The organism is Fimbriimonadia bacterium, assembly GCA_039961735.1.
GTDB lineage: Bacteria > Armatimonadota > Fimbriimonadia > Fimbriimonadales > JABRVX01 > JABRVX01.
Genome location: JABRVX010000041.1, coordinates 1 through 57,671, shown reverse-complemented (window position 1 = coordinate 57,671; position 57,671 = coordinate 1). Strand labels below are relative to the sequence as shown.

The following is a 57,671-nucleotide window of genomic DNA, read 5'->3' as shown; positions in this document are numbered from 1 at the left end:
CATGATGCCGGAGATGGCAGTCGCACCGTTGCCGGATGGTTGGCTCTGCTTCAGGTCGCGCAAGGCGCGTTCCGTGGGCGAAAGCCCCAGCGCGTCCCGTACCGAATGCTCGATGGGGTCTTCGGGAGGCGTAACGGCGAGCGATGACTTGCGGATGAGAAAGTAGGCGGTTAGACCAGCCCCGGCAAGCATAAAGAACAGGGCCAAGGCCACCGCGAGACCGCAGCTCATGCGGCGAGGCTGGCGGGCGGCGTAGAACGGGTACGGCATGCCGGGCTGTGGCGCCGCCTGCCCGAACGGCATACGACACTGCCAGCAGGCCGCGGCACCTGTCATGTTGTTCGCCCCGCAGTTGGGGCACTGAAACCGATCCGGGCCCGTCATATCCGTCCCTTTGCTGCCGCACTCGAGGGGCGGCAACGCCATTCTAACGCATCTGGAGTCCGTTTGTATCCCCTAGAATCCCGCGCCATGCGCTGCCATTGGCTGCGCACAACTCCCCGGCGTGCATCCTGTAGCAACTCTGGTGCGTATTCAAGGCGGAGGTGGTGGAACGATGAAGCTGCCGAAGCCGAAGAAAGCGAAGCCCAGCGCCATCAAGAAGGTGATCGAGGAAGCCAAGGAGCTGGACCTGAAGGGCGCGCTGAAGCGGACCCTGAGGGATCTGGACAAGGCCGGCAACGAGCCCATGCAACGCGATATCCCCAGAGACCGCGAGGACTAACCCTCCTTACCGCCCCCAGCCTCGGCGTCCTGCCGATGAGCGCTGTGCCCCCCCTCGGCCTCCATGAGAACCCGGGCGTTGAGGGGAACGACCATAACGCACGCATTGTTTGCCCATCCATCCCTCACGGCGCCCACTCTGTCATCCCGAGGGAGCGGCGGAGGACCTCCGCTGGCACGCGCGATCGCTCGCGACCGAGGGATGGTTTTCTGATGCCTCCGGCTCTCGCTTTTCGCCGCAGGCTCCCTCGCGCTGGACGCTGCGGGGCGGCAGAAAGGGTTCCCTCGCTACGCTCGGGATGATTGGGGGGTGCTTGGCGGGTCACACTATCGCGTACTGAGATTGCAACGCGTCCGCCAACCATCATCCGCAGATGGCGGATGATGGTTGTGGATATCTATTGGGATTGGCAGAGAGTCATGGTGTATGACTCCCAAGCCTTCGCACGGGCCTCGGGAGAGAGCAGGGCATCCAGGCGTGGGAATAAGAACTTCTCCTCGCGCCTCTCGTGGTGGTCCATCAGGTGCTTGAACCGGTACTCTTCGTCCAGCAGCTCGATGACCTCGGCGGGCTCGATTGTGGGCTGCGCCGCCAGAATCTTCAGCGTGTTGGCGATGCGCTCAATATCGGCCGCGATCTTGCGGTGCTCGGCATCGAACTGCTCCGGTCGCCCGCCCTCCACCGAACCGCCTACCTGCTCGTACAGCGGCAGCAGCACCTCGTCTTCGGCGCGCATGTGGGCGCCCAGAGCTGCCCGAAACTCATGGAGAGCCGCTAGAGCCTGGGGAGTCTCGCGAAGCACCAACGCTTCCTGGTGACGCCGGAAGAGCGCGTTCAGCTCACGGTGGGCTTCGGCGAGTTCGGTGAAGCTCCGCACAGAGTGGCAATTATTGGCCACTGGCGTCGGACGGCTCTGGGACAGTGGCCAGGGGCACTGGTGCAACGTGCGTGCCGGCCAAGGCCTCGTAGGCCGCTTTCTGGCGTGCCTTGCGGTTGACGAAACGCTGGCTAATCATCCACCGGATGTCGTGAATCCCCACCTTGATCGCGGCCAGCCATCCGTGGAAGTGGGACTTCCCGTAGCGCGGATAGAAGTCCACCGGCACTTCCCGAAACTGGATGTAGGGGTTGGTGCCGGCCTCGATCTTGATCTGCCCGCTGAACTCCCAGCTTCCGCCTTCCAGGTGCATCAGCGGTAAGATGCTCCTCCGGAACACCCACATACCCGACTGGGAGTCCCGTAGCCACTTGCCGTAGAGCAGCCCGAAGATGAGGGAGAGCGCGTAGTTCCCAACGACGTTTCGGAAGCGCATCGAGTCCTTCCGCTTCAGCGGGAACCGCGAGCAGGTGATGAAATCTAGGTCCTCGCACAGCAGAGTGTCCACCAGTTCGGCGATCTGCACGGCAGGATAGGTGCCGTCGCCGTCCATAGTCACGATGACATCTTTGGTTGCGGCTCGGAACCCACCCAACAGGGCATGGCCGTAGCCTTGATTGGGCTCGGGCACAACGACTGCACCTGCCGCGCGGGCAATCTCCACCGTGTTGTCCGTCGAGTTGTTGTCCACGCAGATAATCTCGTCTACGTAGTCCGGAATGCCGCGCAGAGTCTCTCCAATCCCTGCAGCCTCGTTGTAGCATGGAATAACAACGGAGATGCTGACGCCGTTTACCATGGTTCCCCCATAAAAAGCGTCGCCGGCATCCTTCATTTCCCCCCGAAGACGCCGGTGCCTTTCTCAAAACAACATATTACCACGGATTCTCGGCTATCGAGCCCTTTGCTCGAGGATGATTGCCGGGGTACACTGCGCCGCCGTGGGCAGAACTAACTCCTCCGAGAAGGTTCCTACCGCAGTGCTCGACTGGAGGCTCTCCCGAGCCGAGGTATGGCTCCTCGTCGCTATCCTAGTAACTCGGCTAGCCTACGTCCTGGTCGCCGGGCAAATTGACCCGTTCCTTAAGAAAGACCCCCTCTACGGTGATGCCAAGCCGTTCGACCACGCCGCATGGAGCCTGGTCACCGGCAAGGGGTTCGACCTCGAAGTGCATCGTGCGCCCCTGCACGGACTGATGATGGCGGGCGTGTACGCCGTGGTGGGCCACCAGCCGGATGCCGTGCGCGTATTGCAGGCCTTGATGACGCCATTCGCTGCGCTGTTTTATCTGGTCGGATTCCGGGCGCTATTTGGGAGCAGGGTCGGGCTGTGCTTCCTTGTGCTGATGTTGCTTCAGCCGCAGTTGTTACACGTGACGGGGTGGCTCTACTCCGAGAACCTCGTACTCTTGTTAGTAGGTGCGCTCTTCGTCGCACACCTAGCAGCGCTTCGGACCGATTGGGAGGTGCGAGCTGCTGTCATCGTGGGCGTGCTCTTCGGGCTGCTTTCCCTCACTCGCCCCACGTTCTTGCCGATGCTGGCGCTCTATGTGCTGTGGATGCTCTTCCGGTTGCCGAGAGGCCGACGGCTCGCGGTTCTGGGAGCCGTCGTACTGCCGGCGCTTGTCGTCATCTCTCCTTGGACGTACCGGAACTACAACGTACATGGCGCGTTCGTGCCGATTAGCATGGCCGGTGGTGTATTCGCAGGGTTCAACAGCCCCGAGTCCTATGGCAAGATGCCACCCACGTTTCACCTATGGCCGATGAAGGACGGGACGGTGGTGGATGTGTGGGCCGAGACCAAAGGCAAGTCGCTCTACGAGATTGACAAGTTCTACGGCCGCACCGCGCTCCGGTGGGTGATGGAGAACCCTGGACACACGTTGGCGCAGATTCCTAACAAGTACTACAACACCCTCTCGCCACTGGGCACAGGCGTTCCGACCTCTCAGCGGCCTTGGCAGGCCAGCTCCAAGCTGCAAAAGCTCGCCGATGCGGTATTTTTTGCCTATCTCGCGGTGTGCGTGTGGGGACTGGGTAGGGCACTGCGAAGGTACTGGGCCGAGCTGATACCCTTCACGTTGATGGCGCTCACCATCTTCCTGGCCGTGACCGTCTTCGGTGGCACCTCCCGCTACCTCCTCCCGTTGGCTCCGGTGTTCCTTGCCGGGTTCTGCGTGGTACTGTGTCGGTGGCGTTCTGCGGAGTCGTCTCGAGGATAGTCGAGCGATACTACTGTTAGTGAGTTCTGACGGAGAACGCGCGCTCCCCCTTTCCACCAGGCGGAATGTTCCCGACACTCCACTGAACTTCATTGCCTATCAAGACGCCTCCGTCCGATGCGGAGTGGAAAGTGCACCACTTGTCGGGTACTCGCGCACTGACGACAATATCCTCAGCGGTTGCTTCCCCTACGTTTTGGTACGTGACAACAAACGTCACCAGGCCGCCTGGAACCACGAGTACCGGTACTGCTGAAATCTTTACCTCGACACGAGGACGCGCAGCATACCGAAGAATCAGGCCTTCGCGTGGTGCCACGCTGTGAATGCCTGGAGAGTAGCGCTTTCCGTCAAGTCCGACGAGAGTTGTCGTGCAACGCCAATAAGCGTAGTTCTGCCGGTGCGGGTTGACTACGACTAGGCCGTTCTCGAAGTCACGACACACCGCAATCGTCGAGGTATCGTCAATAGCTTCAGGGATGTCTGAGTGCTTGACCAATCGTTCGTCCAGGCGATATAAGGGACCAGTCGGATTCCCGATTGGTACCAGGAAGTCATCGTGCCAAATCGGCTCCGCTTGAGAACCAGCCTGACAATCGTAGGCCGTCGATAAACCGAAGTACGTAAAGTCGGTCATGGCGCACAGGTAGGAGGCCAACGCAAAGCGCCTCGGTAGGTGGTCGTCTTCAAAGAGGCGATGATTCATCATGATGTACTTGTCACCCAAGTCGGATCCGGTGGAGTTCTGAAGCAGACGAACCTTGCCCCGCCAGCTCCGCCACCACTGGGGATCCGCCGGAAAGTCAGGATTGTCAAAGTAGTCTAGTACGCAGTTGCCGGAGCCATCCGCGTGCCTCATTACGAATCCCCACTCGATGATAGCGCCATCTACTAGGGACATCCACGGTACCCATGGAGCCTGATCCGGACTACTAAAGCCCATATTCGGTATCAGCTTGATGCCCCTCTGGCGCAAAGGCTGAAGCTTCTGTAGGAACTGGCTCACCGCTGCATGCCATGCTGGGTCGTCGGGATAGTTGCATGGATACTTGGGATCGCCAGGCGTTGAACAGACGTTATTCAGCGCACGGTTCGGGTGAAAGTAATCTAGCATCAAGGCGCCCCAATGTTCGCGCCCGGCGTGCTGAAGAAGTGCAGCCAGCACCGCCTCTTGATACCCAGGATTGCCGACGTCTAGCGAGATATGCCCCTTGCAGCAGGAGTCGCTCACCCCATTCAAGCACAGGATCCAGTCTGGATGGCTCGCTTGGATGCTGCATGCGTCGAACAAGTTCACAATTCCGAGATTGCAATAGGGGTCATCATTTGTGCAGCAATCCGTGTAAGCCACACGTACCCAGTGCAGGTTGAGGAAATCGGGTTTCAGCGCAACATAAGTGCCTGATTTATGGTATTTGTGGAGACCAACGGCATCGGCTCTTTGAGCCGTTTCCACCCAACTCGTGAGCGGCTTGTACATCCACAACAACTTGATCGGCTTGTCAACAGCGGGTGGCAACGGTCGCAGGTCCTCCACCCGAAGATCGTCGAAGTCGATCCATCCCTGTGCTCCCTCGCTCGCCTCGACATGAAGCCAGAACTTAAGTTTCGTGGCGTCGGCGGGCGGAGTGACTTCGCCGGAAATGACGGTCCAGTCGGTGCTGGCCGGTGCCTGCAGCGGGATGACGTCCGTATAAACCTGGTTATTCTCTGAGCCGCAGCTACACCACACCTTCCAGCGCAAGCCCCTCGTTGCAGGCCCGGAGCGGACCGCGATGCTCACCTCGAGCCGAAGCCCAGGCACCCAGCCGCTCTCGGCACTCCTCACGTCCGCACCGAGGTTGATGACCTTCTGGTTGCTGGGAGCCGCCGTGACCGCGATCCGCTGGTAACCTCGGCCTCGGAACGGCCCGTCCCGCCGGACTTCAGGCCTAAAAACCGCTTTCTCGTAGGTGTCGTTCATCGGCCCCCAGTGGTTGGCAATGCCTTCTGAGCTCTTACTGTGACACCTCTGATCGTCCCCAGGTAGATCTTGGTCATCTTCGAAGTTGCCGGCGTACTCTAGCAAGTTCAGCCGGGTGACTGCAGCCTGGGCAAGTGTACTTTCTGCCAAGAAGCCAGCAATAATCCCTAGCAGCACAGTCGCGCAAACAACGAAACGAAAACACATCCTGCCGCCACCAATCTCGGGCATAGCGACAGCCACCTAGCTGTCTCAGCACCGTGCTTTACCGCACATAATACAGCAGGATCAAATTCTAGGCAAGCTATTTTGCCTGCGAGGTGTGGAAATCCCGGACTGAGCGAGAGAGAAACGTTTACTGCACCCGAACTCGGAACGTTAGAGTCCCGCTGGCACCGGGATTGACCGTTCCGACGTTCCAGACGACACGATTCTGCACGATGTCGTACACCCCGCCGTTCTGTGCGGAAGAGAAGGTGGTGTAAGCAGGCACCGGGGCACTAACGTAGGCGTTGAGAGCCGAGGCGGTGCCAACATTGTTGAACTCCACCCGATAGGTCACTAGCTCGCCCGGCGCCGGGGTAGCAGGGCTCGCAGTCATGCTCATCACCAGTTTGGGTGCATTCAGTAGGATCAGACCCGTACGCGGCGGCAACGATTTCGTTCCTGGCTCGACTATGCCTCCGTCTAGATCCTGGTAAACACCGGGACAGCTCCAGGTGAACGTTTGGTTCTCCGCCGGGTTGACAACGACCAATCCGTTCTCGAACGCTCGCTCGATCAGCGCCCCGGTGCTCATGTTACCGGCGACCACCTTGTAGGTCTGCGTCGGTCTTCCCAGCGGAGCGGCAAACTCGTCGAACCAGGCTGCATCGGTCTCCGGAGTGGCAAATCCGAAGTAGGTATTGTCCGACATTCCGCACAGGTAGGAGGCGAGCGAGTAGCGTCGCACACCTACCCACGAGTCGGGAAGCCGATGGCCGACAATAATGATCTTCGAGCCCGCATTCACGAGCGACAGGAACTTGTATCGCCAGCTGTTCCAGTCGGAGTAGAAGACGCTTCCGTCTTTCTCCTGCATCGCGAAGCCCCACTCGAAGATGAAGCCGTCGCAGAGTTGAATCCACGTCGCCCCAGGCTCTTCGAGAATGCCAGTGCAGCCCATGTTCGGGATCAACTTGATGCCCATCTGCCTCAGCGGCTGCAGCTTCTGTAAGAACCCGGTGACGGCCGCTTGCCATTCCGCGTCCGTCGCGTATCCTGCGGGGTTGCGTTGATTGAGGGTGTTCAAGCTTCGGTTCTGGTGAAGGAACTCCACCAAGAGCGAGTCCCACTTCTCGCGCGGTGCCAGCTCCAGAATGCGGGCTAATAGGTGGTCCTGGTATTCCGTGTTCCCGAGGTCCAGGCTCGTGGCGTTGTCCCCCTGCATCAGGTTGCCTTCATCGTCCCGAAGGAACCACTCGGGGTGGTTAGATTGCACCCAACTGAAAGGAAAGAGGTTTTCCAGCGAGTAGTGGTCCTCATCAGCCGTGTACGCCACACGCATCCAGTGAACGTTCAAAAAGTCAGGTCGCAGCGCTTTGATGCCCGGTGCATTGTGGTATTCATGCTGGCCCGCAGCATCTGCACGTCGCGCAGTCTCTACCCAGTTCTTGTACAAGCGGTACATATAGAACAGCTTGATGGGCTTCTCGAAGGGCGGCTCGTGGACGCGGCCATCCGTCAGCCGAAGATCGTCCAGCCAAATGGTGCCGCTCGAGTTGCCGGCCGTGGCCATGATGTGAAAACCGATGTGTAGCTCCGTGCGGTCCTCGGGCACGAACACCTCACCTTGCCACTCGCGCCATGTTAGCTCAGGAGTAAGGATCGTGCTTCTTTGAAACTCCCCGTAGCCCACGTTGGGGTCCGACGGCAGCACACTGCGATACCAGACCTTCCACTGGACGTTCTGGACCGTCTCGCTGGTTCGGTACTTGAAGTTGAGGACGACACGGGAACCCGGGCGCAGCACTCCGTCTGAGACCTTGACTTGGGCCCAGAATGTGAGGCCGTAGCTCGACCCGTCGTTCTTGCTGATTGCTACCCGTTGGGAGCGAACCCCGTGCGCCGGGCTCTGCGAGGAGAGCCCTACGGTAAACACAGACTTGTTGTAGACCGGTTGCTTGGTTACGGGGTCGATGATGGTGCCCCACCAGTTCGCGAAGCCGTCGCCGTCCCAATCGTCCTCGAAGCTGCCGATGCCTTCGAGCATGTTGAACTGACTGGGTGAACCTTGGGCGACCGAAGCGCAGCAGGCCACCGTCAGCACCAGGAGTATGATGAGGGCCCGGATGATGTCTCGCGGCATGATCATGGTTCACCCACAGTGAGAGCTACCGACATTGTTCCTCTGATCGTGCTCCGCAGCCCACAGCACCATTGCCGGGACGGTCGTTCAGCCCCGAGCGCCTTATGCCAGAATCGGTGACCATGAGCGAGCCCGTCGCACGACTTCCCACCGTAGTGATCGCAGGCCGGCCCAACGTCGGCAAGTCCACGCTGTTCAATCGGATCGTCGGGCGACGCATCGCCGTGGTCGAGGATACGCCCGGGATCACCCGCGATCGTCTCTACGCAGAAGCAGACTGGCGAGGGCGACGGTTCACGGTGGTGGATACGGGTGGCCTCACCACCGAGCCCGAAGTGCTGTGGGAGCAGATACGACTTCAGGCCACGATAGCACTTCAAGAAGCCGACGTCGTGCTATTCCTAGTGGACGCCTGCGACGGCTTATGCCCCGCCGATAGGGAACTGGCCGACGAGCTGCGGCCCCTGAAGGTGCCGGTCCTGCTCGTGGTCAACAAGGCCGACAACCCAAGGCGCGAAGAATACGCAGACGAGTTCTACGCGTTGGGGTTTGGGGAACCACGCCCCATCTCTTCGCTGCACGGGCGCGGTGTTGCCGACCTGCTTGACGAAGTCGTGGACCTGCTGCCCACCCCCGAGCCCGTGCCGGAAGAACCAGAGCCGATCTCGTTGGCAATCCTCGGGCGTCCCAACGTGGGGAAGAGCTCTTTGCTGAATGCCATCCTCGGACAACCGCGCGCCATCGTCAGCGATATCCCCGGAACTACTCGGGATGCCGTAGACACTCCCTTTGCCTGGAGGGGCGAGCCGCTGACACTGGTGGATACCGCCGGACTGCGCAGGCCCGGAAAGGTTCAGGGCTCCGTGGAGTATTACATGGCTCTCCGCGCCACGCGGGCGGCCGAGCGGGCGGACATCTGCGTGGTCGTGATCGATGCCTCAGAAGGCTTCACCGACGGCGACAAGCGCGTCGGCTCGATTGCCTACGAAGCCAAGAAGGCCCTGGTTTGGGTAGCGAACAAGTGGGACGAAGTCGAACCACCCGACGGGCGGCCGACGAAGAGATCGCAGGCCAAACGCGATTTCGCTCGCACCGTTCAGCGGGATGCTCCGGAGCAGGCGTTCGCTCCCATCTGCTTCACCAGCGCGACCCGGGGAACGGGCATCGAAGCGCTGATGGACACCTGCATCGAGGCTTATGAGAACTACAGCTTCCGCATCACTACCGGGGTGTTGAACCGCATCATCCACGACGCCACCTTCGAGAGACCCCTGACCGTCAAAGGCCGCGCGCTCAAGGCCTACTACGCCACCATGACTCGCACACGCCCGCCGACGATTGCGGTCTTCGTCAACGACCCCAAGCTGGTCCACTTCTCCTATCGTCGCTACCTGCACAACCGGCTCCGCAAGGAGTATCCACTCGAAGGCTCTCCCCTGGTGCTGGACTTTCGCGCTTCCCACCAACGTAAGCCGTAAGGGCACCCCGGTGCCGCGCTGCCAGGTGCGGAACCTGGCAGCGTGTAGCGGTGTCAAAACAAGGGAAGCGCAGTATACTCATGAGTGTATCTGCGGCATCTTGCAGCATCTGCAGCGAAACCGGGGGCTTACTCGATGAAGACAGCACGTTTGCTCGGACTCTCCGTACTCACCGCACTAGCAGGTACCGCAATCGCGCAGGAGTTCGAGCTTCGGAACGACAGTTTGGTGGACGGAGCAACCGGCGCAATCCAAGCCGGATTCGCCCCAGGGGACATCGGCGCGGCCGTATTCAACACGTCGCCCTCCAACTTCCCGCTGAAGATCAAGCGGGTACAGATCATGTGGTACTCGCTCAATCCCCCCCAGGCGGACCAAGAGCAGGGCGCAATCAACTTCTATCAGGGTGGCGCAGAGAACCCGCCGACACCCATCCTCGTGCGGTCCCTGGGCGGACCTATAATGCGCGACGGCGGCCTCAACGAGTTCGACGTGAGCGGCGAGAACATCGTGTTCAACAATGGGCCGTTCGCGGTTGGCCTGCTCTTCGTGAATCCCGTGAACCCCCTCTTGGGGCCGAGCCTGGTGACGGATACCAACGGTTGTCAGTCGGGAAAGAACCTCATCTATGACCCGAGTATCGGCTGGACTAATGGCTGTATCCTCGGTATCAGCGGTGACCTCGTGATCCGCGTGATCTGCGAGTACGTGGGGCAATCAGCCGACATCGCCGGTCAAGTGCAACTCGGCTCGTGGGTCGGTGACACCAGCCAGCTATCGGTGGAGCTTACACTGAAAAGCGGTGGCCAAGTAGTGGAGACCGTCACGGCTCCGTTGGACGCCTTCGGAGCGTACAGTGTCACCGTGCATAATGTCGGCACCTTCGATGTAGTGGCTCGCGTGGCACGCTGGCTGTCCGAAAAAAAGACGGGGGTCACGATAGGCGGTGCCACGCAGCTCAACTGGAGCCTTCCGAGGAACGGGGACGTCAGCCTCGATAACGCAATCGGTCTCGATGACCTGAACACCGTCCTGATCAACTTCGCCAAAACCAACGCAGCGCACGCTGACGTGGACGGGTCGGGCCAGGTGAACCTGGTGGACCTGAATACGGTGCTCACCTTCTTCGGCCAGTCTGGAGCGCAGTAACGCCACGACTGCGGGGGCCAGGCACCAGGCACGGAAGTGAGGGGCCCCGGCGCGAGTACTGCTCGCGCCGAGGCCCGAACACGTTCAGAACCGCTCAGTAATGGACTTTGCCTGCGTGAACAACAGCAGGTAGTCCGAGCCGCCGGCCTTCGAATCGGTTCCCGACATGTTGAAGCCACCGAACGGCTGCACACCGACGAGTGCGCCGGTGCACTTCCTGTTGAGATACAGGTTGCCGCAGTGCAACTCGTGCCGACCTCGCTCTAGGTGCTCGCGATTCTTGGATATCAGCGCGCCCGTTAGGCCGTAGTTGGTCCCGTTAGCGATCTCGATGATATGGTCGAAATCCCGCGCCTTGATGATGCTCAGCACCGGGCCGAAGATCTCCTCTTGTGCGATCCGCGCGTTCTCCGGTACATCGCCGAAAATCGTCGGCGGAATGTAGTACCCAGGCAGGTCCAGCTTCTCGCCTCCCAGCAACAGCTTGCCCTCGCCCTTGCCAACCTCGATATACTCCCAAATGCGGTTGTATGCGTTCTTGTCTATCACCGCGCCAATGATGTTCCCCTCGGATGGGTTGCCGACGGACAGCTTCCGAGCCTTCTCCACCACCATCGGCACCAGCGCGTCGTAGACTGCCTGGTGCACGATCAAGCGCGAACCCGCCGAACACTTCTGGCCTTGGAAGCCGAATGCCGACGTGACGGCTTCGGTCGAAGCGAGATCGAGGTCGGCACTGTCGTCCACCGCCACGAAGTCCTTGCCGCCCATCTCCAGGATCGTGCGCTTGATCCACTTGCACTCGGGGTTGGGCGTTGCAGCGAGCTGGTTAATGTGGAGGCCCACCTCGGCCGACCCTGTGAAGGCGATGAACCGCGTCAACGGATGTGACGTCAGCGTGTCGCCCATCAGCCCGCCGGGTCCGGTCACGAAGTTCACCACGTCTTTCGGCAGGCCAGCCTCGTGCAGGATCTCGAGGTACTTGTACGCGATGACCGGCGAGGTGCTGGCTGGTTTGAGCACGACGGTGTTGCCGGTGACGATCGCAGCGTCCGTCATGCCGGAGCAGATCGCCAGCGGGAAGTTCCAGGGTGGAATCACCACGCCTACCCCGAGCGGAATGTACCGCAGCTCGTTGTCTTCTCCAGGAAATGGCACTGTGGGCTGTGACCCGCCGATTCGCAGCATCTCCCTTCCGTACCACTCGGCAAAGTCGATCGCTTCGGCAACCTCGGCGTACGCCTCGGCATACGACTTGCTAACCTCGTATACCATCCACGCACACAGCTCGTAGATGCGTCGTCGCATAATTGCGGCGACCCGGAACAGGATCTTCGCCCTGGCATCGTATGGGAAGCGGCTCCAGTGCTCGAAGCTCGCAGCCGCCGCGCGTACCGCTTCGTCCGCAAGCTTGGCATCGACCTTCGGAAACCGACCAATCACCTGCTCGGTGTTGCCCGGATTGATGGACACCATCTGGTCTTCGGTGCGGACTTCTCGCCCGCCAATCCAGTTGGGGTAGTCCCTGCCGAGTTGCTCCGCAACCAGGGCGAGAGCCTCGCGCATCTTGGCCACGGGCTCGGGTTGCGAGAAGTCTACATATGGCTCAGGCCGATAGGGAAGTACCATCGAACTCCTCCGTTTCGCGCGTTGTCTGAGCCGAGTGTAGCACCGGGCGGGAACCGCAGTGAACCGAGCCGGGCCAATGCCCTGTCGCCGCATTCCGATTCGGAACAAGTGGCGGGAACACGACGGCTCGCAGAGCCGCCTTCCGTGATACAATGGCCTGTGCGCTTGGCGATTTTGTCAAACGCCGGGAGGTACCAGATGACGTTGCGTCGTGGGTTCACTCTCATAGAGCTCTTGGTGGTCATCGCCATCATTGCGATCCTGGCCGCCATCCTCTTTCCTGTTTTTGCCTCGGCACGAAAAGCCGTCAAGACCACCAAGACCCTCTCGAACCTGAAGCAAGTCGCCACCTCTGTGCTCATGTACGCAGACGACGTAGACCAGCGCACTCCTCAGCCGTGGTACGGCGAATGGTTTGCCGGCTGGCCGGACGTGAACTGGACCTTCGTCACCTGGAGTGTCGCGGTGTACCGCTACGTGAAAAGCGGGGAGGTGATGAACGACGCAGCGCAGCTTCCACCCGCCTACTTCCATCCACCTGGTTCGAAGGACGCGTCTGGCAGGGACCGGTTCAACTGGTTTGGCTGGGCCACGATGGCCGCAAATGAGCGGGGCCTCTTCGGTTGGTGGGAGTGGAACGGCGGGTGGATCTTCCACCCGAGCAGGAAGCTCGCGGCACAGGAGCGTCTGGTGGAGCGTTCCATGCTCTTGACCACCCGCGACCCTCGCGACCATATGTGGGGCAGTTTCATCTACGTCAACTTCGAAGCCGCCCGACCGATGACGGACCCCAACGCCGACCAGAACACCTACTACTGGCGCAACAACGTGTGGGCGGCGCAGCGGTACCATCGAGAGCGACTCTGTGTCGCGTATGCGGACAGCCACTCTAAAACCATCTCCGGGGGATCGAACGTGTACCTCGGGCCGAACACTACCTACAACGACTGGGCCAACTGGGATCCAGACAAGAAGGCGTTCTGGGGCGACGATGTCAGCAAGAGCCGATAGGCCTGCAGCACCTAAGTATGGATTGGGAGTACAAGGAGGAGCACGGTGAAAAAGCAGGTACCCGCAGCGCTGTCTTGGATCGTGATTGCCATTGCGGTCATCGTGATCGCCGTCGTCGGGTACTTCGTGCTGCGTGAGCCGCCACGGCCCGGTCCTGACGATAGGCCGAACCCGCCCGCTCCGCCCGGCGCTCCAGTTCCGGCGCCGCCCACCGGCTAGGCTCTCGTGCCCCGCTGAGTGCCGATGTAGGTCGCATGCGCGGGACAGGCCCTGTCGAGCGCAACGCAGCGCCAAGCGAGATTGTACTACTGTAGTAGAACATCGGAACGCGGCGGTACGATGAAAATCACGGTCAGACCCGACGACATGATGCCGATGTACGCGCAGATCGTCCATCAGATCCGCCTCGCCATTCTGTCGGGAGAGCTGCGCGTGGGCGACCAGTTACCGACAGTGCGGGAACTTGCGGTGGACCTCTCGGTCAACACCAATACCGTCGGGCGAGCCTACATGGAGCTGCACCGCGCAGGCTTGATTGACACGAAACAAGGAGTCGGCACCTTCGTCAAGGACATCTCATCGGCCGTGTCGGACCGCGCGCGCCAGGAGCGGCTGCGCGGTCTCGCCCGGACTGCTTTGCAGGAGGCCGCCGCCATCGGCTTCCGGTCTGAGCAGCTGATCGAGGCTATCGAGCAAGAGGCCTCGGAGGAGAGAAGATGATCACACGTTCGGATATGGGTGTACACAAAATGGCATCGCAGCATTCACCCCACCCGCTTCAGTTCATCGCGTACCTGGCCGCTGCGGGAGTGACGGCCGCCACCTTCTTCATTGCCGGGCAGGCCGTGGTGCCCACCGTAATCGCTGGTATCGTAGCCTTCTATTTCGCTTCGGGACTGCGGGTCGCCGAGCAATGGGAGAAAGCGGTCGTGCTGCGGGCGGGCCACTTTCACAAGGCTTATCAGCGTGGGCCTTTTTGGATTCTGCCTTTCGTGGATCAGGTGGTGCAGTGGGTTGACCATCGGGTGCAGACCACGTCGTTCAGCGCACAGCAGACGCTGACCAAGGACACCGTCCCGGTGGACGTGGACGCCGTGCTGTTTTGGCACGTGTGGGATGCGCAGAAGGCCACACTCGAAGTCAACGAGTACCAGCGCGCCATCTTCTACAAAGCGCAGACGAACCTACGAGACATCATCGGCGAGTCCATGCTGGCAGAACTGCTCATCGGGCGCAAGCAGTTGGGCGAAAAGCTGCAAGCCATGATTGACCGCGAGACCACCCCGTGGGGCATCACCGTGGAGTCGGTCGAGATTCGGGACATCGTGATCCCGGCGGAGCTTCAGGATGCAATGTCGAGGCAGGCACAGGCCGAACGCGAGCGCCAGGCTCGGGTGATCTTGGGCGATGCTGAGCGACAGATCGCCGAGAGTTTCGTTCGTGCCGGCGAGCAGTACGAAAGCAACCCGATCGCGCTGCACCTGCGGGCGATGAACATGCTGTACGAAGGGCTGAAGGAGAAAGGCGCGCTGATCGTGGTGCCGAGCACAGCGGTGGAGTCGATGGGACTGGGAGGTGCAATGGGCATGACCGCCCTCGCCAACACCGTCGGCGAACAGAAATCGGGCGAATAGGACCGGTACTGCGTGCGGTTTGAGATCGGCGCGCTCAAGGGGAGGGTCTCCGTGGAGGCATGTGTTCCTACGGAGTTGGTGTATATCATTCCCTCCGCGAGGCGGGGAGAGGGAAGGATTACTGTGTGGCGGCGAGGAGCTTGGCCTGATGGTCTGCGATGAGGGCATCGCAGAGGGCCTGGATATCGCCGTCCATGATGCCTGATAGGTTCGTGATCGTCAGGTTGATCCGGTGGTCGGTCACGCGGTTCTGGGGGTAGTTGTAGGTGCGTATCTTGTCGCTCCTATCCCCTGTGCCGATGGCAGCCTTACGCGAGGCGTCGGCACTGGCCGTCTGCGCCGCCAGTTCACGCTCATACAGCTTCGCGCGCAGCACCTTCATCGCCTTGTACTTGTTCTGTGCCTGCGACCGCTCGTCCTGACACTGCACCACGATGCCCGAAGGCTTGTGCACCAGGCGCACGGCAGTCTCGTTCTTCTGCATGTGCTGGCCGCCGGCGCTGCTCGCCCGGAAACTCTCCCATTCGATGTCCGCTGGATTGATCTCGACGTCCACCTCATCAGCTTCAGGAATCACTACCACGCTTGCGGCACTGGTATGGATTCTTCCGCTGCTTTCGGTAGCCGGGACCCTCTGCACTCGGTGAACGCCGCTTTCGTGCTTCAACTGGCTGTAAGCACCCTTGCCCTCGATGTTGAAGGTGATTAGGCTGGCACCACCCATATCCGAGTCCTCGTAGTCGACCAGCTCGGTTTTCCAGCCTTTGCGTTCGGCGAATCGGGCGTACATCGTATAGAGATCTCGAGCAAACAGTGCAGCTTCCTCGCCGCCTACCCCCGCACGGATCTCGATCACGACGTTCTTCTCGTCATTGGGGTCCTTCGGCAGCAGCATGACGCGCAGCTTGTCCTCGTATGCGGCGATCTCGGCGCGTAGGCGATCCATCTCGTCGAGGGCCATGTCTCTCATTTCGGGGTCGTCCACCAAGGCGCGCGCCTCCGCGAGCTGCTCATGGGCTTCTCGGTATGCACGATACACACCCACAACGTCCTGCAACTCGGCACGGATCTTTCCAAGGCGCTGCAGTTCCTTGGGGTCCGAGGCAACAGCTGGGTCTGAAAGGAGACGCTCTGCCTCTTCATAGCGTTCCTCTACCTGTTTCAGTTTCTCTAGCACGGACATAAGAATACCAGCGGGAACCGGTTCCGGCCATGGCGTAGTATCGGCATTGGGTTGTTCCCGGTTGCCCAACGGTGCAAACGTATGATCGAAGTGTGCCTTCTTGCCGCGTTTTCTCCCATAGTGGCCGAGCCCGTCGAGATCGTTCGAAGCTTCCGACAGGGCGAGAAGGCCTCGTACGTGGTCATCCGCAAGCAGAAGGATGCGGATGCGGTGATGAAGGGTTCGGGCGGCACATGGCGCGTGGACCTCGAAGTGCTGTCGGTCCACCCGGACGAGACCCGGCTACAGCTGACACGGACCACCGTCAAGCTGGACGCCGAGGGCTCGCCGGCGCTCAGCGACGACGTGCTGCAGCAGATGAAGCGCTCCTCTCAGGTCCAGGTGCTGGTCCGTAAGGATGGGAAGCTCGAGGTTACGGGCGACACGGCTGCTCCCGGAGGATTCGAGGCTTCGATGCAGTGGTATCGGGATGTGATGCTCGCCGCCCTGCCGCCCAAGCCTGTCGAGCCGGGGGACGCCTGGGACGAGCCTTATCCCGCAGACCTCTCGCCCGCGTTGCGGCCCGTGGGCACTCCGAAGATATCCTACAAGTTCGAGGGGATAGAGGACCTCGCGGACAAGCCGACCCTGAAAGTCGGCGCTGTGGCCGCGTTCGAGCAAGTCAGTGATGCGGGACTCGGAAACGAGGGCCCGAAGATTGACCTTCGAATACGTCGCGAACTGCGCTACACGATGTGGTTACGCCCTGCCGATGGCCGCCTGCTGAAGAACACGGGCACGGAGACCCTAACGCTGGAGTCCACCTCGTCGGAGTTGCCCTTCCGCCATAGCTTCACCATGACCCTAGAAGTGTTGCCTCTGGAACCAAAGCGCAGCATGCGACTGTTGCTGGTCCCCATGGCGGCTGTCGTTTGCTGGGACTGACGGGAGTTTCCGCTAGAGCCCGACCTGCTCGAGCGAGTAGCACTCGATCAGATCGCCTTCTGCGTACCCAGTGAACCCCTCGAGCTGGATGCCGCACTCGAAGCCCGCCGCCATCTCCCGCACGTCATCTTTGATGTGTTTTAGCGAGGCGATTGCGCCGTCGAACAGCGGCTCTTCCACGCCAGGCCGCCGAACTCGTGCGCGGGCGCTCCGGAGTATCTTGCCCTCGGTGACGTAGCACCCGGCGACGGTGTAGCCCTTCGAGAGCTTGAACACCCTTCGAATCTCGGCGACTCCGTGTAGAGTTTCCTCGAATTTCGGAGCGAGCAAGCCCTTGGCTGCCAACTCCATGTCTTCGAGCAGCTCGTAGATGATGTTGTAATAGCGAACGTCTATGTTCTGGTCCTTGGCCGCCCTCTTCGCCCCTGGCTCGATACCCGTATTGAAGGCCACGCATACCGCGGATGCGGCTCGGGCGAGAAGAATGTCGTTTTCGGTGATGGAACCGACGCCCTGCGAAATCACCTTCACCCTAACGTCTTCGAACTGCAGCTTGTTGAGCTGCTCGGCGATTGCCTCCACCGACCCCTTCACGTCGGCGCGGAGGATTATGTTCAGCTCTTTGGTCTCGCTCTCGGCCATGGAACGCAGGAGGTCTTGGAGGCTGGCCCGATGGTGGGGTGTAGGGGCCATGCTCTGCTCGCGCAAGGCCGTCTTCACCGCTTCGGCTTTGGCGCGCGCCTCTCGCTCGTTCTTGCAGGCAACTACCTTGTCCCCGGCTTCCGGCGGCTCCGAAAGACCAAGCACCTCGACCGGCATACCAGGACCCGCCTCGGCAACCGGCTTGCCTTCGAAGTCGTTCATGGCCCGCACGCTGCCGTACGCCCGTGACACCTGAATGGCGTCGCCTCGGCGCAACGTGCCCTCATGGACGAGCACGGTAGCCAGCGGCCCTCGGCCTTTGTCCAACCGGGCCTCGATCACCACCGCATCGAGCGGCGCCTTCGGATCGGCGGCAATCTCCGCGACATCGGCCACGAGCAGGATCATTTCGAGCAGATGCGGCACGCCTTCGCCCGTGAGGGCCGAGATGTTGCAGACGATAGTGTCGCCACCCCAGTCTTCTGGCACCAGCCCGTGCTCGGTGAGCTGCTGCTTTACACGCTCCGGGTTCGCGTCGGGCTTGTCGCACTTGTTGATGGCTACGATGATAGGCACCCCGGCGCTCTTTGCGTGGTCAATGGCCTCGCGAGTCTGCGGCATGATGCCGTCCTCGGCAGCCACTACCAGGATAGCAATATCGGTGACCTGCGCGCCTCGCGCACGCATCGCGGTAAATGCCTCGTGGCCGGGGGTGTCCAGGAAAGTGATCTTGCGCCCAGCCACCTCTACCTGGTAGGCGCCGATGTGCTGCGTGATGCCGCCCGCCTCTCCTGCGGCCACCGCCGAGTGGCGGATGTGGTCGAGCAGCGTGGTCTTGCCGTGGTCCACGTGGCCGAGGATGGTGACGATGGGAGGACGAGGTTGCACTCCCGTCTTTGACTTATTCGGCTTGTGAGCGGCGGGTTTGGGGGGAGCGACGGGTGTGGTGCCCTCGTCCCACTCCAGGATGTAGCCGAGTTCGTCGGCGAGCTGCTCCACGACCTCCGGCTTGAGGCGCTGTGTCAGGCCGACCAAAAGGCCGTCTTCCATCAGCCGCTTCTGGAGGTCCTCCGCCTTACTGTCGAACACCTTGGCGAGCGACCGCACCGTCTGGTTGGGCTTGACGTACACCCTGTCGTTGTCGAACGACTCGTCCTGAACGAGTTCTCTGGCGGCCTCGATTACATCTTCGGTAAGCTCAGGGTCGTCGGTCTTGACTTCGACACCAACCTGTTGCAGGACGCGAAGAAGTTGGTGCGGCAGGATGCCCAGTTCTTTTGCCAGGTCACTCAGTTTCAGTTTCGTTACCGCCAATACTCACCTCGTTTTCCCAGGTCGCCAGACACTCCTCAATAGCATTCTTGGCTACCGAGCGGCGATAGGCTCTTTCGAACCTGCCGTACTTCGCCGCCACTCGCGCGCACGCTGCGCCACACACGTAAGCGCCTCGACCGGGCAAGCGGTTGCGCTGGTCCCGCAGCAGTCGGCCGTCCGGATCGAGGGCCAACCGAACCAGATCGCCTTTCGCAGCCTTGCGTGCACAGCCCACACATGTGCGGATCGGTACATGACTTCTACCGTTGCCCATCTTGCATCCGTTCGCGCCGCTGCGCGGCATACGATCCCGGGATAACACAAGATTATACCCGCGAACGGTGGGATTGCCGGCTTTGAACATGGGCCTAGATGGCCGCCCGTCAACTCAGGAAAGGCATAATAGCCCACAGGCATGAATTCCCTGTTCTTGGAGACGCTGCACAAGCGCTTGATGATCTTCGACGGCGCGACCGGCACGTCGCTGCAGGCCGCGGGGCTGACGGCTGCCGACTTCGACGGCCTGGAGGGTTGCAACGAGATACTCAACGCCACTCGACCGGACGTGGTGGCATCTCTGGCGCGGGGGTACTTCGAGGCAGGCGCAGATGCCGTGGAGACCAATACCTTCGGCGCCAACTGCATGAACCTGGGGGAGTACGGCATCGCCGACAGGACGCGCGAACTGAGCAGGCTGGCTGCGTCCATAGCGAAAGAGGTGGCAGCCGAGTTCTCGACCCCAGACAGGCCACGCTTCGTGGTCGGCTCGATGGGCCCCGGGACGAAACTGGTCACGATGGGCATGATCGGTTTTGATGAACTGCTAGTTAGCTATCGTGAGAACGCACTGGGACTGATCGAAGGCGGTGCCGACGCGCTGATGATCGAGACCTGCCAGGACCTTCTCCAAGCCAAGTGTGCGGTGATTGCGGCATGTGATGCCTTCACGGAGTCGGGAGGCAAGTTGCCGCTCATTGTTTCGGTGACCATGGAAAGCAACGGCAAGATGCTGCTGGGCACCGAGATAGGTGCGGCGCTCACCACTCTGGAAGCGTTTCCGGAGGTGGATATCATCGGCCTGAACTGCGCGACGGGGCCGCAAGAGATGGTAGCACACGTCCGGTACCTGAGTGCGCATTCGCGAAAACCGATCAGCGTGCTGCCGAATGCCGGGCTTCCGCAAATGGTGGCAGGCAAGGCACACTATCCACTAACCCCCGAAGAGATGGTGGAATACCACTCGCTGTTCGTTCACGAGTTCGGCGTGAACATCGTGGGAGGTTGCTGTGGCACTACCACGGAACACATTCGTGCCGTGTCACAGGCACTGGCAGGCGCAACCCCGGCGCGACGTAATCCTCATCATGTGCCAGCATGCGCGAGCCTGTACCAGCAGGTACCCTATCGCCAAGATACCAGCTTCCTGATCGTGGGCGAGAGGACCAACGCGAACGGAAGTCGGAAGTTCCGCGACCTGCTGCTTGCAGAAGACTGGGACGAGATGGCGCAGATGGCTCGCGACCAGGAGCGCGAGGGTGCCCATGTGCTGGACGTGTGCATGGCATACGTGGGACGCGACGAGGTGGCCGACGTCACCACACTGATACCACTGATCAACCAGCAGGCCACGATCCCCATCATGATCGACTCCACGCAGCCGGAGGTGATGGAGGCTGCGCTGAAGCTCATCTCCGGCAAGCCCATCGTGAACTCCGTGAACCTGGAGGATGGAGGCGAGCGACTGCGCAGAGTGTTGGCCATGTGTCGCAAGTACGGAGCTGCCGTAGTAGCCCTCACCATCGACGAAGAGGGTATGGCGAAGACCGTGGACCGTAAGCTGCAGGTCGCCGAGCGGCTTCACCGCATCGCCACGGAGGAGTTCGGCATCTCACCCGAGGACATCTTCTTCGATGCGCTTACGTTCACACTGGGTAGTGGGGACGAGGAGTTTCGCGGGGCAGGTGTTGAGACCATCACCGCCGTTCGTGAGATCAAGCGACGCTGGCCGGAGTGCAACACGCTGCTAGGTGTTAGTAACATCTCCTTCGGGCTGAAACCTGCTGCGAGGACGGCGCTCAACTCGGTTTTCCTTCACTATGCACTGGAAGCCGGCCTGGACGCCGCCATCGTGCATGCGGGAAAGATCGTGCCCTTGAACCGCATCGAGCCAGAGATTCGGGAAATCGCTCGGCGGCTCGTCTTCGACGAGAGGGTGGATGGTGAAGACCCGCTGCACGCTCTTATGGCGCTGTTTCGTGAAGATACTGCAGTCGAACCGACAGTCGGAGACCTAACAACCCTTCCCGTAGAAGAGCGTCTGCAACGGCACATCGTGGATGGTGTCAAGACGTCGCTCGAGGCATCCCTCGATGAGGCGCTCCTGCGCTACGAGCCACTCGCCATCATCAACGACATCCTGCTGCAGGGGATGAAGACGGTGGGTGAACTGTTCGCCTCTGGCGAGATGCAACTTCCGTTCGTGCTGCAGAGCGCCGAGGTGATGAAGCGCGCCGTTGCGTACCTTCAACCGAAGATGAAGAAGGTGGAAGGGACCTCTCGTGGCAAGTTGGTGCTGGCCACCGTCGCGGGAGACGTCCACGACATCGGCAAGAACCTGGTGGACATCATCCTGAGCAACAACGGTTACGAGGTGGTCAATCTCGGAATCAAGCAGCCAATCGCTAACATCCTCAAAGCCTATGAGGAAACGGGGGCAGATGCGATTGGGATGAGCGGACTGTTAGTGAAATCTACACTGATCATGCGCGAGAATCTGGAGGAGATGAACCGGCTCGGTCTGTTTGGCGCACCGGTCCTGTTGGGTGGAGCGGCACTGACACGAAGCTACGTGGAAAACGAGCTTCGTAACATCTACCATGGAAAGGTGTTCTACGCTCAGGACGCCTTCGAGGGGCTGTACCTGATGGGCGAGGTGATGAAGGGGCCAGCCGCGATGGAAGAGCTCTATCGCAGACCCTCCCCCACACCGCGTGCGGAAGCCACGCTCCCCAACGTGACGGTGCAGACAACCGATACCCGTCGCAGCGACGTGTCCACCGAAGTGCCGATTCCAGAGCCACCCTTCTGGGGAGTCAGAGTGGTGGATGACATAGACGTATGGGACGTGTACCCCTACGTTAACTCGGAGGTTGCGCTGTTTCGTGGGCAGTGGCAGATGCGAAGAGGCAAGCTATCCAAGGCGGAATTCGAGCGGCTGCTCGAAGAGGTGGCGCGACCGACGTACGAGCGACTGAAAAAGCAGTGTGCAGAGGAGCGTCTGTTAGTGCCAAAGGTAGTATACGGCTACTTCCCGGCCCAGTCCGAGGGCAATGACTTGATCGTGTATCAAGAGGACAAAAAGACAGAGCGCGTGCGGTTCACCTTCCCACGACAGCCGTCCGATCGCAGGCTCTGCCTTGCCGACTTCTTCGCGCCAAGAGAGTCGGGGAAAATGGACGTCGCGTGCTTCACGTGTGTTACGGTGGGCAGCCGGATCTCGGAGTACGAAAGAGAGCGCTTTGACGCCGGAGACTATCAAGAGTACCTGTACCTTCACGGTATGGGAGTGGAGACGGCGGAGGGCCTAGCAGAGTACTGGCATAAGAGGGTGCGAGAGGAACTGGGGATCGCGGACAAGGATGCTAAAGAGATCCGACTGCTTTTCAGCATGAGCTACCAGGGGGCGCGTTACAGCTTCGGGTATCCGGCTTGCCCGAACCTGGAGGATCAGCGCTTGCTGTTCGATCTGCTCGATCCCAGACGCATCGGCGTGGAACTGACCGAGGAGTGCCACATGGTCCCTGAGCAATCCACGTCGGCCATCATCTGCCACCACCCGGAGGCACGTTACTTCAACATCCGGTAGGGTGAACCCATGCTTGGCTCGACACCTGTCTCTGCCCGTCAAGGCAGTCCCGGTGCGGTATCGAGGCCCCGACGGTCCCCTCGATATGCTGCAAGGTGTCAGGCTGATTCCGGACGTTGCCGAGTCGTCCGGATATGCAGCTCGTAGCCGCGCCGAACCGTCATGGCATGGAGTACGACCAAGGGGGAGTGCACCTGCGCGTCATGCTGAGCTTGTCGAAGCATGACGGGACGTGCCGAACGCTATCGTCTTCAGGTGCCACGTTCGCGGCTTCCGGTTGCATGCTTCGACAAGCTCAGCATGACGTTAGCTTCGACGGGCTCAGCATGACGGCTCGAGTGGATGGCGTGGATCACCACGCCATCGTAACGCCTCAGCGCCGACGGCAGACTGCGGTCCGGCAACATGGCACACATCGGGAGGAAGACTCCCGAGCGAAGGGGGAACGTAGGCAGCCCTAGCCTGAACGCTCGACTCAGAAAGCAGAGGGAGGGGACCCCTCCCTCTTGCATCTATGTTCTCGAATAGTTGCTCGTAGCCGCTTAGTGTGTCGCTGTCACGGCGTTAGCTGATCACGGCTACTCCTGAACCACTCGTACTGTCAGGAACAGCACAACCTCCGACCCGGTTTTGGTCTTCGAACGGTGGCGGAAGAGTTGGCCCAGGAATGGCAGATCACCCAGCAGCGGAACCTTGGTCATCGTCATCAGCTCTTCCTCACGGATCAGGCCGCCGATGACGATGGTCTCACCATCCCTCATGCGGATGTTCGTGTCCACGTTGCGCGAGGCCACCTGAGGCAACTTTCCACCACCTGGTACGTCGTTGAAGGCGGTGATCAGACTCACGTCGGTCGCCAGCGAGAGTGTCACGCTATTGTCGGGCGCTACACGCGGCGTGGCATTGAGCAGGATGCCCGCCTGGACTTCTCCAATGGTGATGGTAGGACCGGTGGTAGTCTGCGATATCTGCTCGACATACTTGACGATATCGCCGATAAAGATCCTCGCCGGCCTACCATCGAGAGCAGACACCTTCGGGCTGGCCAGCAACTTCGATCGCTTGCTTACCACTAGTGCGTCCAAGATGCCGTTGATCGATCCAATGAACGTCTTCGGGTTGAACGACATGTTGAAGGTGTTTACGATGGGGTCACCGAGCGTCTCGAAGGTCCGCTGCCAATCGTTGGTGGTGTTATACTGGTTCCTCTGTTCGAAGGTGTTGTTCCCCACCTTGTCGTTTGTCTGCGAGTTACCATCTCGGACGTTCTGCTGAGTCTCGCCGGTACTGGCACGTTCGATGTTCTGAACGTTGATCACACCGTTGTCGAAGAGGTCCCACTTGACACCCAGCTTGTCCAAGTCGTCACGCAGCACGTCCATCACTTTGGCTTCGATAATCACCTGCGGCTCCGGCATGTCGAGCTGCGCCAACAGGTGAAGAGCCTGCGCCACCTGATCCCTGGGACCTGTGACTAACAGGTGCCGCGAGGGCTCGGGCTCACGCTGCTGGGGCCGCAGTCCTGCAGGCACGATGGACATCGGCCCTTCGGTGACCTTCACCCCAGGCACGAGGCTGGCCGACCCGTCTCCGGACTTTCCTCCAGCGTCGGTTCCGCCTGAGAACAGCGATTGGAGTGAGCGGCTGCTGAGGTGTTTGGCGACGTAGACCTCGGTGACTTGATCGAACGGCACGTCGAGAACGGCGAGGATCTCGAGAGCCTTGTCCACCGCCGCGCGCGGTCCCTTGAGAACCAACTTGCGATCGTCGCCGCTCGCAGGACCGGTGTCGCCGCCGCCGGCGGGCTTCGTCTCTGCTTTGCCGCCTTCTTCCTGCATGGCGCCTGCGGCTTCCTGGAGTTCATCGGGCACGGCGCCGCTAGTAGTCTTTGCGGCAGCCGCTTGCTCCGTATCCTTCGTCTTGGCTGCAGTCGAACCGGTCTGGGCACCCTTGGCCTGCTGCTTGGCGGCCATGCCGAGGGCGGACGGGCCGACCATCGCCAGCACACCCGGCACCAGGTTCTTCGCTCCCTGGAAGTAGGTCTTCAGGTCGTGAGCGTCGCGGTGACGCGCGGTGTAGACCTCGATGACCTCATCCTGCGAGAGGTGCGCAGTGAGCAGCATCCGCGCGCGCTGCACCTCCGGGGCCGGACCGCGAATAGCAACGACGGGGGCACCACCGGCGGGGCCAGGCATCACCTTGACACTCGGCATCAGCGCCTGTAAGGACTCGGCGATCTCCTGCGGCGAACCGGTCACCGGCACGAACTCGGTGACATCCTGCAGCGGGACATCCTGCTGACCGGGAGGCGCCTCGGCGGTTGCGAACCGCTTCAGGAAGTCTTCGGTCCCTACCACGTAGGTGCGACCAACCAGCGCGTAGCGATACCCAGCCATCGTGGTGATCAATTCGAGGGCGGTTCGCACGTTCTCGTCGCGCATCGAGACGGTGATCTCACCCCTTACATCCGGTGCAGTAACGATGTTCACGCCGGCGTTCTGGGCGAGCGCACGCAGGATGACGACCACGTCTGCCTTCGGGAACTCGAGCGAGACCTTGACATCCGGCAAAGGCGGGCGTTGGGCTGCTTGGGGAGCCGCCGCACGGACACGCCCTTGCTGAGCCTCACGCTGCCGCTGCTGCTCGGCTAGGTCGGCCTTCCCTTCGTAATTGTTCTCCCGTACCGCGTCGACGGGCTTCTGAGGCTGGAGAACCGGTTTGGGAGCGACCGCAGGCTTCTGCTCGACAGCAGGTGCCGTGGGAGAAGCCACTCCTAGCCAGATGAGCCAGTCCCCGTTGGACCCCTGTTCGACCACGGGCTGGACGCCCGAGTCGATCCAGGCGAGCACGTTGACCACCGGCGGCTTCGCCGAGAACCATCCGTACTGGACATACCGGACCTTGGGCTGCTTGAGAGAGACGTACTGCGGCTTCACTGCGAGCGACGCCTTGAAGGAGGCGATCCATGCCTTGCCGGCGTTCGATCGTGAGAACGTGGGCTGCGGGAGGTCGGTGCCTTGCACGCGAACGACCGCACCGTCGCCCTGTTTGGTCACGGTTACTTTGGTGATGGTCGGTCCTGCCCAAGCCATGCCGGTGAGTAGCAGGCCGACTCCCAGGACAACGAAGCTATTTCTTGTCTTCAACAACGCCCCCTCCGATTGCCAAAGTCACGGTCTGTTTGAGATGCCGTACGGTCACGGAACGAGGTGTCACCTTCAGGATTCGAGTTGCGTCGTCCGCCATGTGGCCCTCGCGAACCAGCACTTGTTCTCCCGTGGCGTCGCGCAAGACGACGATGGGCACGGGACCTATCACCACACCCACGGCCTCCCAGCCACAGCCGTTCATGGCCTGCCTCACCGACAGCGTCGGCACTGATCCTCCGTCTAGCGGCCCGAGCTTGGGTGGAGAGGTCTTCTGCGTCGGAAGCTCGGCCTCCGTCGGCTCGAACCGCGTGCGCTGACCAGGGCCTGTCTCCGTAGCCGATGCGATGCCCCCGGGCTTTGCAAAGGGGTCTCGAGCCGGGCCCACACGGACGCCGTCGGGCAGCGGGATATCTTCTGCCTGCTCTGCCGTCTGCTTTTCGGCCTGCTTCGGCTTCTTAGGCTCCGGACGTGGCTCGTTTTTGGGCCCTCCCATGAACTGCAGGGCACCCACTCCGAGCAACACGACTGCCAACGCGCCGACGATGAGAACTTTCTTATCCGCCACCGCTCACCCCCTGCGTAGAGCTCGACCGTTCCGTGGAAGCTCGGGATGGGGACTCCGCGAGGTTCTGCGGCCTCGTCGGGAAGATGTACGCACGCACGCCGAAGGTTGCGGTCAGCTTCGGCGGACCTACGTCTCTCGGGTTCGGCGTGGCGTTGATGGACACGGACCTCACTGCAATGATCTTCGGGAATCCGCTGACCATTTCGAGGAACTTGAGAATCTGCATGTACTGGCCGGTGGCCTGGATGTCGAAGTCCATCTCCTCGTAAGGCTTCCGCTCTTCTTTCTTCTTGGAATCGTCCTTCGGTGCGCCGGGAGCGGCTTTGTCCTTCTCCCCGTCTACGGCCTTCGGCTTCTCCTTCTTCGGGACGGGACGAACGCCGGTGATGCGGAGCCCGGATGCGTGGCCCATCGCCTCCAGCTCGCGGAGCATGGTCGGGACGTAGTCACGCGTGGGAAGGTTGAGTTCCAAGTGAGCTACCGCTAGTCGGCTGGATACCATCGCGTTGCGGACCTCCGAAACCTGTCTGCGCAGCGCATCCGGGTTGTCGAGTTCCTTGGCGATCTTGTCGGCTTCGGACTTGATTGTGCGCCACTCGGTAATTTGCATGTAGCTCAGTCCGCCGGCTAGGATCAGGGTAATAACGGTCAGCAGCAGGAACACACGCTGCGACTTGGCGAGTGCATCATGAGCCAACGGCCTTGCCTCCTTCCTTCGCTCTGGCGTCCTTCGGAACAGCGAGCATCGCGACGACTTCGAACTCGACGCCGACGTTGTTGCCCGACTCCTTTTCCTTGGTGTACTTGAGGTCCACCTGAGCGAGGTCGGGGCACTCGTTGAGGCGTTGCATGACCATTCCGACCAGGCTCTGGTCCTGTGCGTAACCGATGAACCGAACCTCCACGCCTTGACTAGGTGCCTTGGCCTCTTGGGCGCGGACCGAGGTCAGCCAGGTGCCCTCGGGCATACGCGATGCCACGTGGCCGAGTAGGCGATGCCAAGTCTCTGTTGCGCGGCTCGCGGCTTGGAGCGTGGTCAGCTTCGGACGAAGAACCGCCAGCTCCTTCTGACCTTCTGCGATGGCGTGCTGATAGGGTTGCATGCCGGCGCTCTTGGACTTCAACTCAGCGAGTCGGTCACTCTGACGGTCCACCTGCCACATCAGTGCTCCGACGGCGGCCACACCAGCACCTAGTGAGATGACCCACGCGAGCATGGACGCGCGCGTCTTGCGGATGGCCACCCGCTTCTGGGTTCTCTGTTCTGAGATCAGGTTGACTAATGGCACGCTGAACTCACCTCCTAAGCCACCATCGCCTGGCGACCGGCGCGTCGCATGGCCAAACCCGTCGCCACTCCGTATTCCGAGCCCTCCTCCGGGTCCACGTTGTCCCCTCCCATGAGGAATCGCGGGTTCTCCCATACGCTGAGGAACTGACAGGGAAGGCCGAGTTTGAAGCCGAGGTAATCCGCGATTCCCTTCATTCGGGCCGCTCCGCCGCTAAGCAGTAGAACCGACACGGGCGAGGCCGAAGACCCTTCGGACTGCTGGGTCTGGTAGTAGTTGATCGAGCGACGAAGCTCCCGTACGAGTTCGTCAATGATGGGTTGGATCAGGCGCAGCTGAGGGGGCGCGTCGGTATTCAGTTCTGACCCGATGAGCGGCGAGAAATCGAGCGAGTGCTTCGATTCTCTCGCAACTTCCTCATCGGTCCGGAAGAAAGTCTTGAGGGCATCTGTCAAGGTCTCTCCGGCGATTGGAATGGAGCGGGTGAGAGAGAACTGCCCATTTGCGACGACGCTGATGTGGGTGTGCGCCGCTCCCATGTCGATCAAGGCCATCGTGCGGTCGGTGTAGGCTTCGTCGCGCCTCGCCTCGATGAGGGCCCGGTAGAGGGCAAAACCTTCGATGTCCACTACCTCGGTCTCGAGGCCCGCGCGGTGCACCGCGGCAACGCGACTCTCGACCATGTCCTTCGGAGCAGCAACGACCAGAACGTCCATCTTTCCATCCGCGACGTCGCCCATCATGTCGAACTCGATGTAGCTGTCATCCACGGAGGATGGTACGTACTTGCCGGCTTCGAACTTGATGGACTTGCGGAGAGCCGCCTCGTTCATCTTGGGCAGCTTGATGGAGCGGACGATGACCGACGAGCCGGCGACCGCGATGTTGGCGGCGGTAGCTCCGACTCCTGAACGCCGAAGTAGGTCGCGCAAGGCATCGCCGAGCCTCTCCGGGTCCACGACGACGCCATCGCGCACTGTCTCTTCGGGCGTCGCGGCCTTGGCGTAGTGGCTGACCAGCAACCGATCGCCGGACGGCTCGACCTGAGCGACCTTTATCGAGTAGCTCCCGATGTCTACGCCGACGAACGTGTCTCGGCTGAAAAGCTTAAGACCCATCCGAGTCCTCCTCTGAGTCCGCTTCGGCAAGCACCGGGTCCAGCGATTGTGCCGCCAGCCAATCGTCAAGGGCGGCCTTCGGGAATCGCCACTTCCCCTGCAATCGGAACGCTGGCACCTGGTGCGTCTCGCAGAGCTGCTCGAGCTCTGCAGCGGAGAGCCTGACGTACTTCGCGGCTTCGCGCAGGGTCAGAACGGAATGCGCTCCGCCGATGATCCCGCGGAACAAGACGCTGAGCTGATCGGGGCTTAGGAAAAGCTCGAGCCGGACCACGCTGCCGCCGAAGACACTGGTTGCTGGCGGTGCCGGCTGCGCCACGTGCACCGGTCGGGTCCCCGCCGTCGCCGAGGAGGGCGGCGCGACGGGCGGAGACTCCGGCACTAAGACGGGATCTGCCACCGGTGTAGGGTTCTTGGCGGCTTGTCTGATGGCGTCTACAAGCTGCATTCTAGGCTGCCCTCTCCTCGTAGTCCTCGGTGATCGAGTGCATGGTCACGCCGTCTATGAGCTTTAGCCCCTGTGCCATGCCGACCATCAGCGCGTTGTCTGCGAGCTGGCTGACGAGCCTAGGCGTACCTCCGCTGACCCGATGAATTTCGAACACCGCGTCCGGCGTAAAGGGAGACTGCCCGTTGGCATAGCCTGCCACCCTCATGCGATGGGCGATCATCTCGCCGGTTTCCTGGGGATCGAGCGCTTTTAGCTCGTATTTGACGGCGATGCGCTGCTTCAGTGCTGGGACCTTCTCCAGGCGTTGCCGAAGTTCCAGCTGGCCCATCAGCAACAAGTTCATCAGGAACTGGTCGTTCATTTGGCAGTTCAGCAGCAGCCTCAACTCCTCGAAGGTCTGCGAAGACTTGATGAGGTGGGCTTCGTCCACGAGGAGCACCACCCGCTGGCCTCGTTCGTAGGCACTCAGGAGGGTTCCGTGGAGCGCGCTGACCATGGCTTGGCGCGTGCGACCCGTACACTCGGCCCCCAGCTGGTCGAGAATCTCCCGCAGCATCTGGGCCGGCGACAGCAACGGGTCGACGATCATGACCACCTTGTAGTTCACTGGGTCCAGGAGCTCGAGAAGCTTCCTGCTGACCGTTGTCTTGCCGTAACCGATGTCACCGGTCAGCAGACCGGCCCCCTTGTTGCGCGTGATGGCGTAATGCAACATCATCAGCGCATCCTCGTGCTTTCGGCTCAGGTACAAGAAGCGCGGGTCGGGCGTGAGGCTAAACGGAGGCTCTAGCAGCCCCCAGTACTGCTCATACAATTCAGTTCCTCCCGGCGGGACTCACGCTGCAATTATCGTCACCGACCCGGCAAACCTATAGGCGCGCTCCAGGTTTCCTTGCGCGCGGTTTTGAGCGTAGAGGGAGGCTCCGGGTAACCTTGCTAGGTGCCTCCGCTCGCCGTGACGGAGGTGGGAACTGGATGGAGGAGGACGCGATGGCGTTGATGGAGATATCGGTGGTGCCTGTGGGCACCGCAAGCCCTTCGATTGGCGACTATGTGGCTGCTGCGCATCGGGTGGCGGTGCAGTCGGGCCTGCCGTACGTGCTGGGTGAGTTCGGCACGGTCATCGAAGGCGAGCCTGCGGAACTGCTGGCTCTGGCTGCGCGTATTCATGCCGCACCCTTCGAGGCCGGGGCGAAAAGGGTGGTCACCACGATCAAGCTGGATCAGCGGATGGACAAGGAGGTCCACGTTGGAGACAAGGCCGCGGCGGTTCAGCGTAGATTGGAATAGGAGAGGATAGGGATGGAACTCATAGGAAGGCCTGACCCTCAGCACCTGGTTCATGCCGTGAAATCGCGGCTCAAAGCGACGCCGTTGGATGCGAACCATATAGCGGACGTGGTCGTGAGCATGTTCGACGAGGTGTTGGTCCAAGTGGAGCAGCGGCTGACGGAGTTGGAGCAGCGGGTCCGACGGCTCGAGGAGAGGTAGCTGTTCGAAGTGCATGGCACGCGGCAGGAGGTGTCACGCTTCGACGGGCTCAGCGTGACGGCCGGGAGGCATCGCACCTCGGGCCCTGGCACGCGGCGGAAGGTGTCACGCTTCGACGGGCTCAGCGTGACGGGGTCTGGGCTGCGGGATGGCAGCATATGGTCCAGTTACCGGGTTGCGTGCAGGCCAGTGCCGGTCTGCGGGTACGCTAGCGAAGCCCTGCGAAAGTCCGGCACTCCCAACAGACGTGCGAGCTTTTGCTGCGTCGCGTGCCGACAATTAGGCAGATTGCGCCGATAATCAACAACGACGCCATGGGCGGCGTCGTTAGGGAGGGTGGTTCATGAGCCTGGTCCCCATGGTGGTGGAGCAGACGGCACGCGGAGAGCGTGCGTACGATATCTATTCGCGGCTTCTGAAGGACCGCATCGTCTTCTTGGGCGAGCCCGTTGACGACCATGTCGCCAACCTGATCATCGCCGAGATGCTGTTCCTGGAGAAGGAAGACCCGGATAAGGACATAGAGCTATACATCAATACTCCGGGTGGAGTAGTTGCCGCTGGGCTGGCGATCTACGACACGATGCAGATACTGAAGTGCGACGTCGCCACCATCTGCGTCGGGCAAGCCGCGAGCATGGGAGCCGTCTTGCTGTGCGGAGGCACCGAGGGCAAGAGGTATGCCTTGCCGCACGCTCGAATCATGATCCATCAGGTCCATGGAGGCTTTCAGGGTACGGCCATAGACATCAACATTCAGGCCCGAGAAATCGACCGCAACATGGAATACCTGAAGCAGATCCTCGCTCGGCACACGAAGCAGCCCATCGAGAAAGTCTCCAAGGACACGGAGCGGGACTACTTCATGTCCGCCGAAGAGGCGAAGGAATACGGTCTCATCGATCAGGTGCTCGACCGAGGCGGTCGCTAGGGAGGACATCGGAGTGGCGAAGATGGGAATGGAGCGTCTTGACGGCCGGTGCGTTCTGTGTGGTAAGTCTCGCGATCAGGTACGGAAGCTGATCGTCGGCCTATACGGGGGCGTATGCTCGGAATGCATTGACCTGTGCCTGGACATCATGCGGACCGAGCCGCCAAAGACCCAGAAACCGGTCGGCCGCACGTTCGTAGAGACCATTCCCAAGCCGAGAGAGATATACGAGTTCCTCTGTCAGTACGTGGTGGGGCAGGAGGCGGCAAAGCGAACCCTCTCCGTCGCGGTTTACAACCACTACAAGCGCGTTCGGATGAGCCCAGGCTCCGACGTGGAGCTGCAGAAGAGCAACATCATGCTGGTAGGGCCGACCGGTAGCGGCAAAACACTGCTAGCCCAAACCTTGGCCAAGATCCTCAACGTTCCTTTTGCCATCGCCGATGCCACGTCCCTAACCGAGGCGGGTTACGTGGGCGAGGACGTCGAGAACATCCTCCTGAAGCTGTACCAGGCGGCCGATACCGGCGACCCGAAGACCACGGTGGAGGCGGCGGAGCGCGGAATCATCTATGTGGACGAGGTGGACAAGATCGGGCGCAAGTCCGACAACCCTTCGATCACGCGCGACGTGTCCGGAGAGGGTGTCCAGCAAGCGCTGCTCAAGATCCTGGAGGGGACGATCGCGAACGTGCCGCCGCAGGGAGGCCGCAAGCACCCCCATCAGGAGTACATCCAGATGGACACCTCGAACATCCTGTTCATCTGCGGCGGGACGTTCGAGGGAGTGGAGAACATCATCGCACGACGCCTGCGCGATAATTCGATGGGCTTCCGAGCAAAGCCTGCTAGCAAGTCCAAGCCTGCGCAGAGCCTTTTGCCTCACTTGCTTCCCGAAGACCTGCTTCGCTTCGGGTTGATTCCGGAGTTCATCGGGCGACTGCCAGTGATCGCCACTCTGGATCCGCTGGACGAAGCAACCTTGGTGCGCATCTTAGTCGAGCCTAAGAACGCGCTCGTCAAGCAGTATCAGAAGTTCTTCGACATTGATGGCGTGGAGCTGGAATTCGAGGAGGGGGCCCTTCAGGAGATAGCGCGGGAGGCGATGAAGAGGGGCACCGGCGCTAGGGCGCTTCGGGCAATCATTGAGACCATCATGGTCAACGTGATGTACGAGGCTCCGTCCACGCCGAGCATCAAGAAGGTGGTCATCCCGCCGAAGCCGTTCAGTGAGGGCCAGCAGCCGCGAATGCTGACTGCGGACGAGATCAAGCAGGCTAGCTAGGGCGGCGGATAGATTATGCGCGTGCGCGAAACGGCTCAGCGGAGTTCAACGCGACGGCGACGCAGCGGCGAACGCGACGGTGGCCTTTCCACACTGCCGGTTCTTCCCATCCGCGACGCGGTGCACTTTCCGGATGAACTCTCGACACTGCTCGTCGGGCGCGAGAAATCCCTGAGAGCGCTGGACCGGGCCCTGAAGACCGACCGGTTATTGCTCGTCGTGGCCCAAAAGGACGTGGCCATCGACGAGCCGGAACCGAGCGACCTGTATCGTGTGGGCGTGGTGTCTGAAGCGGTGCAAGCGCTGCCGGTCCCAGACGGCACCATGCGTGTAGTGCTCCGAGGCCAGCGTCGAGCCGAGATTGCAGAGATCGTGTCGTCTCACCCCTTCGCTTTAGCCGCCATAAAGCCGATCGAGGTGACCGAGACGCACTCCTCGGAGATGGAAGCACTCATGCGCGAGTGCGCGAGCCTCTTCGAGCGAGTCGCTCAGATGAGCAAGCAGGTCCCGGCGGAAGCTGTCACCTCGGTCATGTACATCGAACGCCCCGGCCGATTGGCGGATGCGGTGGCTCACCACCTGCCGGTGAAGCCTGCACTGAAACAGCAGGTGCTGGAAGCTGCGGACACGAGGGAGCGGCTGGACGTGGTGATTCGCCTCCTGCTGAGCGAGCTCGAGGTGCTGCAGGTGCAGCAGGACATCCGCAGTCGCGTCGAGCGCGAGATGGGCGACACCCAGCGCGAGTATTACCTTCGCGAGCAGCTCCGCGTCATTCAGCAAGAGCTGAACGAGCGAGACGAGCGCGGAAGCGAGATCGAGGATTACGCCGAACGAATCGCCCGCGCGAAGATGCCGGAAGAAGTCGCAGAGCACGCCGAGCATGAGATCCGACGACTCGAAAAGATGCCGAGCGCAGCGCCGGAAGGCGTCGTGATCCGCACCTACCTGGACTGGCTGTGCGGATTGCCATGGGCGGTGGAGACGGACGACACCGTGGACATTCGGGTCGCGCACCGGATTCTGGACGAGGACCACTACGGTCTACAGAACGTGAAAGAACGCATCATCGAGTTCCTGGCGGTCCGACAGCTTACGTCGCGTCAGAAGGGTCCGATCTTGTGTTTCGTCGGACCTCCTGGCGTGGGAAAGACCTCGATCGGGCGCAGTATCGCACGAAGTATGGGACGCAAGTTCGTGCGGGTCTCGCTGGGCGGAGTGCGGGACGAGGCGGAAATACGAGGCCATCGCCGCACGTACATCGGCGCAATGCCCGGGCGAATCATTCAAGGCATCAAGCAGTGCGGCACTCGCAATCCCGTCTTCATGCTGGACGAGATTGATAAGCTCGGGATGGACTTCCGAGGGGATCCGACGGCAGCGCTTCTAGAAGCCCTGGACCCCGAGCAGAACGACCGTTTCTCGGACCATTATCTGGAAGTGCCGTTCGATCTGTCCAACGTGATGTTCATCATGACCGCGAACATCTTGGACACCGTGCCACCCGCCCTCCAAGACCGCATGGAGACGATCCGTTTCCCAGGCTACACGGAAGAGGAGAAGCTGGCCATCGCCAAGGGCTTCTTGCTTCCGCAGAACCTTGCCGAGCACGGCCTCACCCCGAGCAAGCTGAAGATGGACGACGCCGCACTGCTGATGGTAATCCGCAGCTACACTCGCGAGGCGGGCGTGCGCGGGCTGGAAAGGGAGATTGCGCGGGTCTGCCGTAAGGTCGCGCGCAAAGTCGCCGAGGGAACCACGCGCTCCACCACCGTTCGCACCAAGAACCTCGCCGACTACCTGGGACGACGGCGGTACCGCTACGGTGTCGCGGAGGCGGAAGATCAGGTGGCCGCCGCCACCGGCCTGGTGTACACGGAGTTTGGCGGTGACATCATCACGATCGAGGTTAGCTTCGTGCCGGGCGAGGGCAAGAATCTGTTGCTGACGGGACAGCTCGGCGACGTGATGAAGGAGTCGGCTCATGCCGCTCTCACGTTTGTGAAGTCTCGGGTGGAGCGGCTCGGCGGGAACGCGGAGTTGTTCCGAAAGCACGACCTGCACATTCATGTCCCTGCTGGAGCGGTGCCGAAGGACGGGCCGAGCGCGGGCATCACCATCGCGGTTGCTTTGGCCAGCGCGGTGACCGGTCGGCGGGTGCATCGGGACATGGTGATGACCGGGGAGATCACGCTTCGGGGCAAAGTGCTTCCGGTCGGGGGCATCAAAGAGAAGATGCTCGCGGCCCACCGAGCGGGCATGTCCAACGTGATCCTGCCGAAGGACAACGATGCCGACCTCGCCGACTTGCCCGAGGTGGTGCGCGAGACGATGCACTTTCACTTGGTCTCGACGGTGGACGAGGCCCTACGCCTTGCGCTGGTCTAGGCACTCCCGCCCGGTTGTCCGACTTACGGTCCTGAGTACAATGCCGCTCGGCAACCCACGAGGGACCCCTGGCGTATTGGAGTCGAATGCGGGTTAGCCCGCGTCGGCTCGCAGGTGAGCCGACGATCATCCCAACGTAGGGTAACTAAGGAGGATTTCGTGAGACTACTGCACCTTCCGGCCATTTCTGTAGCCTGTGCGCTAGTTGCCGCCGCGGTCGCACAGGATGGCTATCTGCTTCGACTCAAGCTCGAGCCCGGCGTGATTACGTCATACAAGGTCACCAACAACATGAACGGCACCATGAGCGGTGGCATGATGGGCGGGGACCAGGCCCAGGAAATGGTGATCAAGCAGACGATGGTGATGCGCCACAAGCTGGCGGGGGTCAAGGAGAACATCGGTACCTTCATCACCACCTTCAAGGACTTCGACATCGAGATGACCATGGGTGGTATGGACATCTCCCAGTTCGCCGGAGCCGACAAGGACCAGGTAGAGAAGATCGTTATTACGTCCCGCATCAACGAGCGCGGTGAGATCGTCGAGACCAAATTCGAAGGCCTGCCGGAGTCGATGGCAGGCATGAGTATGACGGGCGGCATGAACTTCAACATGATGGCTCTGATGCCCGTGTTCCCCGAGAATCCCATACAGATCGGCGAGAGCTGGACATCGGTCGTCAAGAACCCAATGCTCGCTACGATGGGCGAGCGCGCCCAAAAAATGAAGCTCCCGGACCTGAAGATCGTGTCTAAGCTGGAGGCCATAGAGAAGCTGAAGGACGTGGACTGCTACCGCATCAGCTTCGACCTCGACTTCCCGGTGGATATGGACATGAGCGGCATGATGGGCGGCGGAGGCGGTGAAGACACCTCCGTCAAGTCCACCGGCACGTCCAAAATCAAGGGCGTGGTGTGGCTGAACAAGGACACCTGCGCGCTCGCCAAACAGACCTTCGACTCGCAGGCCGATATGACCATCACCGTCCAAGGTATGACCGAGATGGAGATGAAGATCAAGATGGCGGGTAAGGGGTCGGTCGAGCAGATCGAGACGAAATAGGTTCGCTGCGATTGATACGGGACTCGGCCTCTGTGCGCGACAGGCGGGCGAACTGTGACTAGCCAGCGCGACGAGGACGCACGGAGGCCCGCTCGTGATTGACCGGAGCGGCCTGAGGGCACGTAGAACGGGGAAGAAGGACGCAGAATGTCAAAGAAAACACGCGCCGTAGGCTCGCTCCTCGGCATATTCGCGCTACTAGCAATGCTGGCCGGCTGCACGGCGGAGCCCGCACAGACGGGTGAAGGCGAGAACGGCAAGCAGTCCACAGCCAAGACCGAACCAAAGGCGGATGATATCCAACCCAAGTCGGACGTCGTCGCCACCGCCGAGCCGGCAGACCCTGGCACGGTTACCGAACCGGCGGTCGAGAAAGCCACAGAGGACCCGGCGAAAGTCGGCCCGTGGGACCTGAGGGTCCGGTTTAAGAAGGGCGAGGCACACACCTATTCCATCAAGAGCGACAGCTCGGTCAGCGTCAAGATGGGCGAGGGCGACCCCATGCCGCCACAGCAGATGACCGACGAAGCTACCATCTCGGTAAAGGCCCTCGAGGCGAGTGACAAGTCGGCCAAGGTCGAGTACAAAGTCACTCCCAAGAAGAAGGGCGCAGAAGCAGAGAAACCGACGACGCTCGTAGTGTCGGTCGACAGCAAGGGTAACTCGAAGGCGGAGGGGGAGTCGAAGGACCCTCGCGACCGAATGCTCGCCTCGTTGCCGCTCGCTGCGATCCATTGCCCGGACAAGCCCGTGAAGCTGAACGACAAGTGGACTGCGAGTATTCAGCACCCGCTGAAGGCGTTCCCACAGCTCGCCATGATGGGCCTCAAAGTCGCCGACACGATGAAGATTGCATATCAAGTAGTCGGAGTTACCGACAAGGGGCTCAAAGTGCGCGCCACTGCGGGAGACAAGCTCACGCTGGACGTAAAGGAAGGTACCGCGGGCACCCCCGGACCGGGGCATGTCGACATCTCGCTCCAGTTCACGATGGACTACATCGTGGACCCGAAGACGGCGCAGGTGTTGAGTGCCAGTATCGTCCAAGCTTCTAAGTCCAACGTCGAGCAAACGATGGGCGAGGGCAAGAAAGTCAAGCAGAGCAGCGACTCGAAGACGAAGATCACGCTGAATCGAACGAAGTAAGTCGAGGCCGTCATGAGGCGCGGGTTCTTCGGACTGGTCGCCGTGATTCTGTGCAGCAGTGTGCCGGCGCAGGAGTACAACCTGCGCCGGCTGTTTCGTGCCGACGAGCTTTGCACCTATGCGATGTCCGTCGAAGCCTCTCTCAGCATCCGATCGGGCGAGCTGCGGTTCGACAAGGCGGAGTACACGGCCACAGCGAGGCTGAAGACCGCAGGCATTCGTGAAGGAATCGCCACCCAGTACCTCAGCTTCCAGGGAGAGCCGGCAGTAGTGGCGGCACCGAAGATTGGCTTGGCGGCCGCGAGGCTGCCCGAGCTGATCGTGGGTGCAAAGGTACAGAACGCAGGAGTGGTGTCATGGGAAGCAACTGCGGGCACGTTCAAGGGACCACTACCCTGGCACGCTCAGTGCTTCGTACCGAGCGAGTGGGCGCCACCGATGCCCAGCCGCCTGTTACCCATTGCCGCTTCGTACAACGCAGAACTGGTCTTTGCGCTGGCCGCGTACCTTCCCGAGCCCGGTTGGCCGACGGAGGTTCGCGTCCCCGCCGAGATCACGTTCCTCGGCTCAACGGGGCCGCGCGATGCCATGCTGTTCCGCTTGTCGCGAGAGGGTCAGCTAGCGCTGAACATCGCTTCTGCCGACAGCAAGGGCGAGGCCAAAGGCAGCTTGAAGGCTCTCGGGAACTGGAGCCTGGACGCAGCGACTGGGAGACTGGTCGAATGCGACCTGACCTGGCTGATCCGTATCGAGGTAAGCGCGCCCGCCGACCTCGGGGGACCGAGAGCGATAGACGCGATGGTGCACCTCGAGGGGAAGCTGATAGAGGTAGGATCGGTACGTGACCGCTGACCCGGAGACTAGAATTCGGGAGCTGCGAGATCAGATCGAGCGCGCCAACCGCATGTACTATCAGTTGGACGCGCCCGAAATATCCGACGCTGAGTACGACGCGCTTATGCGCGAGCTACTGGAGTTGGAGGAGGCGCATCCCGAGTTGCAGTCCCCCGACTCCCCTTCTCAGCGCGTGGGCGCTCCACCGCTCCCCCAGTTCTCGCCGCACACTCACCTAACTCCGATGCTTAGTCTGGACAACGCCTTCGGACCCGACGAGCTGCGGGCCTTCGACGCACGGGTGCGCCGCGCGCTGGGACTGCAGGGGGACCAGTCGGTCGCATACATGGGCGAACTGAAGATTGACGGTCTGGCCATCTCGCTCACGTATGAGGAAGGAGTGCTGACCACGGCCGCTACGCGCGGGGATGGGCGGACGGGGGAAAACGTCACGCCGAACGCCAAGACGATCCGCGCGATCCCGCTCCGTCTCGAAGGCGCCGTCCCGAGCCCTCTCGAAGTGCGAGGCGAGGTGTACATGCTTCACCCCGAGTTCGCCCGCGTGAACCGCGAACGCGAGGAGAATGGTGAAGCCCCCTTTGCCAACCCCCGCAACGCAGCGGCCGGATCCATGCGTCAGCTCGACTCGAAGGTAACTGCTTCGCGAAAGCTGGGGTTCTGGGCATACGGCATCGGAAGGCCGGAGATCACCGGCGTCAGTACGCAGTCGGAGCTTCTGCAGTGGCTTTCGCGACTGGGCTTCCCGATCAACCCTCACGCTCGGCTCTTGAATGGTATCGAGGAGTGCGTGGAGTTCACCGAGCATTGGCGTACGGCTCGCGAAGAGCTTCCCTTCGATGCCGACGGCCTCGTGTTCAAGGTGAACTCGCTGGCTCTGCAGGCGGAGCTAGGCAGCACAGCACGAGGGCCGAGGTGGGCAATCGCCTTCAAGTTCCCTGCCGCCGAGGAGCAGACGGTTATTCTGGATGTGACCTGGCAGGTGGGCAGGACGGGCGTGCTGACCCCCGTTGCCGAGCTCCAGCCCGTATCCGTTGGAGGAGTTACGGTTTCGCGAGCGACCTTGCACAACGAGGGGGAGATCGAGCGCAAGGGATTGCAGATAGGCGACCGGGTTTCGGTGCGGCGCGCAGGTGAGGTGATTCCGGAGGTCGTGGCCGTGGTGGAGCGGTCGCCGGAGTCGCGCCCCATCGTTCCGCCGACCCACTGCCCGGCATGCGGCTCAATGGTGGAGAAGAGCGAGGAAGAAGCCGCTCGGCGATGCGTAAACTTCGCCTGCCCAGCCCAGACGCTCGAGCGCATCAGGCATTTCGCGAGCCGAGATGCCATGGACATCGTGGGGCTGGGCGACAAGATAGTCGCTCTGCTGGTGGAGAAGGGTTTCATCACCGACGCAGCCGATCTGTACGTGCTTCACGAGAGACAGAAGGAGTTGGAGCAGGTGGAGGGACTCGGGGAACTGAGCGTCGCCAAGCTACTCGCTGCCATCGAGGACTCGCGGACGCGCCCGCTGGAGCGGGTTTTGTTCGCACTCGGCATCCGGCACGTGGGCGCTTCCGCTGCAAGAAACCTCGCTCAGCGCTTCGGGTCGTTCGAACGACTGATGGAGGCGGACGAACAGGAATTGCTCGGCACGGAAGATGTCGGGCCAGCCACAGCCACCGAGGTAATGGAGTTCTTCCGACGAGATGAGAATGTCCGGTTGGTAAGACGGCTGCTGGAACACCTGAAGCCGGAGGGCCCGAGCCAGGCGCAGGGATCGCTTTTCGAGGGTCAGACGTTCGTGTTCACCGGAACGCTTCAGCACATGAGCCGCGAGGAAGCCGAGGCGCTGGTACGCAGCATGGGTGGACGTGCTGCAAGCAGCGTAAGCTCGAAGACCGACTTCGTGGTAGCAGGCGAGAAGGCAGGCTCCAAACTGGACCGCGCGCGAGAGCTCGGAGTACCAGTGCTGACCGAGGACGAGTTCCTTAGTCGCTTGAAGGACTTGGGCGAAGGACAGAGCGCGGGACCCGCGGAAACGCTCTTCTGATGATGCCGACTGCAATAGCACTCATACAGGACGTCCCCGACTTCCTGGAGATCCTGGCGAAGCTCGGTTTGTCCGCGCTCCTCGGCGGGGTGATCGGGTGGGAGCGCGAGCGCGCGGGACGACCGGCAGGTGTGCGCACCCACATGCTCATCGTCTTGGGCTGCACTCTTTTCACCGAGCTCTCGGCCCAGTTCGGGAGCGGTACCGACAACTCGCGGGTGGCCGCACAGATCGTGACCGGCGTCGGCTTTCTGGGCGCGGGGGCAATCATGCGTCGAGGGGGCGAGATTCGCGGCCTTACTACCGCTGCGAGTGTGTGGATCTCTGCCGCTATTGGTATGGCGGTAGGGGTAGGAGGCGAGTATTACTTGATTGCCGTCGCTGCGACTCTGCTTGCCCTGCTGACACTTGGAGTGGTGGACGTGTTGACCGATCGCGCCTTCGGGAACCGCGCCCACTGCGACTTGGAGGTGACGCTTCAGGTCGGCGCGCCTGCTGCATCGGTGTTCGCCCTACTCGAGGAGTCCGGCATCGAGCTGATGCGATCCCAACGCTCCAGCCGGCACGACGGCGCCGTGTTGGACCTCACGCTTGCGGGTTCGCGCGCGGACCTCCACTCGGTGATTGACCGCCTCGCCGCACTGCCCGAGGTGAAGTCCGTCGTCCGCGATCATGCCTAAGGGCCCCCTGGCCTGGCCCCGCCGCTCCGCGACCGGTAGAATCGTTTCACCCGGCACCTTCGCGCCTTCCGGTTGCGAGTGCTGGCAGACGTGGAGGAGGACCCTGCGAGATGGACTGCACGCACGCTGCACCGATGACTGCCGAAGTGAACTGGGAGGTGGCACGGTCGTTTCACGGTCACCTGGGGCCGTGGTTAGCGCTGGGTCTGAAAATCGGTCACGAGGCTGTTAGGCGACTGAACGCGGAGCCGCACTGGGGCCTCGATGTGAAAGCCGAGTGCACACTAGAGCCTCCAGTCTCCTGCCTGCTGGACGGGCTGCAGCTAGGAACGGGCGCCACCTATGGCAAGCGGAACATAGAGGCAAAGCATTCGGACACCGTGTGTGTGCGCACGGTGAACACGGAGAGCGGCGAGGGCTTGGAGTTCCACCTGCGCCCCGAGGCAGAACGCCTGTTCGACGAGTGGTACCAGGCAGTGGGCGAGGACGAGACCGCCTATCGTGTGTATGCTGCCGAACCCTCGATGCTATATGAGGTGGTCGAGACGAAGGCCGGTGAATAGCACGTCCGTAGCGGCAGCCAGGCAGCGTGCGAGAGAGGTGTCTCTGGCCGCAGTGCTATGTGCACTTGGAGTAGTACTACCTCAGCTTTTCCATCTTGTTGGTCAAGGCGCGACGCTGCTCCCGATGCATCTCCCCGCCCTGTTGGCTGGATTGCTGCTGTCACCTGCTAGCGCTCTGAGTGCCGCCGTGTTGATGCCATGGGTATCCATGGGCCTGACCGGCATGCCCCCGCTACCGTTTGCTCTGCTCATGACCATCGAGCTGGGCGTGCTGGTCATCTCTGCTTCGGTGTTGCGACATGTGGGAGCCTCCGTATGGATAGCTGCTGCCGTCGCTCTGCTACTGAGAATCGCTGTGACGTACGGTGTGGTTGCGTGGCTGTCAAGCCTGCTGAGCCTGCCACCGGACATCACAGCCTCGGCCGCGGTCATTTCCGGATTGCCTGGTGTGGTGCTGCAGATAGCAGTGGCGCCCACGGTCGCTCTCGCCGTGCTGCGACGTTCGTGGTCGAAATCGTGAGTCGCCTCGACGTACGAGTGCGGCTACTATTCCTGACCGGCCTCATCCTCTGCGTTGGTCTGACGCCGACGACGCGCACCGCATCGCTGATAGGTTATTCTGTTTTAGTCGTGTCGGTCGTCTTGGCAGGGCGTGTTTCGCTGCGGTGGCTGGCGTGGAGACTATTACCGTTCCTCGTCCTCCTGCCATTCGGGTGCATTGGTGTGTTGTTCGGCGCCGACCCTGCCAGTCTGCTGACACTCTGGTTACGGGCTGTGCTGATAGCACTGTGCGCTCTCGCATACACGTGGACTACACCCTTCGCCGAGACGGTAGCAGCGATGGCATGGTTCAGGGGGCCGGGCGTCATGGTGGCAATCGCCGCACTCGCCTGTCGCTTCCTGTCGGTGCTGGGAGCCGAGGCCACCAGCATGGCGCGTGCTTACGCCGCCCGCCGCCCACCTCCCGGAGTAGCCCGAGCCGTAGTAGTCGGTGCCAGACTGAGCGGATCTCTGGCTTTGCGAGCCTACCTAAGGTCCGAGCGCATTGCCGATGCGATGGTAGCGAGGGGCTACGACGGCACATTCCGTGTTCTGCCCCTGCCTCCGATGTCACTGTCGGGATTGCTAGCGGCTCTGCTGTCATTGATAGTGCTAGTAGCCGTGTGGTTTCTAGGCTAATGGAATTGCTGCGAGTTGAAGAACTGACCTATGCATACACCTCGGATGATACGGTGTTGGACGGCATCACATTCAGCATCCGAGAGGGAGAGACCGTCGCCCTTGTCGGGCCGAACGGCGCCGGCAAATCCACGCTTCTGCTGTGCATCGCAGGCATCCTACCTGCTTCCGGCAAGGTACGAGTAGGTGACGTCGATCTGACAGATAGGGAGGGCAGAGCGGCCATGCGGAAGGTAGGCATTCTGTTTCAAGACCCGGACGATCAGTTGTTCCTGTCGACCGTGTTGGATGACGTGGCCTTCGGACCACTCAACTTGGGCGCATCCCCACAGAAAGCACGCAGCATTGCCGAGCAGGCACTGGAGGCGGTAGGGATGAGTTTTGCCAAAGCTCGCTCGCCAGACAAATTGAGCGCAGGTGAACGAAAAAGGGTCGCACTGGCAGGCGTCTTGGCCATGAAACCTGACTTGCTGCTGCTCGATGAGCCGTCGTCCGGTCTGGACCCTCGGTCGCGCAGGCAATTGATCCGCCTCCTCTCGGCACTGCCAGAATCCAAGCTGATCGCGACGCACGACCTGTACTTGGTACGCGACCTGTGCGAGAGAATGCTCGTCATGGACGGTGGCAGGATCGTGGCCAGCGGGCCCACTCGTGAAATACTCACGCACTCGGACCTATTGCAACGGCATGGATTGGAGTTCCCTGACCAGGCTCTGTACTAACTGCCATGATCTAGCCGTAGGCCCAGTTCACCGGCTAGGCGGAGCGCTTCTCGGTACTCGGCATCGCTGATGCGGCGGTAGATCTCAGGGAAGCTGCGGAGCGACACGAGACCTGCGGGCCGGTATTGCGCCATCACGTTGACGTAGGTATCCGGCGCGATCTCGGTTGCCAGGAAACGAAGAATTGCCGTGGTGTCGTCTCCACGCCCAGGCATCACCAAGTGCCGAACGAGCACGCCACGCACGGCGAGGCCTCGCTCGTCGAACCGTAACACTCCTACCTGCCTATGCATCTCACGGATCGCTTCGCGGGCCGCTTGTGGGTAGTTCGGTGCTGTTAGGTATCGCTCTGCAGCATCTTTGTCCCACAGCTTGAAGTCCGGCATGTAGATGTCCACGATACCATCCAGTAGGCGCAGCGACTCGAGGGAGTCGTAGGCCGAGGTGTTGTACACGATCGGCAGGCAGAAACCCTTGGCCACCGCGATGGGCAGCGCCTCCAGGATGTGCGGCACCACGTGGCTGGGAGTAACCAGGTTGAGGTTGTGGCACCCATATTCCTGCACGGCGAGGAAGATGCGCGCCAGGCGCTCGGCGGACACCTCGACCCCCTCCTCGCCATGGCTGATGTCGAAGTTCTGACAGAACACGCAGCGGAGGTTGCATCCTGCGAAGAACACGGTCCCGCTGCCGCGCGTACCGCTAAGGCACCGCTCTTCGCCGTGATGGGGGCCATAGCTGGAGACCTTAGCGTGCCTCCCGATTCCGCATGTGCCGGTTTCTTGGGCGCGATCCACTCTGCACGCACGTGGGCATGTGCGGCAGTCCGCGAGCATCTCGCGTGCCGCCACGGCTCGGCGCTCCAGCTCGCCACTCTCGGCCAACGACAGGTACGCCGGGCGGAACTCACGGGCGATGTAGCGGTCTTGGTCACTCATCATCGTCGCAGCATCCGCGGCTCAGAATGGTGGCAGAACGACATCCTCGCGGCGCTCCCGCGGCCTGACGTCGAGACGCAGCAACTTGCCTCCCTTATATACACCCTCCACGGTAGTCTTCTTTGGAGCACACAGTTTGAACTCGACGTCCCACTCCTTTGGCCACGCAGGCAGCAACAGGATTTTGTCGTCGTCCCACTGCATCAGCATCGTCTGCAGCGCCATCATCCCGTTGCCCCCATGGTCCTGGTCCGGTATCCAGTCGAAGTTCGGACCCCAGAATGCGGGAAACCGGCTCCCCTCGTCCTTCATGCCGAAGCGCTTCACCAGGTACTGCTTGGCTTCATCCGCCATCCCGACAAAAGCCATCTGCGTCTCGTCTTGCTGCCAACCCCAGTAGCCCTTGAACCTCCTGTGTTCGATCGCACGCCGCGCCACCTCGAGATCTGGCTTGCCCACTCCATACAGCCGATAGGGAAAGATCGCGTACAGCTCGGGGTTCTCCACGTTGCTGAGTTGCGCGAAGGTGTCGGCCGGGGCCAGCATCGGCAGCCCGTCCTCTGTACGCGTGGGTATCGGTGGCAACTTTTCGAGCACGCTAGTCCAGTACCTCTTCCGGTCGGCTCCGACGGCACCCTCTGGCAGCTTCAGCGCCTGCTGTAGCACGAAGCGCAGACCGGCGACCTCCGGCAGTGGGTTGACGCAGTCCCACCAGGTCTCCAGCGCTTGTGCAGGATGGAATCGTATCTTCCCGTTATCGTCCTCGGGATAGTGCTCGGCGAAGTAACGGACGATGTCATCAACTAGCGGCAGCATCGTATCACGCAGGAAACCCTCGTCCCCGGTGAAGTGGTAGTAGTCCAACATCATCGCACTCAGCTCGAGTCCACCGGACATGTAGTTGCCGATGTAGTGGTTCAGTGGTGGCCACAGCCCCAGGCCCTCGCGGTCCCATCCATAGCCCATGTCGCCGTTGTGATATGTGCCCCAGAAATGGATCGTCTCTGGAAAACAGGCTCCCTCGTGGCCGAAGTACAGCTTTGTCCGGATGCGCGCGAGTTCCAGAGCGTTCCTATACATGCGAAAGAGCGGGAGCATCATCTCATGGTCGCCCGATGCCAGCAAGGGCCAATAGGGCAGACGGGTGTTTTGGAACCAGTACGCGCCGCCCCAGCGCCGATAGTCCGGATCGTACTTACCTTGGACGTCCACCGTGAAGATGGATCCGTTGAACTTGATCGGATACGCGCCTCTACCAGCGCAAGCTGTCATGTATCGTTGAAGCACGTAGCCCCGCGTGACCACCTCGTGCTCGTCTGCCTCAGCTCTCTCGACTGCTACCACACCGCCATTGACATACAGGCACTGATCCCCCTTCTGCGCGTCGAACACACCTACCACGTGTGTCCACTGGTCAGTGGGTAGCTTGGCATCGTGGATCAACACGCCGTGAGCCGTGATCAGTCGCAGAGACGAGCCTGGGTACGTGTCCAGCAGGTATCCGTTCTGCGTGCCTGCCTTGGACTTGTCTACGATGCGGCCCCCGCCAGGCGGCAGCGCCCCAGGCTTCACCCACGCCTCCAGCGTGATCGCGTCGCTGAGGTCCAGGGATCCGGAGTCCGCGACCTGCAGATAGCCTCGTCCCGAGAAGCTGAGCACGTCGGCGGCGGTCTCCACATCGCCGATCACATCTATTGCCGTGCCACCTAGGGCACCGCCCACCTCCACCACGCAGCCGGGGGGTACATCGCCGCCCCCTGCAAGTCGCTTCACCTCGTCCTTGTCCAAAGCACGCGAGTACACGCGCACCCCACGCATCTGACCTACGAAGCGGTTGTCCCCTTCGCTGTCCGCACCGATGCGAAGTGGCAGGTCGTTGGTCTCCATTGGAACTGCACGAAGGCGCGGATGCGAGTCGGTGATCCTGATCCAACTGCGATCCCAGAACTCATGCCACCATTTGCGATGTTCGCCGAGAGCGCGAGAGCTATCCATCGCACTGGCCGCGCGAACAGTCTCCTCTGCGCGGCGTACCCACTCCTCCGGCGTCGGGGTCGTCGCTGTTAGGGGGTAGATGCGAAGCGCGAAGGATCGCGATGGTTCTGCAGTCACGAGGGTGGTGTCCGAGTGTCGCACGAGACCGTCCCCACGCATGATTGCGCCGAATGTGCGATTGAGCAATGGGTCGTCTTGGCGATCCAGGAGCTCGGTCAGCCCCTGGTGGCGGAGCGAGGCCTCCCAGAGGGACTTCTCGTTGCGGTGATACCACACAACGTCTTCCTGGCGCCCGGTAAGCACGACGTCCGGATACGAGATGGCAATCTCGCCCTTGTAGAATGTGTCCACGCCGAACATCTCACCCTCTTGGTCCAGGGGCCGTTCACGTCGGCGCCAGTTCTCCAGCGTAGCTCTCACATGCACCGGCTTCTCACTCTTGCCATCCAGCCTGATGACGGGACGGTTGGCATCCACCCAAAGACGTAGCGAGACCCTCTCCCCGGGACGCCCCGCCTCGACCACCATCTCACCGTCACGCAGTCTCAGTTCTTGTCGAAAAGGCAGGCCGTTGGCGAATGGATTTGGGTGAATGGCAACCCTTATTCGGCCCAGTTTCAGCAAACGCGCATAAGCATCCCATGCGTCCGTCTTGCTGATGTAGAACAGCAGGTCTCCATCCGCCTCCACCCAAGCGTTGAGCCCGATGTCTCCGTTCCCCAAGGGCATCGAGCCGGAGGAACCAGTGCTGGGTGAGTCCCAGACGACGTTGTAGCGGTCCACCGGGTCCCCAGCCACGGCATAACCTCCTGCAAGGACCGCCGTCAAGGCGGCAACGACACGACTTCGGATCTGCCTGCTCACCATCCCACCTCTCCTCACGTGAGACCCGTTGGTGCAGTTCGAGGTCGGAGGCCCACTTTCCTTGCCCAACGGCATGGCCCGTCGCGAGTAGGGTATCACTTGGCCCGTGTTGTGCTCGACGCCGATACCTTCGCCATCACGGACAGTTGCTGCGTCGTCGCGGCGACAGTCCTGCGGTACACACCAGCGGACCTACCCGCGAACGAGCGTCCAAGGGCCGGCTGGGTCCCACGGTACGTCCGGTCGCTACCGCATCGGGCTAGAGTGCCGTTCTCGAGGTGACTCGCACTGAACGCTACGGTAGCGTATCTTCGATCATACGGATTGCTGCGCCCGAGCACACTCGTTGCGGCGGGTGCCTTTCTCCTCACGTGCGCAGCGGGGTACGTGTTCGCGCTCTCTCGGCCGCTTGCGGAGCGTGCAGAGCTGCCGCTCAAGATGACGCTCTCGGTTCCGATCATTTACGCGTTCCTGTACGCCGCGCTGACACTGGGGTCGGCACGCGTGGTGGCAAGATGGCGCGAGCGCGTTGATGCGAACCCCGCACTGATCTGGACCTATCCATGCCTAGTAGTACTTCTCTACCTCGCGTTCGCTGTACCGACCCAGCAGGTGCGACTGTGGGAGTTCTCGACGCTGTTAGGTTACGCCTTCGTGCCGGTGGCCCTGGCCACGCTGCGACGGCTTTGGGCGGACTGGCTCATCGCGGTATGCCTGTGGTGGCCGGTGCAAGTGAAGGCGCTCAGCTTGCCTCAGATGCCGCTGGAGAATGGCGGCCTGCCTACCGAGGTGCTCGTCGCTGTTACCATCGCATTCTGGACCCTGCTCGTCGTGCGCAGGCTCGAGGGTTTCCACCTTCCGCTAACCGTGCCACGGAGCGACTTGAAATACGGCCTGAAGCTCTTCGCGGTGTTTGCCGTGGTTATGCTGCCGCTCGGTTTGCTGACAGGCTTCCTGGAGTGGAGACCGTTCACGTTGCATCATACATATGGTCTGTCGAACGAGGTGGGACCGTTTCTGCCGTTTCTGTACGCACTGCTTCCGTTCGGGCTCTACTTCACGGTTGCCGTGCCGGAGGAAGCGCTGTTTCGCGGCATCGTGCAAAATCTGTTGGGCCGCACTCTCCGGGCGCCGCTCGTGGCGCTGGTCTGCTCTGCCCTCCTGTTCGGCGTCGTGCACTCTAGGGGGCAGCACGAGCCGTTCTACCTAGCCATGTACATGGTATTCGCTGGGCTGGCGGGTGCGTTCTACGGTTGGGCGTACTACAACACGGGTAGGTTGGCCGCAGGGGCCGTGATGCATGCAATGGTGGATTGGACTTGGCTGATTCTATTCAATCCTAACTGGCAAGGATAGCCTAACCGGCGGTCGAGAACCGCATCTTGAGCAGGTTGCGAATCTGTAATACGGTGAAGCCAATGAGCAGCGAGCCCATCACCCATGCCGCTGCGGTGGCATAGCCGAACTTCAGGTACATAAAGGCGTTGTACCACACCTCCAGCCCGAGCACGCGTGTCGCGTTCAGTGGCCCTCCGCCGGTCATTACGAAGATGTTTTCCATCGCCTTGAAACTGGCGATGAACACACCTACCAGGTTGATGAGGATGAGCGGCTTCAGCCCAGGCAAGGTGATATGTCGGATCTTGTGCCAGATGCCCGCGCCGTCGAGGTCCGCGGCCTCGTACGCCTCCTCGGAGATGTTCTTCATGGCTGCAAGGTAGATGATGCTTCCCGGGCCAGCTCCCGCCCACACTGCCACGATGACTACGGACAGCATGGCGAGGTTCGGGTTGCCCAACCAATCCTGGGTAACGGCAACCTGCCCGAGGGAAGTGCCGAGTGCGCTATTGATGCTCGAGATCAGAGCGTTCAACCCATGGAACACCGGAGCTAACAGGGTGTTGACCAAGCCGGTTTCTGCGGCGTCATAGAAGTCACGCCACACGAGCATGATGACGATGCCGCTCGTGACGGCGGGTAGGTAGTAGAGGGTGCGGAAAAGCATCTTACCACGCGGAATCTCATTCAGACCGATGGCTAGTACCAAGGGTGCGAAGAAGCCGATGGCCAGTGACATCGCCGTATACAAAGTGCTGTTCCACAGTGATATCCAGAAGGTGTCGGAGAAGAACACCTCGATGAAGTTATCCATGCCCGCCCACTTGGGTGGAAGCAGTATCTTGTAGTCCTGGAACGCGATCACCAGGCCACGGGCAAGCGGATAGTACGCCCATACTGCTATGGTCACGACGGCGGGAAGCATCAGCAGCCAAGCGGTAGCCCACTGCAGTGGGCCCCGCGTGCCTGCCGGGCGGCTGACCGGTCCGTCGTCGGTCGGTTTCCTGCGTACCACCCATCTTATCACGAGAGCGGCGACGATCACTAACACGCCCGCGAGGATGCTCCAAGCCCACCGTCGCCGCGCTTCCATCACCTTTGGCGGCACGTAGTTGAGCATCTTGCGATTCATCTCGGCAGCTGCGTCGTCGAGCAGCATACGCGAGTCCAGCTTCGGGTTCTGCACCGCGCGCTCGAGTGGCGTGTCCAGTAGCAGATAGACCAGCTGGGTGTTCTTGCCATTCACTTCTGGATGGCCATAGCGGAACATTTGCTCGTTTGCCGCCACCCACTGCGGATCCACCTCCCGGACGTAGCGTTCGTAACCGAACTTCTTCAGGTGATATGGATTGATCAGCTTGGCAAAGCCCTGCTTTACGAAGGCTTCGGTCTGAACGCGTTGTGCCTCTTCGCCCGCCATGAACTTGATGAACTGCCACGCGGCGTCGCGCTTACGCTTATCCTTGATCGTGGCATTGATGGCCCAACTGCCGGCGTTGATCTCATTGCCCCATCCGGCCGGCCCCTTGGGAATAGGCGCGATGCCCAGCAGCTCGGGGTTCAGCTCGGACATGTTCACCATCACATCGCTGGAGTAGGAAAGCCACATGGCGACGCGTCCGGCGTTCACGTTCTCCCACAGCGGCATGTTGGTGGGGGCGATAGGCCCCATCACCTCCCCGTTGGGCCCTCGCCAGGTCTCCGTGGTGAGGCGCTTATAGAAGTCGAGGGTCTTCACGCCCGCATCGGTGTTGAACGCTGCCCGGAACTGCCCGTCCGGCCCACGCTTCAGCACTTCGCCCCCGGCGCCCCAAAGGAAGTTGGTCCAGAACCACGACTTGCCCTGGGGCGCTTGGTCGAACATGAACCCATACATTCGCGGGTTCTTCCGGGTGAGCCTGCGGCCGTATTCGATGAACTCGTCCCAGTCCCGGGGCGGGCGGTCGGGGTCCAAGCCGACCGATGCGAACAGATCCTTGCGATAGTACAGCGCCATGCACACCTGGAACCATGGCAGGCAGTATACGTGCCCGTCGAGGGTGAGAACCTCGCGAATAGTGGGGTGGACGGTTTTCCAGACGTCGGGGTCCTTCGCGATGTACTCGTCCAGCGGGTACATGAAGCCCTGCTCGTAGAAGTTCCAGAGCTGCCGGAAGTTCACATAAAACACGTCCGGAGCGACGTCGCCTGCCATGGACATCAGAAAGTTGGCTTCGCTTGCTGGCCCCCGGATCATCAGCCCGCCGATGGCCTCGATGCGGATGTCGGGATGGGCTTTGTGGAAAGCATCGAACACGGCGCGGCTCGCATTAGAGCGAGGGTCGCTGGCTTCCTTAGGCGGGATGCCCCAGGCCCCGATGCCCCCTAGCATTCGCAGCCGCACGACCTCCTCGTCGGCCCACGTAGGGCTGACAAGGAAGCTCGCCAGAACGAGCCAGAGGCAGGCACAAACGCATCGCATCCCGCCGGATCGTTCGCGGTTTGGTCTGGGAGGTCCTGTGTCGGTTAGCAGGGTACTGTGCCCGCTCGTCTAGCAGGTTCGCTGCCCAGGGGGCGCAATCGCCGCTTCCGTCTTTCGTTCTCGGTCCGGAATGTGGAATGAACACACGGGGCGTTCGCGCGCTGCCCGTGCGTTTTGCTATGCATACCGGCGAAATCTTCGTACAGGAAGGGCTCATCACTCCCGAGCAACTCGAACACGCGTTGCAGGTGCAGCGCGAGTCGGGCGGCTCGGACACCATCGCGCGTGTACTGGTGAAACTCGGCGCCATCTCTGATAAGGACCGGCTTCGCTGCATGGGCAAGATGTGGGGCGTTCCCTTCGCCGACCTATCTGAGCGCCCGCCCTCTCCCGAAGCAGCGATGCTGATCCCGGGAAGGATCGCCAGGAAGCTCAAGAGCATTCCCGTCAGCCTCAGCGACGGCTCGCTGCACCTGGCGATGGCGAATCCGCTGGACGTGTTCGCCATCGACGAGGTGCGCTCCATCGTGGAGATGGATGTGGAGCCGATGATCGCCTCCGAGGAGGAGATCTCCGCCTGCATCGAGGCGATGTACAAGGCCGATGCGGACGTTCACACCGCACTGAAGGGTGTGATCTCGCAGTTCGAGGACGACATCCTGGTGACGGATGCCGGCGGTGACGAGGACGTTTCGGTAGACGAACTGCGCGAAATGGGAGAAGAAGCTCCCGTCGTCCGCCTGGCCAACCTGATTATCACCCAAGCGATCGCGGACGGAGCCAGCGATATTCACGTCGAGCCGCATGCCAACGGGGTGAAGGTTCGATACCGCATAGACGGCGTGTTGACAGACGCGATGAACCTGCCGAAGAAACTGTTTCCACCGCTCTCCAGCCGCCTAAAGATCATGGCGGACATGGACATCGCCGAGAAGCGCATTCCGCAAGACAACCGAATCGGAGCGGTGATCGGCGGTCGGGAGTTCGACTTTCGCGTCTCCACGCTTCCGTTGATCCACGGCGAGAAGATTGTGTTGCGCGTGTTGGACAAGCAAAGCATCTCGATTGGCCTGGAGAAGCTAGGCTTCCTGGATGACACGCTCGGCCTGCTGAGGAGGCTGTGTTCGCACACGTTCGGGATACTGCTAGTCACGGGACCGACGGGCTCCGGCAAATCCACGACCCTGTATTCAATCCTCAACCAGGTCAACACGGGCTTGACGAACATCTCCACCATCGAGGACCCGGTGGAGTACGAGCTGCCGGGGGTCAACCAATGCGGTGTGAATATTCGGGCAGGCATGACTTTCGCCGCGGGCCTGCGCGCACTGCTTCGGCAAGACCCGGACATCATCATGGTAGGCGAGATGCGCGATACGGAGACTGCCACCATTGCCATGGAGGCCGCTCTCACGGGGCACCTCGTGTTCTCCACCTTGCACACCAACGACGCCCCCAGCGCGCCGAACCGACTACTGGATATGGGTGTCGAGCCGTTTCTTATCGCATCGTCCATCATCGGAGTGCTCGCCCAGCGATTGGTGCGTGTGGTGTGCCGCAAGTGCGCGGAGGAGTACGAGGAGAGTCTGGACGCTTTCCGACGATACGGTTTCGAGATTCCCGAGGAGGTGGTTCGCGAGTCGGGCGGCAAGGTCACGCTGAAGCGAGGCAAGGGCTGCGACTACTGCAAGGGCACGGGCTATAAGGGTCGCACGGGTGTTCACGAGCTGATGGAACTAACAGACGAGCTGCGTGACATGGTGTTGAAAAAGGAGCCCTCACACAAGTTACGCATTCTAGCTGAGCAACGGGGCATGCGCAACCTGAAGGACGACGCCGTGACCAAGGTGTTGCGGGGGACTACCACGTTGGACGAGGTGGTCCGCGTGATCTACAGCGGGTGAGCGGTGGCATGACGGCATACCCACAACCAAAAGGCACCGTGGAGCGGATCCTTGGCAAAGTCAAGGAGATCGCCGTGCTTCCGCAGGTTGTTTACAAGGTCATCGAGATCACTGGCAGCCAGGTGTCCAGCCCCAAGGACATCGAAGCTGCTGTCGAAGTGGACCCTGGTTTCTGCGCGCGCATACTGCGCGTGGTGAACTCCGCTTACTACGCTCTCCCGCGTCAGGTGAGCTCGATACGCGAAGCTGTTCTGCTGTTAGGTTTTCGGGCTCTGCGCGAACTGGCAATGACGATAGGTGCATTCGACCTCTTCATGGGAAAGACCGACAAGGGCAGTATGCGGCGGCGTGTTTGGTGGCGCCACTCGCTGGATACCGCGTTGGCCGCCAGGGCTATGGCTCGCGTGCTTCCTGATATGAATGTCGACGAGGCACACGCCGCAGCGTTGCTACACGACATAGGCAAGCCGATGTTGGATCGGCACATCGGTGGAGGATACGATCAGACAGAGCTGCTGATCTCGGCAGGCATGCCTATACTGGAAGCAGAGCGGCGCACGCTAGGTGCGGATCACTGCGAAGTAGGTGTCGCGGTCGCCACGCTCTGGCGCTTCCCCGCAGCCCTGACAGAGACCATCGGGTGCCATCACGTACCTGGACCGGACATGGACTATCCCAGGCTCTGTGCGCTGGTTGCGCTGTGTGACGCATTCTCTCACTGCAAGATGGCAGGTTCGGACCCGGTAGGCGTCATCCCCGAGTGGGCGCAGATGGCGCTCGGAATCGATAGCGACCAGGCACTGGCCGCCTACGAGGTCTGCTGTAAGGCGATCGACGACTCGACATCTTTTAACGGTGCTTTCTAGGAGGTAGATAGATCATGCCGCAGTATTTCGACTGGAAGAAAGTCGTTCCACAGGACATCGAGTGCCCGACTCAAGGGATGTCCGAAGCTCGCAACGAACTGGACGTGGAGCGCGAGCTGATACGTAAAGCTCATGGCTATGACCCCGCAGAGGTACCGTCTGTCGAGGAGCTTCATGTAGACGACCTGCTGCGGGAGTGCGTCGAGCGAAAAGGTTCGGACCTGCATCTTACAGTTGGACTTGCACCCGTGATTCGAGTGGACGGCGAGCTGCAGCATCTGCAGTATCGCCGGCTAGAGGAGCATGACACGCGACGACTGGTTTACGACGTGTTGTCCACCGACCAGCTTCAGACCTTCGAGCGGACCCACGAGCTGGATTTCGCCTACGGAGTGAGGGGAATCGCGCGTTTCCGCTTCAACGTGTACATGCAACGCGGCTCCGTGGCGGCAGCCATGCGAGTGATTCCCTCGCGCATACCGTCCTATGAGGATCTGCGTTTGCCCAGTGTGATACGGGAGTTGTCGAAACGCAGCAGTGGGTTGATTCTGGTTACAGGACCTACCGGGTCCGGCAAGTCGACTACCATTGCCACGATGATTGACGATATCAACACCACTCGTACGTGCCACATTATCACCATCGAGGACCCAATCGAGTATCTACACACGCACAAAGGATGCATGGTGAATCAGCGCGAGGTGGGACAAGATACCGATGGCTTCCACAACGCGCTGCGCGCGGTACTGCGAGAGGATCCGGACGTCATCCTCGTGGGTGAGATGCGGGACCTCGAGACCATCCAGGCGGCCCTGACGCTGGCGGAGACGGGACACTTGGTGTTCGGAACGCTACACACGCGGAACGCTCCACAGACCATAGACCGCGTGATTGACGTCTTTCCCCCTCAGCAGCAGGAGCAGATCCGTGTCTTGCTGAGCAATACCCTCGAGGCAGTTATCTCGCAGCAGCTACTTCCGATGCTGGGAGGCGGTCGCATCGCCGCCATCGAGATCATGGTGGCAACGGCGGCCATACGAAACCTCATTCGCGAGGCGAAGACTCACCAGATGTACTCCATCATCGAGACTGGATCGGAGTATGGGATGCAGACAATGGATCACAGTCTCGCTCTACTGCACCGCCAGGGGTACATCAGTTTCGAGGAGGCGAGCCGAAGGGCGATTGACAAGGAGACGTTCGTAAGATTGGCAAAGGCGGCCTGAGCGCCCAACGAAGCGCGCCGACGACGCCTGTCGAGGCAGTCCTCGACCGCGGACCGACGGGTGCCGCGACATCCTCGAAGGCCCGACCCCCGGGAAGGGGTCGGGCCTCGCACTTACGTATCGACGTGCTACTAGTATCCCATCATTCGCAGCTGGAGTCGATCCACTGCGTAGTTGTGCGGTAGCGCGCTCGATGTTAGAAGCCGAACTCGAACCTTGTTCGAACTCGAGATGTAGCTCGACACCCCTGACGGGAAGTCGATAGCCCATGTGTTCTCAGTCAGCCCGATGTTGGAGCTGATGAGGGCGTACTCCCACCTAGCAGAGGCCCAGTTATACAACTGTACTCTCTGGATGCCCGGGTTGGTCGCGAACGCGGTGAGGTCTATGACCCCCGATACCTTGGACCCCGTCCCCACGTCGAACTGCGCGTAGTAGTCGGTTCCGTAGGTCTCGCGGATTGGGAACCCCGGTATGATGTATGTGAACAGGACATCCGACTCGGTACCGAGGCGGTTCCCGTCGAGAGCATGCAGCGACGCCACGTTGCCATACGTGAACATGCCCAGTTGCACAGTAATCGACTCCGCCTGATAGGTGAACTCGGACGGAGGACCCTGCAGCGACTGAAGTGCTGCAGCTACGTTGATCCGGCCGTAGGCGACCCAGTTACCGACGTTGACACAGGTGCTCTCGATAGCGTTTCGAACCACAACGGCGTTGGCGTTCGAGCGGGTTGCCGAGTACTTGCTGTAGACGAGGCCTGCGGCACCTGCCACGTGCGGACATGCCATCGAGGTACCGTCGAGGTTCGTGTACGAGCTGCCGTAGGTGGAGTAAATGCTAACTCCCGGCGCCGCAACGTCCACCCAACTCGCGCCGTAGTTCGAGAACGAGGCACGGGTATCACTGGTCGTGCTGGCAGCCACCGCGATACAGTTGGTGTATGCCGCCGGATAGAACTGCTGAGTCGTGCCGCTATTGCCAGCAGCAGCTGCCACCACGACACCGTTGTTCCAGGCATTGTTCACCGCGCTCTGCATGGTACTGCTGCCCGAAGAAGAGCCGAGGCTGAGGCTGATGACCTTCGCACCGTTGCTGGTAGCGTAGTTGATACCCTGCGCGACAGTAGAGTCACTGCCGGAGCCGCCGGCTCCCAGCACCTTCACAGCCATCAGCTTGCAGTTGAACGCTACGCCTGCGATACCAACTCCATTGTTCGTCGCAGCGGCGGCGATGCCCGCGCAGTGCGTGCCGTGACCGTTATCGTCCATGGGGTTGCTATCGTTGTTGTAGTAGTCGTAGCCCCCGACGTACTTGCTGCTCAAGTCGGGGTGGTTGTAGTTGATACCGGTGTCCACGATAGCGATGACCGTGCCCGCATCGCCCTTGTGCAGGTCCCATGCAGTCTCGCAGTTGATCTTCTTGGGCCCCCACTGCTGGCTCCAATACGTATCGTTCGGTGTGAACTCGGCATATACTACACCGTCCGGCTCGGCGAAGCGAACCTGCGGGCTCTTGCTGATCTGAGCGATCTTGGCGAAGATGTCGGTATCCTCAGGGTAGAGGACGACTGCCACCTTGATCTCGGGCATGTATACGTCCACCACACCCCCGAACATCGCAGTGCCCTTCTGCACGGCCGGGGTAGCAGCACCCTCTCTGAAGCCTACGAGCACCCGACCCTTATAGTAGGGCTTGCCGTCCTTGTCCACGGCGATCGGCGTTCCCGCCAACTGGGCCGACGCCATGCACGCGGAGACTGCAACGCACAGCGCGGTGACGATTCGTAAAAAGTTCATTCCCCACTTCTCCTTCGTAGTTGCCCTGCGGTCTCGTAGATGGGCTGTCGGACGGGTTCTGCTTCGCGGCGACACCGGTCGCACGCAAAAAGAACTCCGCCAACCTTCCGCCGCCGGCTATGCATACGACAAGATTCGGGCCGAAAGAGTTCCTGGGGGTTGCGTTCGAGTTTCTGGTCGAATGCACAGGGGGATTGGATCTCGGAAAATCAACTTGCGGAATAAGGCCGCGGGCCGGCATCTGCCGGCCCGCGGAACCTATGGTTTCAAGTGGTTTCAAGCTCTGGCGGCTACGGCATCCCGGTTAGGCCGAAGTTCACCAGTACGATGTTCAGGTCCGAGAGGGCAACCACACCGTCCCAGTTCAGATCTCCGGAGCCGGTCTCACCGATGCGGGTCAACACCAGGT

At 61.2% G+C, this 57,671-nt stretch carries 49 protein-coding genes (1 of these 49 running past the window's edge); 29 read left to right on the top strand and 20 right to left on the bottom strand.

Annotation, left to right across the window (positions count from 1 at the left end; all coding sequences use genetic code 11):
* Positions 1–426, bottom strand: the 5' portion of a protein-coding gene (locus HRF45_10150) for a hypothetical protein (GenBank protein MEP0766885.1). It extends 225 nt beyond the left edge of the window; 426 of the gene's 651 nt are visible here — the first part of the coding sequence; it begins with the start codon at positions 424–426; its stop codon lies beyond the left edge, outside the window.
* Positions 427–556: 130 nt separating this feature from the next.
* Between HRF45_10150 and HRF45_10145 the strand changes: the two genes are divergently transcribed.
* A complete protein-coding gene (locus HRF45_10145; protein MEP0766884.1) occupies positions 557–724 on the top strand; it encodes a hypothetical protein in 168 nt (55 codons plus the stop codon).
* A gap of 397 nt (positions 725–1,121) precedes the next feature.
* Here HRF45_10145 and HRF45_10140 read toward each other — a convergent pair whose 3' ends face one another.
* Positions 1,122–1,601, bottom strand: a complete 480-nt coding sequence (locus tag HRF45_10140; protein MEP0766883.1) for a hemerythrin domain-containing protein — start codon at positions 1,599–1,601, stop codon at positions 1,122–1,124.
* Positions 1,602–1,611: 10 nt separating this feature from the next.
* On the bottom strand, positions 1,612–2,400 hold the full coding sequence (locus HRF45_10135; GenBank protein ID MEP0766882.1) for a glycosyltransferase family 2 protein: 789 nt from the start codon (positions 2,398–2,400) through the stop codon (positions 1,612–1,614).
* 181 nt (positions 2,401–2,581) lie between these two features.
* Between HRF45_10135 and HRF45_10130 the strand changes: the two genes are divergently transcribed.
* On the top strand, positions 2,582–3,826 hold the full coding sequence (locus tag HRF45_10130) for a glycosyltransferase family 39 protein (GenBank protein MEP0766881.1): 1,245 nt from the start codon (positions 2,582–2,584) through the stop codon (positions 3,824–3,826).
* 16 nt (positions 3,827–3,842) lie between these two features.
* Here HRF45_10130 and HRF45_10125 read toward each other — a convergent pair whose 3' ends face one another.
* Both HRF45_10125 and HRF45_10120 read right to left on the bottom strand, forming a co-directional pair.
* Entirely contained in the window at positions 3,843–6,020 is a 2,178-nt protein-coding gene (locus tag HRF45_10125) for a hypothetical protein (protein ID MEP0766880.1), read from the bottom strand.
* Between the two features lie 124 nt (positions 6,021–6,144).
* Positions 6,145–8,136 (bottom strand): DUF11 domain-containing protein, encoded by a 1,992-nt coding sequence (locus HRF45_10120; protein ID MEP0766879.1) that lies wholly within the window; start codon positions 8,134–8,136, stop codon positions 6,145–6,147.
* Between the two features lie 122 nt (positions 8,137–8,258).
* Between HRF45_10120 and der the strand changes: the two genes are divergently transcribed.
* On the top strand, positions 8,259–9,614 hold the full coding sequence (der, locus tag HRF45_10115; protein ID MEP0766878.1) for a ribosome biogenesis GTPase Der: 1,356 nt from the start codon (positions 8,259–8,261) through the stop codon (positions 9,612–9,614).
* A 135-nt stretch (positions 9,615–9,749) separates the two neighbouring features.
* Positions 9,750–10,763, top strand: a complete 1,014-nt coding sequence (locus tag HRF45_10110; protein ID MEP0766877.1) for a hypothetical protein — start codon at positions 9,750–9,752, stop codon at positions 10,761–10,763.
* Between the two features lie 84 nt (positions 10,764–10,847).
* Here the strand turns inward: HRF45_10110 and pruA are convergent, their stop codons facing one another.
* Positions 10,848–12,392 carry an L-glutamate gamma-semialdehyde dehydrogenase gene (pruA, locus tag HRF45_10105; GenBank protein MEP0766876.1) on the bottom strand — a complete coding sequence of 515 codons (1,545 nt, stop codon included), beginning with the start codon at positions 12,390–12,392 and terminating at the stop codon, positions 10,848–10,850.
* A gap of 198 nt (positions 12,393–12,590) precedes the next feature.
* On the opposite strand from pruA, the gene HRF45_10100 reads away from it, so the two are divergent.
* The 4 genes from HRF45_10100 (at position 12,591) to HRF45_10085 (ending at position 15,037) form a co-directional block, all read left to right on the top strand.
* Positions 12,591–13,403: a prepilin-type N-terminal cleavage/methylation domain-containing protein gene (locus HRF45_10100; GenBank protein MEP0766875.1), complete on the top strand. Its 813-nt coding sequence runs from the start codon at positions 12,591–12,593 to the stop codon at positions 13,401–13,403.
* A gap of 45 nt (positions 13,404–13,448) precedes the next feature.
* Complete coding sequence (locus HRF45_10095; protein MEP0766874.1) at positions 13,449–13,622, top strand: hypothetical protein; 174 nt, start codon at positions 13,449–13,451, stop codon at positions 13,620–13,622.
* Positions 13,623–13,742: 120 nt separating this feature from the next.
* Positions 13,743–14,123, top strand: a complete 381-nt coding sequence (locus tag HRF45_10090) for a GntR family transcriptional regulator (protein MEP0766873.1) — start codon at positions 13,743–13,745, stop codon at positions 14,121–14,123.
* A gap of 14 nt (positions 14,124–14,137) precedes the next feature.
* The gene (locus HRF45_10085; GenBank protein ID MEP0766872.1) at positions 14,138–15,037 is read left to right on the top strand and encodes a slipin family protein; all 900 of its coding nucleotides are present in this window, start codon (positions 14,138–14,140) and stop codon (positions 15,035–15,037) included.
* Positions 15,038–15,155: 118 nt separating this feature from the next.
* Here the strand turns inward: HRF45_10085 and prfA are convergent, their stop codons facing one another.
* Positions 15,156–16,214: a peptide chain release factor 1 gene (gene prfA / locus HRF45_10080; GenBank protein ID MEP0766871.1), complete on the bottom strand. Its 1,059-nt coding sequence runs from the start codon at positions 16,212–16,214 to the stop codon at positions 15,156–15,158.
* Positions 16,215–16,301: 87 nt separating this feature from the next.
* Between prfA and HRF45_10075 the strand changes: the two genes are divergently transcribed.
* Positions 16,302–17,144 (top strand): hypothetical protein, encoded by an 843-nt coding sequence (locus HRF45_10075; GenBank protein ID MEP0766870.1) that lies wholly within the window; start codon positions 16,302–16,304, stop codon positions 17,142–17,144.
* 12 nt (positions 17,145–17,156) lie between these two features.
* Here HRF45_10075 and infB read toward each other — a convergent pair whose 3' ends face one another.
* The gene (infB, locus tag HRF45_10070; protein MEP0766869.1) at positions 17,157–19,100 is read right to left on the bottom strand and encodes a translation initiation factor IF-2; all 1,944 of its coding nucleotides are present in this window, start codon (positions 19,098–19,100) and stop codon (positions 17,157–17,159) included.
* Entirely contained in the window at positions 19,072–19,374 is a 303-nt protein-coding gene (locus HRF45_10065) for a YlxR family protein (GenBank protein ID MEP0766868.1), read from the bottom strand. The genes infB and HRF45_10065 overlap by 29 nt, the downstream gene beginning before the upstream one ends.
* Before the next feature lie 141 nt (positions 19,375–19,515).
* Here HRF45_10065 and metH point away from each other — a divergent pair, with 141 nt between their 5' ends.
* Positions 19,516–22,965: a methionine synthase gene (gene metH / locus HRF45_10060; protein MEP0766867.1), complete on the top strand. Its 3,450-nt coding sequence runs from the start codon at positions 19,516–19,518 to the stop codon at positions 22,963–22,965.
* Between the two features lie 134 nt (positions 22,966–23,099).
* Positions 23,100–23,426 carry a hypothetical protein gene (locus tag HRF45_10055; protein MEP0766866.1) on the top strand — a complete coding sequence of 109 codons (327 nt, stop codon included), beginning with the start codon at positions 23,100–23,102 and terminating at the stop codon, positions 23,424–23,426.
* A gap of 117 nt (positions 23,427–23,543) precedes the next feature.
* Here the strand turns inward: HRF45_10055 and HRF45_10050 are convergent, their stop codons facing one another.
* Genes HRF45_10050 through HRF45_10020 form a run of 7 tightly spaced genes read right to left on the bottom strand, consistent with a single transcriptional unit; the run spans position 23,544 to position 30,351 of the window.
* The gene (locus HRF45_10050) at positions 23,544–26,114 is read right to left on the bottom strand and encodes a hypothetical protein (GenBank protein MEP0766865.1); all 2,571 of its coding nucleotides are present in this window, start codon (positions 26,112–26,114) and stop codon (positions 23,544–23,546) included.
* A complete protein-coding gene (locus tag HRF45_10045; GenBank protein MEP0766864.1) occupies positions 26,095–26,679 on the bottom strand; it encodes a hypothetical protein in 585 nt (194 codons plus the stop codon). Before HRF45_10045 ends, HRF45_10050 begins: the two co-directional genes overlap by 20 nt.
* Positions 26,669–27,376 (bottom strand): type 4a pilus biogenesis protein PilO, encoded by a 708-nt coding sequence (gene pilO / locus HRF45_10040; GenBank protein MEP0766863.1) that lies wholly within the window; start codon positions 27,374–27,376, stop codon positions 26,669–26,671. Before pilO ends, HRF45_10045 begins: the two co-directional genes overlap by 11 nt.
* On the bottom strand, positions 27,366–27,968 hold the full coding sequence (locus tag HRF45_10035; GenBank protein MEP0766862.1) for a PilN domain-containing protein: 603 nt from the start codon (positions 27,966–27,968) through the stop codon (positions 27,366–27,368). Before HRF45_10035 ends, pilO begins: the two co-directional genes overlap by 11 nt.
* Positions 27,969–27,982: 14 nt before the next feature.
* Positions 27,983–29,086, bottom strand: coding sequence for a type IV pilus assembly protein PilM (pilM, locus tag HRF45_10030; GenBank protein MEP0766861.1), 1,104 nt, complete (start codon positions 29,084–29,086; stop codon positions 27,983–27,985).
* On the bottom strand, positions 29,076–29,534 hold the full coding sequence (locus tag HRF45_10025; GenBank protein ID MEP0766860.1) for a helix-turn-helix domain-containing protein: 459 nt from the start codon (positions 29,532–29,534) through the stop codon (positions 29,076–29,078). The genes pilM and HRF45_10025 overlap by 11 nt, the downstream gene beginning before the upstream one ends.
* A gap of 1 nt (position 29,535) precedes the next feature.
* A complete protein-coding gene (locus HRF45_10020; GenBank protein MEP0766859.1) occupies positions 29,536–30,351 on the bottom strand; it encodes an AAA family ATPase in 816 nt (271 codons plus the stop codon).
* 176 nt (positions 30,352–30,527) lie between these two features.
* On the opposite strand from HRF45_10020, the gene HRF45_10015 reads away from it, so the two are divergent.
* The 14 genes from HRF45_10015 (at position 30,528) to HRF45_09950 (ending at position 43,868) form a co-directional block, all read left to right on the top strand.
* Positions 30,528–30,827, top strand: coding sequence for an MTH1187 family thiamine-binding protein (locus tag HRF45_10015; protein MEP0766858.1), 300 nt, complete (start codon positions 30,528–30,530; stop codon positions 30,825–30,827).
* A 12-nt stretch (positions 30,828–30,839) separates the two neighbouring features.
* Positions 30,840–31,028 (top strand): hypothetical protein, encoded by a 189-nt coding sequence (locus HRF45_10010; protein ID MEP0766857.1) that lies wholly within the window; start codon positions 30,840–30,842, stop codon positions 31,026–31,028.
* 343 nt (positions 31,029–31,371) lie between these two features.
* A complete protein-coding gene (clpP, locus tag HRF45_10005; protein MEP0766856.1) occupies positions 31,372–31,959 on the top strand; it encodes an ATP-dependent Clp endopeptidase proteolytic subunit ClpP in 588 nt (195 codons plus the stop codon).
* A 22-nt stretch (positions 31,960–31,981) separates the two neighbouring features.
* On the top strand, positions 31,982–33,244 hold the full coding sequence (clpX, locus tag HRF45_10000; protein MEP0766855.1) for an ATP-dependent Clp protease ATP-binding subunit ClpX: 1,263 nt from the start codon (positions 31,982–31,984) through the stop codon (positions 33,242–33,244).
* A 15-nt stretch (positions 33,245–33,259) separates the two neighbouring features.
* Positions 33,260–35,629, top strand: a complete 2,370-nt coding sequence (gene lon / locus HRF45_09995; GenBank protein ID MEP0766854.1) for an endopeptidase La — start codon at positions 33,260–33,262, stop codon at positions 35,627–35,629.
* A 159-nt stretch (positions 35,630–35,788) separates the two neighbouring features.
* Positions 35,789–36,694, top strand: coding sequence for a hypothetical protein (locus tag HRF45_09990; protein ID MEP0766853.1), 906 nt, complete (start codon positions 35,789–35,791; stop codon positions 36,692–36,694).
* Positions 36,695–36,841: 147 nt separating this feature from the next.
* Positions 36,842–37,840: a hypothetical protein gene (locus HRF45_09985; protein MEP0766852.1), complete on the top strand. Its 999-nt coding sequence runs from the start codon at positions 36,842–36,844 to the stop codon at positions 37,838–37,840.
* Between the two features lie 12 nt (positions 37,841–37,852).
* Positions 37,853–38,692 (top strand): hypothetical protein, encoded by an 840-nt coding sequence (locus tag HRF45_09980; protein ID MEP0766851.1) that lies wholly within the window; start codon positions 37,853–37,855, stop codon positions 38,690–38,692.
* The gene (ligA, locus tag HRF45_09975; GenBank protein ID MEP0766850.1) at positions 38,682–40,724 is read left to right on the top strand and encodes an NAD-dependent DNA ligase LigA; all 2,043 of its coding nucleotides are present in this window, start codon (positions 38,682–38,684) and stop codon (positions 40,722–40,724) included. The genes HRF45_09980 and ligA overlap by 11 nt, the downstream gene beginning before the upstream one ends.
* Positions 40,724–41,404 carry an MgtC/SapB family protein gene (locus tag HRF45_09970; protein MEP0766849.1) on the top strand — a complete coding sequence of 227 codons (681 nt, stop codon included), beginning with the start codon at positions 40,724–40,726 and terminating at the stop codon, positions 41,402–41,404. The genes ligA and HRF45_09970 overlap by 1 nt, the downstream gene beginning before the upstream one ends.
* Before the next feature lie 110 nt (positions 41,405–41,514).
* Positions 41,515–41,967 (top strand): formylmethanofuran dehydrogenase, encoded by a 453-nt coding sequence (locus HRF45_09965; GenBank protein ID MEP0766848.1) that lies wholly within the window; start codon positions 41,515–41,517, stop codon positions 41,965–41,967.
* Positions 41,960–42,487 (top strand): hypothetical protein, encoded by a 528-nt coding sequence (locus tag HRF45_09960; GenBank protein ID MEP0766847.1) that lies wholly within the window; start codon positions 41,960–41,962, stop codon positions 42,485–42,487. The genes HRF45_09965 and HRF45_09960 overlap by 8 nt, the downstream gene beginning before the upstream one ends.
* Positions 42,484–43,146, top strand: a complete 663-nt coding sequence (locus HRF45_09955; GenBank protein MEP0766846.1) for a hypothetical protein — start codon at positions 42,484–42,486, stop codon at positions 43,144–43,146. Before HRF45_09960 ends, HRF45_09955 begins: the two co-directional genes overlap by 4 nt.
* Positions 43,146–43,868, top strand: a complete 723-nt coding sequence (locus HRF45_09950) for an ABC transporter ATP-binding protein (GenBank protein ID MEP0766845.1) — start codon at positions 43,146–43,148, stop codon at positions 43,866–43,868. Before HRF45_09955 ends, HRF45_09950 begins: the two co-directional genes overlap by 1 nt.
* On the opposite strand, the gene HRF45_09945 is transcribed toward HRF45_09950, so the two are convergent.
* Both HRF45_09945 and HRF45_09940 read right to left on the bottom strand, forming a co-directional pair.
* Positions 43,865–44,806, bottom strand: coding sequence for a radical SAM protein (locus HRF45_09945; protein ID MEP0766844.1), 942 nt, complete (start codon positions 44,804–44,806; stop codon positions 43,865–43,867). The two genes, HRF45_09950 and HRF45_09945, sit on opposite strands and share 4 nt — an antisense overlap.
* 21 nt (positions 44,807–44,827) lie before the next feature.
* Entirely contained in the window at positions 44,828–47,668 is a 2,841-nt protein-coding gene (locus tag HRF45_09940; GenBank protein MEP0766843.1) for a hypothetical protein, read from the bottom strand.
* A 321-nt stretch (positions 47,669–47,989) separates the two neighbouring features.
* On the opposite strand from HRF45_09940, the gene HRF45_09935 reads away from it, so the two are divergent.
* A complete protein-coding gene (locus HRF45_09935) occupies positions 47,990–49,021 on the top strand; it encodes a CPBP family intramembrane metalloprotease (GenBank protein MEP0766842.1) in 1,032 nt (343 codons plus the stop codon).
* A 1-nt stretch (position 49,022) separates the two neighbouring features.
* Here the strand turns inward: HRF45_09935 and HRF45_09930 are convergent, their stop codons facing one another.
* Positions 49,023–51,464, bottom strand: coding sequence for an extracellular solute-binding protein (locus HRF45_09930; protein ID MEP0766841.1), 2,442 nt, complete (start codon positions 51,462–51,464; stop codon positions 49,023–49,025).
* Between the two features lie 179 nt (positions 51,465–51,643).
* On the opposite strand from HRF45_09930, the gene HRF45_09925 reads away from it, so the two are divergent.
* From HRF45_09925 to HRF45_09915, 3 genes are all read left to right on the top strand, one after another.
* On the top strand, positions 51,644–53,368 hold the full coding sequence (locus tag HRF45_09925) for a type II/IV secretion system protein (protein MEP0766840.1): 1,725 nt from the start codon (positions 51,644–51,646) through the stop codon (positions 53,366–53,368).
* Positions 53,369–53,376: 8 nt separating this feature from the next.
* Positions 53,377–54,234, top strand: coding sequence for an HDOD domain-containing protein (locus HRF45_09920; protein ID MEP0766839.1), 858 nt, complete (start codon positions 53,377–53,379; stop codon positions 54,232–54,234).
* Between the two features lie 77 nt (positions 54,235–54,311).
* Positions 54,312–55,460 (top strand): type IV pilus twitching motility protein PilT, encoded by a 1,149-nt coding sequence (locus HRF45_09915; protein MEP0766838.1) that lies wholly within the window; start codon positions 54,312–54,314, stop codon positions 55,458–55,460.
* Between the two features lie 131 nt (positions 55,461–55,591).
* On the opposite strand, the gene HRF45_09910 is transcribed toward HRF45_09915, so the two are convergent.
* Positions 55,592–57,262: a peptidase S8 gene (locus HRF45_09910; GenBank protein ID MEP0766837.1), complete on the bottom strand. Its 1,671-nt coding sequence runs from the start codon at positions 57,260–57,262 to the stop codon at positions 55,592–55,594.
* Between the last annotated feature and the right edge of the window lie 409 nt (positions 57,263–57,671).

Bases quoted from the DNA above. Each gene is read 5' to 3' on its own strand.
- HRF45_10145 (MEP0766884.1), top strand. From the start codon at position 557: ATGAAGCTGCCGAAGCCGAAGAAAGCGAAGCCCAGCGCCATCAAGAAG.
- HRF45_10135 (MEP0766882.1), bottom strand. From the start codon at position 2,400: ATGGTAAACGGCGTCAGCATCTCCGTTGTTATTCCATGCTACAACGAG.
- HRF45_10125 (MEP0766880.1), bottom strand. From the start codon at position 6,020: ATGCCCGAGATTGGTGGCGGCAGGATGTGTTTTCGTTTCGTTGTTTGC.
- HRF45_10120 (MEP0766879.1), bottom strand. From the start codon at position 8,136: ATGCCGCGAGACATCATCCGGGCCCTCATCATACTCCTGGTGCTGACG.
- der (MEP0766878.1), top strand. From the start codon at position 8,259: ATGAGCGAGCCCGTCGCACGACTTCCCACCGTAGTGATCGCAGGCCGG.
- HRF45_10110 (MEP0766877.1), top strand. From the start codon at position 9,750: ATGAAGACAGCACGTTTGCTCGGACTCTCCGTACTCACCGCACTAGCA.
- pruA (MEP0766876.1), bottom strand. From the start codon at position 12,392: ATGGTACTTCCCTATCGGCCTGAGCCATATGTAGACTTCTCGCAACCC.
- HRF45_10100 (MEP0766875.1), top strand. From the start codon at position 12,591: ATGACGTTGCGTCGTGGGTTCACTCTCATAGAGCTCTTGGTGGTCATC.
- HRF45_10090 (MEP0766873.1), top strand. From the start codon at position 13,743: ATGAAAATCACGGTCAGACCCGACGACATGATGCCGATGTACGCGCAG.
- HRF45_10085 (MEP0766872.1), top strand. From the start codon at position 14,138: ATGGGTGTACACAAAATGGCATCGCAGCATTCACCCCACCCGCTTCAG.
- HRF45_10075 (MEP0766870.1), top strand. From the start codon at position 16,302: ATGATCGAAGTGTGCCTTCTTGCCGCGTTTTCTCCCATAGTGGCCGAG.
- HRF45_10065 (MEP0766868.1), bottom strand. From the start codon at position 19,374: ATGGGCAACGGTAGAAGTCATGTACCGATCCGCACATGTGTGGGCTGT.
- metH (MEP0766867.1), top strand. From the start codon at position 19,516: ATGAATTCCCTGTTCTTGGAGACGCTGCACAAGCGCTTGATGATCTTC.
- HRF45_10055 (MEP0766866.1), top strand. From the start codon at position 23,100: ATGCAGCTCGTAGCCGCGCCGAACCGTCATGGCATGGAGTACGACCAA.
- pilM (MEP0766861.1), bottom strand. From the start codon at position 29,086: ATGGGTCTTAAGCTTTTCAGCCGAGACACGTTCGTCGGCGTAGACATC.
- HRF45_10025 (MEP0766860.1), bottom strand. From the start codon at position 29,534: ATGCAGCTTGTAGACGCCATCAGACAAGCCGCCAAGAACCCTACACCG.
- HRF45_10015 (MEP0766858.1), top strand. From the start codon at position 30,528: ATGGCGTTGATGGAGATATCGGTGGTGCCTGTGGGCACCGCAAGCCCT.
- HRF45_10010 (MEP0766857.1), top strand. From the start codon at position 30,840: ATGGAACTCATAGGAAGGCCTGACCCTCAGCACCTGGTTCATGCCGTG.
- clpP (MEP0766856.1), top strand. From the start codon at position 31,372: ATGAGCCTGGTCCCCATGGTGGTGGAGCAGACGGCACGCGGAGAGCGT.
- clpX (MEP0766855.1), top strand. From the start codon at position 31,982: ATGGGAATGGAGCGTCTTGACGGCCGGTGCGTTCTGTGTGGTAAGTCT.
- lon (MEP0766854.1), top strand. From the start codon at position 33,260: ATGCGCGTGCGCGAAACGGCTCAGCGGAGTTCAACGCGACGGCGACGC.
- HRF45_09985 (MEP0766852.1), top strand. From the start codon at position 36,842: ATGTCAAAGAAAACACGCGCCGTAGGCTCGCTCCTCGGCATATTCGCG.
- HRF45_09980 (MEP0766851.1), top strand. From the start codon at position 37,853: ATGAGGCGCGGGTTCTTCGGACTGGTCGCCGTGATTCTGTGCAGCAGT.
- HRF45_09970 (MEP0766849.1), top strand. From the start codon at position 40,724: ATGATGCCGACTGCAATAGCACTCATACAGGACGTCCCCGACTTCCTG.
- HRF45_09965 (MEP0766848.1), top strand. From the start codon at position 41,515: ATGGACTGCACGCACGCTGCACCGATGACTGCCGAAGTGAACTGGGAG.
- HRF45_09950 (MEP0766845.1), top strand. From the start codon at position 43,146: ATGGAATTGCTGCGAGTTGAAGAACTGACCTATGCATACACCTCGGAT.
- HRF45_09945 (MEP0766844.1), bottom strand. From the start codon at position 44,806: ATGAGTGACCAAGACCGCTACATCGCCCGTGAGTTCCGCCCGGCGTAC.
- HRF45_09940 (MEP0766843.1), bottom strand. From the start codon at position 47,668: ATGGTGAGCAGGCAGATCCGAAGTCGTGTCGTTGCCGCCTTGACGGCG.
- HRF45_09930 (MEP0766841.1), bottom strand. From the start codon at position 51,464: ATGCGATGCGTTTGTGCCTGCCTCTGGCTCGTTCTGGCGAGCTTCCTT.
- HRF45_09925 (MEP0766840.1), top strand. From the start codon at position 51,644: ATGCATACCGGCGAAATCTTCGTACAGGAAGGGCTCATCACTCCCGAG.
- HRF45_09920 (MEP0766839.1), top strand. From the start codon at position 53,377: ATGACGGCATACCCACAACCAAAAGGCACCGTGGAGCGGATCCTTGGC.
- HRF45_09915 (MEP0766838.1), top strand. From the start codon at position 54,312: ATGTCCGAAGCTCGCAACGAACTGGACGTGGAGCGCGAGCTGATACGT.
- HRF45_09910 (MEP0766837.1), bottom strand. From the start codon at position 57,262: ATGAACTTTTTACGAATCGTCACCGCGCTGTGCGTTGCAGTCTCCGCG.